At 68.1% G+C, this 43,870-nt stretch carries 39 protein-coding genes, 1 tRNA gene and 7 pseudogenes (2 of these 47 cut by a window edge); 31 read left to right on the plus strand and 16 right to left on the minus strand.

All coding sequences use genetic code 11. From position 1 onward, the window contains the following. The 9 genes from F1642_RS00560 to F1642_RS00600 form a co-directional block, all read left to right on the plus strand. Positions 1 to 551, plus strand: the 3' portion of a protein-coding gene (locus tag F1642_RS00560) for an ABC transporter substrate-binding protein (RefSeq protein ID WP_206692627.1). The gene continues 547 nt to the left of window position 1, outside the view; only the last 551 of its 1,098 coding nucleotides appear in the window; its start codon lies off the left edge, out of view; its stop codon occupies positions 549 to 551. A gap of 84 nt (positions 552 to 635) precedes the next feature. Next, positions 636 to 1,580, plus strand: coding sequence for a tripartite tricarboxylate transporter substrate binding protein (locus tag F1642_RS00565; protein WP_240542512.1), 945 nt, complete (start codon positions 636 to 638; stop codon positions 1,578 to 1,580). Further along, positions 1,577 to 2,065 carry a tripartite tricarboxylate transporter TctB family protein gene (locus F1642_RS00570; protein WP_045982028.1) on the plus strand — a complete coding sequence of 163 codons (489 nt, stop codon included), beginning with the start codon at positions 1,577 to 1,579 and terminating at the stop codon, positions 2,063 to 2,065. The genes F1642_RS00565 and F1642_RS00570 overlap by 4 nt, the downstream gene beginning before the upstream one ends. Positions 2,066 to 2,069: 4 nt before the next feature. Continuing rightward, positions 2,070 to 3,587: a tripartite tricarboxylate transporter permease gene (locus F1642_RS00575; RefSeq protein ID WP_194885195.1), complete on the plus strand. Its 1,518-nt coding sequence runs from the start codon at positions 2,070 to 2,072 to the stop codon at positions 3,585 to 3,587. A gap of 136 nt (positions 3,588 to 3,723) precedes the next feature. After that, positions 3,724 to 3,885, plus strand: a complete 162-nt coding sequence (locus F1642_RS00580) for a hypothetical protein (RefSeq protein WP_157020456.1) — start codon at positions 3,724 to 3,726, stop codon at positions 3,883 to 3,885. Between the two features lie 194 nt (positions 3,886 to 4,079). Beyond that, on the plus strand, positions 4,080 to 5,354 hold the full coding sequence (locus F1642_RS00585) for a hemolysin family protein (protein WP_046000206.1): 1,275 nt from the start codon (positions 4,080 to 4,082) through the stop codon (positions 5,352 to 5,354). A gap of 15 nt (positions 5,355 to 5,369) precedes the next feature. Next, complete coding sequence (locus F1642_RS00590; RefSeq protein ID WP_194885196.1) at positions 5,370 to 5,735, plus strand: hypothetical protein; 366 nt, start codon at positions 5,370 to 5,372, stop codon at positions 5,733 to 5,735. Between the two features lie 72 nt (positions 5,736 to 5,807). Continuing rightward, the gene (locus F1642_RS00595; protein WP_046000208.1) at positions 5,808 to 5,996 is read left to right on the plus strand and encodes a hypothetical protein; all 189 of its coding nucleotides are present in this window, start codon (positions 5,808 to 5,810) and stop codon (positions 5,994 to 5,996) included. A gap of 178 nt (positions 5,997 to 6,174) precedes the next feature. Continuing rightward, the gene (locus F1642_RS00600; protein ID WP_194885197.1) at positions 6,175 to 8,178 is read left to right on the plus strand and encodes a Hint domain-containing protein; all 2,004 of its coding nucleotides are present in this window, start codon (positions 6,175 to 6,177) and stop codon (positions 8,176 to 8,178) included. 107 nt (positions 8,179 to 8,285) lie between these two features. On the opposite strand, the gene modC is transcribed toward F1642_RS00600, so the two are convergent. From modC to F1642_RS00625, 5 genes are all read right to left on the minus strand, one after another. Further along, positions 8,286 to 9,383 (minus strand): molybdenum ABC transporter ATP-binding protein, encoded by a 1,098-nt coding sequence (modC, locus tag F1642_RS00605; RefSeq protein WP_194885198.1) that lies wholly within the window; start codon positions 9,381 to 9,383, stop codon positions 8,286 to 8,288. After that, on the minus strand, positions 9,380 to 10,087 hold the full coding sequence (modB, locus tag F1642_RS00610) for a molybdate ABC transporter permease subunit (protein ID WP_194885199.1): 708 nt from the start codon (positions 10,085 to 10,087) through the stop codon (positions 9,380 to 9,382). Before modB ends, modC begins: the two co-directional genes overlap by 4 nt. Then, on the minus strand, positions 10,084 to 10,842 hold the full coding sequence (gene modA, locus F1642_RS00615; protein WP_194885200.1) for a molybdate ABC transporter substrate-binding protein: 759 nt from the start codon (positions 10,840 to 10,842) through the stop codon (positions 10,084 to 10,086). The genes modB and modA overlap by 4 nt, the downstream gene beginning before the upstream one ends. A gap of 137 nt (positions 10,843 to 10,979) precedes the next feature. Continuing rightward, positions 10,980 to 11,069 (minus strand) — tRNA-Ser (locus F1642_RS00620). A gap of 42 nt (positions 11,070 to 11,111) precedes the next feature. Further along, positions 11,112 to 11,615 (minus strand): hypothetical protein, encoded by a 504-nt coding sequence (locus tag F1642_RS00625; protein ID WP_052715207.1) that lies wholly within the window; start codon positions 11,613 to 11,615, stop codon positions 11,112 to 11,114. A gap of 119 nt (positions 11,616 to 11,734) precedes the next feature. On the opposite strand from F1642_RS00625, the gene F1642_RS00630 reads away from it, so the two are divergent. Next, the gene (locus F1642_RS00630) at positions 11,735 to 12,145 is read left to right on the plus strand and encodes a SufE family protein (RefSeq protein WP_045982037.1); all 411 of its coding nucleotides are present in this window, start codon (positions 11,735 to 11,737) and stop codon (positions 12,143 to 12,145) included. Here the strand turns inward: F1642_RS00630 and mnmA are convergent. Beyond that, positions 12,117 to 13,286, minus strand: a complete 1,170-nt coding sequence (gene mnmA / locus F1642_RS00635; protein WP_157020459.1) for a tRNA 2-thiouridine(34) synthase MnmA — start codon at positions 13,284 to 13,286, stop codon at positions 12,117 to 12,119. The genes F1642_RS00630 and mnmA overlap by 29 nt on opposite strands. A 176-nt stretch (positions 13,287 to 13,462) precedes the next feature. Here mnmA and F1642_RS00640 point away from each other — a divergent pair, with 176 nt between their 5' ends. The 4 genes and pseudogenes from F1642_RS00640 to recG all read left to right on the plus strand — a co-directional run bounded on the left by F1642_RS00640 (position 13,463) and on the right by recG (position 18,905). Beyond that, positions 13,463 to 13,738 carry a DUF1153 domain-containing protein gene (locus F1642_RS00640; protein ID WP_042249233.1) on the plus strand — a complete coding sequence of 92 codons (276 nt, stop codon included), beginning with the start codon at positions 13,463 to 13,465 and terminating at the stop codon, positions 13,736 to 13,738. Positions 13,739 to 13,837: 99 nt separating this feature from the next. Then, positions 13,838 to 14,548: a response regulator transcription factor CtrA gene (gene ctrA / locus F1642_RS00645; protein ID WP_042249236.1), complete on the plus strand. Its 711-nt coding sequence runs from the start codon at positions 13,838 to 13,840 to the stop codon at positions 14,546 to 14,548. Between the two features lie 75 nt (positions 14,549 to 14,623). Next, positions 14,624 to 16,813 carry an NAD-dependent DNA ligase LigA gene (ligA, locus tag F1642_RS00650; RefSeq protein ID WP_370582728.1) on the plus strand — a complete coding sequence of 730 codons (2,190 nt, stop codon included), beginning with the start codon at positions 14,624 to 14,626 and terminating at the stop codon, positions 16,811 to 16,813. Further along, positions 16,810 to 18,905 (plus strand): annotated as a pseudogene (gene recG / locus F1642_RS00655) (ATP-dependent DNA helicase RecG). The gene ligA and the pseudogene recG overlap by 4 nt, the downstream one beginning before the upstream one ends. A gap of 123 nt (positions 18,906 to 19,028) precedes the next feature. Here recG and F1642_RS00660 read toward each other — a convergent pair. Beyond that, positions 19,029 to 19,616, minus strand: a complete 588-nt coding sequence (locus tag F1642_RS00660; protein WP_194885201.1) for an iron-sulfur cluster assembly scaffold protein — start codon at positions 19,614 to 19,616, stop codon at positions 19,029 to 19,031. Positions 19,617 to 19,688: 72 nt separating this feature from the next. On the opposite strand from F1642_RS00660, the gene hisI reads away from it, so the two are divergent. Further along, positions 19,689 to 20,045: a phosphoribosyl-AMP cyclohydrolase gene (hisI, locus tag F1642_RS00665; protein WP_194885202.1), complete on the plus strand. Its 357-nt coding sequence runs from the start codon at positions 19,689 to 19,691 to the stop codon at positions 20,043 to 20,045. Here hisI and F1642_RS15140 read toward each other — a convergent pair. From F1642_RS15140 to F1642_RS00680, 3 genes and pseudogenes are all read right to left on the minus strand, one after another. After that, positions 20,042 to 20,766, minus strand: a pseudogene (locus tag F1642_RS15140) (glutamate--tRNA ligase family protein). The gene hisI and the pseudogene F1642_RS15140 sit on opposite strands and share 4 nt — an antisense overlap. An 88-nt stretch (positions 20,767 to 20,854) precedes the next feature. Beyond that, a pseudogene (gene trmFO, locus F1642_RS00675) lies at positions 20,855 to 22,195 on the minus strand (methylenetetrahydrofolate--tRNA-(uracil(54)-C(5))-methyltransferase (FADH(2)-oxidizing) TrmFO). A gap of 102 nt (positions 22,196 to 22,297) precedes the next feature. Next, positions 22,298 to 22,927: a 50S ribosomal protein L25/general stress protein Ctc gene (locus tag F1642_RS00680; RefSeq protein ID WP_045982043.1), complete on the minus strand. Its 630-nt coding sequence runs from the start codon at positions 22,925 to 22,927 to the stop codon at positions 22,298 to 22,300. A gap of 210 nt (positions 22,928 to 23,137) precedes the next feature. Between F1642_RS00680 and F1642_RS15150 the strand changes: the two genes are divergently transcribed. Both F1642_RS15150 and F1642_RS15155 read left to right on the plus strand, forming a co-directional pair. Beyond that, a complete protein-coding gene (locus tag F1642_RS15150) occupies positions 23,138 to 23,911 on the plus strand; it encodes an acyltransferase (RefSeq protein ID WP_255522107.1) in 774 nt (257 codons plus the stop codon). Beyond that, positions 23,904 to 24,104, plus strand: coding sequence for a hypothetical protein (locus tag F1642_RS15155; protein WP_255522108.1), 201 nt, complete (start codon positions 23,904 to 23,906; stop codon positions 24,102 to 24,104). Before F1642_RS15150 ends, F1642_RS15155 begins: the two co-directional genes overlap by 8 nt. Before the next feature lie 24 nt (positions 24,105 to 24,128). On the opposite strand, the pseudogene F1642_RS15160 reads toward F1642_RS15155, so the two are convergent. Together F1642_RS15160 and F1642_RS00690 are read right to left on the minus strand one after the other, a co-directional pair. Continuing rightward, a pseudogene (locus F1642_RS15160) lies at positions 24,129 to 25,284 on the minus strand (L-lactate dehydrogenase); the annotation flags it as partial. A 58-nt stretch (positions 25,285 to 25,342) separates the two neighbouring features. Continuing rightward, on the minus strand, positions 25,343 to 25,591 hold the full coding sequence (locus F1642_RS00690) for a hypothetical protein (protein WP_148911405.1): 249 nt from the start codon (positions 25,589 to 25,591) through the stop codon (positions 25,343 to 25,345). 76 nt (positions 25,592 to 25,667) lie between these two features. On the opposite strand from F1642_RS00690, the gene F1642_RS00695 reads away from it, so the two are divergent. The 7 genes and pseudogenes from F1642_RS00695 to F1642_RS00720 all read left to right on the plus strand — a co-directional run bounded on the left by F1642_RS00695 (position 25,668) and on the right by F1642_RS00720 (position 32,635). Then, a complete protein-coding gene (locus F1642_RS00695) occupies positions 25,668 to 26,252 on the plus strand; it encodes a TetR/AcrR family transcriptional regulator (RefSeq protein ID WP_194885203.1) in 585 nt (194 codons plus the stop codon). A 42-nt stretch (positions 26,253 to 26,294) separates the two neighbouring features. Beyond that, positions 26,295 to 28,205, plus strand: a complete 1,911-nt coding sequence (gene dnaG / locus F1642_RS00700; RefSeq protein ID WP_194885204.1) for a DNA primase — start codon at positions 26,295 to 26,297, stop codon at positions 28,203 to 28,205. A 237-nt stretch (positions 28,206 to 28,442) separates the two neighbouring features. After that, positions 28,443 to 28,721, plus strand: a pseudogene (locus tag F1642_RS16150) (RNA polymerase sigma factor region1.1 domain-containing protein); the annotation flags it as partial. 73 nt (positions 28,722 to 28,794) lie between these two features. After that, positions 28,795 to 30,330 (plus strand): RNA polymerase sigma factor RpoD, encoded by a 1,536-nt coding sequence (gene rpoD / locus F1642_RS00705; protein ID WP_370582729.1) that lies wholly within the window; start codon positions 28,795 to 28,797, stop codon positions 30,328 to 30,330. Beyond that, positions 30,320 to 30,745: a BLUF domain-containing protein gene (locus tag F1642_RS00710; RefSeq protein WP_052715208.1), complete on the plus strand. Its 426-nt coding sequence runs from the start codon at positions 30,320 to 30,322 to the stop codon at positions 30,743 to 30,745. The genes rpoD and F1642_RS00710 overlap by 11 nt, the downstream gene beginning before the upstream one ends. Before the next feature lie 63 nt (positions 30,746 to 30,808). Beyond that, entirely contained in the window at positions 30,809 to 32,212 is a 1,404-nt protein-coding gene (rmuC, locus tag F1642_RS00715) for a DNA recombination protein RmuC (RefSeq protein WP_045982049.1), read from the plus strand. Next, positions 32,209 to 32,635: pseudogene (locus F1642_RS00720) on the plus strand (secondary thiamine-phosphate synthase enzyme YjbQ). The gene rmuC and the pseudogene F1642_RS00720 overlap by 4 nt, the downstream one beginning before the upstream one ends. Here the strand turns inward: F1642_RS00720 and F1642_RS00725 are convergent. Beyond that, positions 32,626 to 33,298, minus strand: a pseudogene (locus F1642_RS00725) (SDR family oxidoreductase). The pseudogenes F1642_RS00720 and F1642_RS00725 overlap by 10 nt on opposite strands. Positions 33,299 to 33,461: 163 nt before the next feature. Between F1642_RS00725 and nrdR the strand changes: the two are divergent. Together nrdR and ribD are read left to right on the plus strand one after the other, a co-directional pair. Next, positions 33,462 to 33,926: a transcriptional regulator NrdR gene (nrdR, locus tag F1642_RS00730; protein ID WP_045982052.1), complete on the plus strand. Its 465-nt coding sequence runs from the start codon at positions 33,462 to 33,464 to the stop codon at positions 33,924 to 33,926. Continuing rightward, a complete protein-coding gene (gene ribD / locus F1642_RS00735) occupies positions 33,923 to 34,933 on the plus strand; it encodes a bifunctional diaminohydroxyphosphoribosylaminopyrimidine deaminase/5-amino-6-(5-phosphoribosylamino)uracil reductase RibD (protein ID WP_255522022.1) in 1,011 nt (336 codons plus the stop codon). The genes nrdR and ribD overlap by 4 nt, the downstream gene beginning before the upstream one ends. Here the strand turns inward: ribD and F1642_RS00740 are convergent, their stop codons facing one another. The 3 genes from F1642_RS00740 to F1642_RS00750 all read right to left on the minus strand — a co-directional run bounded on the left by F1642_RS00740 (position 34,934) and on the right by F1642_RS00750 (position 39,534). Continuing rightward, positions 34,934 to 36,937, minus strand: coding sequence for a capsular polysaccharide biosynthesis protein (locus tag F1642_RS00740; RefSeq protein WP_194885456.1), 2,004 nt, complete (start codon positions 36,935 to 36,937; stop codon positions 34,934 to 34,936). A 4-nt stretch (positions 36,938 to 36,941) separates the two neighbouring features. After that, on the minus strand, positions 36,942 to 38,030 hold the full coding sequence (locus F1642_RS00745; protein WP_370582760.1) for a polysaccharide biosynthesis/export family protein: 1,089 nt from the start codon (positions 38,028 to 38,030) through the stop codon (positions 36,942 to 36,944). Positions 38,031 to 38,187: 157 nt separating this feature from the next. Continuing rightward, positions 38,188 to 39,534, minus strand: coding sequence for a capsule biosynthesis protein CapA (locus tag F1642_RS00750; RefSeq protein WP_194885206.1), 1,347 nt, complete (start codon positions 39,532 to 39,534; stop codon positions 38,188 to 38,190). Positions 39,535 to 39,722: 188 nt separating this feature from the next. Here F1642_RS00750 and F1642_RS00755 point away from each other — a divergent pair, with 188 nt between their 5' ends. The 5 genes from F1642_RS00755 to F1642_RS00775 all read left to right on the plus strand — a co-directional run. Then, positions 39,723 to 40,331: a riboflavin synthase gene (locus F1642_RS00755; protein WP_127898071.1), complete on the plus strand. Its 609-nt coding sequence runs from the start codon at positions 39,723 to 39,725 to the stop codon at positions 40,329 to 40,331. Between the two features lie 22 nt (positions 40,332 to 40,353). Next, a complete protein-coding gene (gene ribB, locus F1642_RS00760; RefSeq protein ID WP_045982067.1) occupies positions 40,354 to 41,472 on the plus strand; it encodes a 3,4-dihydroxy-2-butanone-4-phosphate synthase in 1,119 nt (372 codons plus the stop codon). 4 nt (positions 41,473 to 41,476) lie between these two features. Beyond that, positions 41,477 to 42,019 (plus strand): 6,7-dimethyl-8-ribityllumazine synthase, encoded by a 543-nt coding sequence (locus tag F1642_RS00765; RefSeq protein ID WP_046000249.1) that lies wholly within the window; start codon positions 41,477 to 41,479, stop codon positions 42,017 to 42,019. Then, positions 42,016 to 42,498 carry a transcription antitermination factor NusB gene (gene nusB / locus F1642_RS00770; protein ID WP_045982058.1) on the plus strand — a complete coding sequence of 161 codons (483 nt, stop codon included), beginning with the start codon at positions 42,016 to 42,018 and terminating at the stop codon, positions 42,496 to 42,498. The genes F1642_RS00765 and nusB overlap by 4 nt, the downstream gene beginning before the upstream one ends. 498 nt (positions 42,499 to 42,996) lie before the next feature. After that, positions 42,997 to 43,870, plus strand: the 5' portion of a protein-coding gene (locus tag F1642_RS00775; protein ID WP_046000250.1) for a YdiY family protein. Its footprint extends 65 nt past the window's final position; only the first 874 of its 939 coding nucleotides appear in the window; it begins with the start codon at positions 42,997 to 42,999; its stop codon lies beyond the right edge, outside the window.

Below are 43,870 nucleotides of genomic sequence, written 5' to 3' on the forward strand. Positions count from 1 at the left end.
TCTCGCTGTCGGGGGTGGGATACCTGTTCCTGGCCCGCGACCAGGAGCATTTCTTTGACATCTGGAACCTGGGCCAGGCGATGGGACGCGCGGGCGTCCAGCAGTTCGCGACCTCGCGCGAGATCCTGGAACGCGTAGCCGACGGGCGGCTGGCGGTCGGATACAACATCCTGGGGTCCTATGCCGCGGACTGGGCGCGGCAGGAGCCGGACGTGGGCCTGCTGTTGCCGCGCGACTTCACTGTGGTCGTGTCGCGGGTGGCGCTGGTGCCGCGTGCGGCGGCGCGGCCCGACCTGGGCGCGGCCTTCCTGGCCTTCCTGATGTCGCGCGAGGGCCAGACCATCCTGGCCGAGGAGCTGCGCCTGCCCGCCGTCAGCTTGGAGGTGTCGTCGGGCGCGGACGGTATGCCCCCGGCGCTGGGCGCGCAGCTGCGCCCCGTGGCGATCAGCCCCGGCCTGCTGGCCTATCTGGACCAGTCGCGCCGCGCCCGGCTGATCGCGCGATGGCAGCAGGCATTGTCCCCGCCGGAGCCGGAGCCGGGCCCGGAATAATCGCGCCGATGTCAGCTTTGCGTCAGGTTGGCGTGTCAGGATGCCCGTTGCCGGGTGGAGGCCCGGCCAATGGGGAGGACTATCTTGAAACACGCGATTCTTGCGGGCCTGTTCACCGCGGCCCTGGCCGTTCCGGCGCTGGCCACCGACTATACCATCCTGGCGCCTGCCGCACCGGGCGGCGGCTGGGACCAGACCGCCCGCACCATGCAGGAGGTCCTGCAGGCCGAGGGCATCTCTGATTCCGTGCAGGTCCAGAACGTTCCGGGCGCCGGCGGCACCGTGGGTCTGGCGCAGTTCGCGTCCTCGGCCACCGGAAAGGCCGACCAGCTGATCGTGGGCGGCTATGTGATGGTCGGGGCGATCCTGACCAACGCCTCGCCCGTGTCGCTGGCCGACGTGACGCCCATCGCCCGCCTGACCGGCGAGTACGAGGCGATCGTGGTGCCCACCGCATCCGAGATCCAGGACATCAACCAGCTGGTCGAGATGCTGAAGGCCGATCCCGGCTCCGTCAGCTGGGCCGGCGGTTCGGCGGGCGGCGCGGACCACATCGCGGTGGGCCTTCTGGCCAATGCCGCCGATGTCGACCCGACCGCGATCAACTACATCGCCTATTCCGGCGGCGGCGAAGCACTGGCTGCGATCCTGGGCAACCAGGTGACCGCGGGCATCTCCAGCCTCGGCGAGTTCAAGCCGCAGGCCGATGCCGGGACGCTGCGCATCCTGGCCGTCACCTCCGAGGAGCGGATCGAGGGCGTCGACGCCCCCACCCTGACCGAGGTCGGCCTGGACGTCGTGCTGCAGAACTGGCGCATGGTCGCCGCCCCCGCAGGACTGTCCCCCGAGGACGAGGCCGCCATCGCCGCCGACATCGAGACGATGGCCAAATCGACCGCATGGCAGGAGGCGCTGGCGACCAAGGGCTGGGCCGACACCTATCTGGCGGGCGACGCGTTCCGCGCCCAGCTGGAGGAGGAGACCGCCACGACGGCCGCGGTCCTCAAGGACATCGGGCTGGTCGAATGACGACTGCCCCGGACACGAGACGCCGCCCCGACGGGGCGGCGCTGACCGTGGCGGCCGTGCTGGCGCTGATCGCGGTCATCATTTTCCGCGACGTGGCCACGCTGCCGCAGAACCGGGGCTATTCCGGCGTCGGCCCGGCCGACGTCCCGCGCTGGATCGCCTGGGCGCTGCTGGCGCTGTCGGCCTGGACCGTCGTCGCGGCATTCCGCGACGCGCCGGCCGAACGCCCGGCCCAGGATCCCGCGCCCATCGCCTGGATCATCGGCGGCCTGGCCGCACAGCTGGCGCTGCTGAACACGGCGGGCTTCGTCATTGCGACCGCGCTGCTGTTCGCGGCCACCGCCCGGGCCTTCGGCAAGCGCAACCTGGCGCTGACCCTGCCCATCGGGCTGATCTTCACCGGGACGATCTATCTGGTCTTCTCCCAGCTTCTGAACCTCAGCCTTCCGGCGGGTCCGCTGGAACGCCTGATCACGGGGGGCTAAGGGCATGGACACGTTCGGATATCTGTTTCAGGGCCTGATGGTCGCGACCGACCCGATGATCCTGCTTTACGCGCTGATCGGCGTGACCGTGGGCACCGCCGTGGGCGTGCTGCCCGGCATCGGGCCCGCGCTGACCGTGGCGCTGCTGCTGCCGGTGACCTACGGGCTGGACCCGGCTGGGTCGCTGGTCATGTTCGCGGGCATCTATTACGGCGGCATGTATGGCGGATCGACCACGTCGATCCTGCTGAACACGCCGGGCGAAAGCGCCTCCATCGTGACCGCGCTGGAGGGCAACAAGATGGCCCGCGCCGGACGCGGCGGGCCGGCGCTGGCCACCGCTGCCATCGGATCCTTCGTCGCGGGGCTGGTCGCGACGCTGCTTCTGGCCTTCGTCGCTCCGACGGTGGTCAAGCTGGCCCTGACCTTCGGCCCGCGCGAGTATTTCGCGCTGATGGTGCTGGCCTTCGTCACCGTGTCGTCTGCCTTTGGCGACAGCGCGCGCAAGGGGCTGATATCGCTGTTCATCGGACTGGCGCTGGCCTTGGTCGGCATCGACCAGCTGACCGGTCAGGCGCGGCTGGATTTTGGCGTCCCGCAGCTGCTGGACGGGATCGAGGTTACGACCCTGGCCGTGGCGCTGTTCGCCGTGGGCGAGGCGATGATCGTCGCCGCCAACCGTCATGGCGTCGAGGACAAGGTGACGGCGGTCAAGGGATCGGTCTGGATGACGCGCGAGGACTGGAAGCGGTCCTGGAAGCCCTGGCTGCGCGGCACCTTCATCGGCTTTCCCATCGGCGCCATGCCCGCGGGCGGTGCCGACATCGCCACCTTTCTGTCCTATGCCGCCGAGAAACGCGCCGCCAAGCGCCCCGAGGAGTTCGGCCACGGCGCCATCGAGGGCGTCGCCGGGCCCGAGGCCGCGAACAATGCCAGCGCCGCGGGCACGCTGGTCCCGCTGCTGACGCTGGGCCTGCCGACCACCGCCACCGCGGCCATCATGCTGGCCGGGTTCCAGCAGTTCGGCCTGCAGCCCGGGCCGTTGCTGTTCGCGACCAACCCGGACCTGGTCTGGGGCCTGATCGCGTCGCTGCTGATCGCCAACGTGATGCTGGTGATCCTGAACCTGCCGCTGATCGGGCTGTGGGTGCGCCTGCTGACCATTCCGCGGCCGTGGCTTTACGCGGGCATCCTGTGCTTTGCCACGTTGGGCACGATCGGCGCCAACCCGTCCCCGATCGAACTGTCGATGCTGCTGATCTTTGGCGTCATGGGCTACCTGATGCGCCTCTACGGCTATCCCATCGCGCCGGTGGTCGTGGGGCTGATCCTGGGCCCGATGGCCGAACAGCAGCTGCGCCGCGCGCTGTCGATCAGCCAGGGCGACGTGATGACACTGGTCTCGACCCCGGTGTCCGCGGGGTTGATCGCGGTCGCGGCCTTGGCGCTGATCGTGCCGATGATCATGCGGGCCCGCGGCAAGGGTCAGGTCCTCAGCCAGATGGCATCGGACGAGGATTGACGCGAAACCCCGGCCCGGTGACGGGCCGGGGGTCATGCATCCGGCGCAAGGCTGGGTTGACCGGATGCTGCATTGCAGAAACGGGGGTCGGACCCGATATCTCTGCTGTCACCTGATGACGGAAAGAGAGACCGAAATGACCACCCTGCGCAATGCCTGGAACCGCCTTCTGTCCGCGATGGACACTCTGGGTGCCAGCCTCGAGGCGGCCCGCGCCGTCCGCGCCCATCGCCGTCCCGCCGATGCCAGCCTGAAGCAGCTGGGCATCCGCCGCGACAGCTTTCCGACCCATATCTGATCGCGGCCCCGGCCCGATCCGCCACCCGGCGCGCCGCCCCCGCGGCGCGTCTTCGTGTTTCCGCGCCACGTTGGCGGAAAACCGACGATTGCGTGAACGGACACGGAAAGGTGCTGGTCCGATGGGGGGCCGTCGCCTATCGTGGCGGTCCAGGACGGCCGTGACGCCGCCTTTCATCACCTGACGAAAGTCCCATGCTCCTCGAAATCGCCATCGTCCTGCTGTTGACCCTCTTCAACGGCGTTCTTGCCATGTCCGAACTTGCCATCGTCTCTGCCCGGCCCGCCCGGCTCAAGACCATGGCCCAGCAGGGCAGCCGGGGGGCCGCGACCGCGCTGGACCTGGCCGCCGATCCGGGTCGGTTCCTGTCCAGCGTCCAGATCGGCATCACGCTGGTGGGCGTGCTGTCGGGCGCCTTCTCGGGCGCGACACTGGGCACGCGCCTGGCCACCGCCCTGGTCGCGGGGGGCATGCAGCCCGCGTTGGCCCATACGCTGGCCGTGGGCGGCGTGGTCGTCGCCATCACCTATCTGTCGCTGATCGTCGGGGAACTGGTCCCCAAGCAGATCGCCCTGCGCGCCCCCGAGGCCGTGGCCGCGCGCATCGCGCCGCTGATCCGGATGATCTCGCGCATCGCGGCGCCGGTGGTCTGGGTGCTGGACCGGTCGGGGCGGGTGCTGCTGGCCCTGCTGGGCCAATCGGGCAAGGCCGAGAGCAGCATGTCCGACGAGGAGATCAAGGTCATGCTGGCCGAGGCGCACAACGCCGGCGTCATCGCCCCGGCCGAGAACGAGATGATCGCTGGCGTCATGCGGATCGCCGACCGCACCGCGCGCGGCCTGATGACCCCGCGCCACGAGGTGCTGATCGCCGACGCGAACGCCACCCCCGACGATTTGGCGCAGGTCTTCCGCACCGGCCATCGCTCTCGCATCCTGCTGCGGGACGGGGCCGATGACGACATCGTCGGCGTCATCCATGCCCGCGACCTGATCCGCCTGCAGGCCGATCCCGCCGCCGACCCGCGCGCGCTGATTCAGGCGGTGCCCGTCGTGCGCGACGGTCTGCCGGCGCTGAACGTGATCGAGCAGCTGAAATCCTCGCCCGCGCACATGCTGCTGGTCTTTGACGAATACGGGCATTTCGAGGGTGTGATCACCGCGATGGACGTGCTGGAAGCCATCGCCGGCGATTTCCCCGACCCCGGAGAGGACGAGCCCAAGGCCGTCCGGCGCGACGACGGCAGCTGGCTGATCGCGGGCTGGATGCCGGTGGACGAATTCTCCGACCTGCTCGGCGTCCCGCTTCCCGAGGATCGCGATTACGAATCCGTGGCCGGCCTGGTTCTTGACCTTGCGGGCGTCCTGCCCGAGGTGGGCGCCCACGTGACCCTGTCGCCCTGGCGGATCGAGGTGGTGGACCTGGACGGCCGCCGCATCGACAAGCTGCTGGTCGCCCGCATCGACTGAGGAACGCCAGAACCGATGTCCGCCCCGCCGAACGCCGCATCCCATAACAGCCTCAGGACCTTTGTTCTGAGGCTGTGGACCGTCCGCGCGGTCCTGCTGCTGGTCGCGGCGGTGGCGGTTTCCCATCCGGCCTGGCAACGGCAGGTGCCGCATCTGTCTGGCGACCGCCTGTCCCAGGTCGACCTGCCTGCAACCATCGCGCTGGTCGACCGCCAGAGCGTGCCGGTGGTGCCGTCACCCGCCGCGGGGGCCGATCCGGAACCGTTTTCGCCGCCGCCCCCGCGCGCGCCCGTCAGGCTTGTCCTGCCGCAGGCACGCCGCGCCGCACCGCCGCGGCCTGTCCGGCGGACGCGCAGGCCCCGCGCGCCGCCACGCCCCTGAAACAATGACGATCTGAACGGACACCGCCCGGGCGGGCGGTTCGTCGCGACCTCATTCTTTCAGGACATCCAGATGACAGAGATGAACCAAGACCGGGCGGCCACGCCCCCGGCACCGACCGACATGGACGCGCAACCCGGCCCGGTCGAGGACTGGCGCCTGGTGCAACCCCCGACCACGCCGCACAGCGTCCTGCTGCACTGGGCGATCTTCGCGCTGGTGTTCGGCGGGGTGATCGGTGCCCTCGTGCTGATCTATTGACCGGCGCGGCATGGTGCGGCGGGGCCGTGCCATGCCCGTGGCCTGTAGAAAAGGACAACTCTCAATTGGGCAGCGTTTTGGACTAAACCGACATAAGTCAGCGGGTGCGAATCGCCGGGCAGAAGCCCTCAGCGACCCGGGGCATGTGATGTAACCAGCGACATTGTGAGGACTATCCATGGCCGCAGATCTTCCCGGAACCACGGGTGACGACACGATCGTGGGCACCGCCGAGGGCGACACGATCAACGGCGGCCCGGGCAATGACACCATCGACGGCGGTCCCGGAAATGACACCGTCAACGGTGGCGAGGGCGCCGACCATCTGACCTGGAACGGGTCGGCCGAGGGTGGCGAGCACGACACGTATATCGGTGGCGACGGGCATGTGCCGGTCTTCGACGGTTCCTATGTCATCGGCATGACGGGGTCCGAGAATTACACCTTCGATCCCTACAACCACAACGGCGGCGACACGCTGAGCCTGAACCCGGACAGCAACGCCGACATGACGGTCACCTATTCCTCGACCGAGGCGGGGACCGCGACCGATTCCAACGGCAACACCATCGAGTTCCAGGGAATCGAGCGGGTGTACCTGGGCGACGGCAACCACAATGTCGACGCCTCGAATGCCGACATCCTGTATGTCGACGGCCCGACGCACACGGTCGGCATGCGCCTTTATTCCGGCAACGGGGATGACACGATCCTGGGCAGCTCGGGCACGGACTACATCCAGAGCGGCGGCGGCAACGACATCGTCCATGGCGGCGACGGCAACGACGTGATCGAGACCGGCGGCGGCGACGACGTCGCCTATGGCGGGGACGGTGACGACGGCTATCGTTGGGGCAACGGCGGCAGCGACGCGCCGATCGGGAGCGACCTTTACGACGGCGAAGGGGGGTACAACACCCTGAACGCCTGGCAGTCCGCCCCGTCGGAGCCCACCGAATCCGCGCCCGGCGTGCATGTCGTGCTGGACAGCTCCAGCTCGGGCGACATCGACGCCCTGGGCGGCGTGGACGGGCATCTGCGGTTCCTGAACATGCAGAACCTGCGGACCGGCGGTGGTCATGACGTGATCGACGGATCGGCGGCAGGCGTCGACGGATACCGCGTCTTTGCCGACGCGGGCAACGACATGATCATCGGCAGCGACGGCAACGACGTCCTGGAAGGCGGGTGGGGCGCCGATACCATCATCGGCGGCCTTGGCAACGACGAGATCTCGATGAACGGCGATCTGTTCGCCGCCGTCAGCCGTCCTGATGCCGAGGTCGACACGCTGGTCCTGACCGACGGCTTTGGCCATGACACGATCCGCGGGTTCGGGTTCGGGGACGAGCTGGACAGCGAGGGCAACCCCGCCGCCGCGGACGTGCTGGACCTCAGCGGCCTGCATGATGCCGATGGCAACCCGATCGACCTGTCAGACGTCAAGATCCGCGCCGATGTGGACGAGTGGGACAACAAGTACGCCGTCATCTCCTTCCCGAACGGGGAAGAGCTGTGGATGCGCGACGTCGATCCCGACAGCCTGACACCGTCGCGCCTGAACGGGATGGGCATTCCCTGCTTCTGCGCTGGCACGATGATCCGCACCCCCGATGGCGACGTCGCGGTCGAGGACCTGCGCGTGGGCGACCTGGTCGAGACCCGCGACAACGGCGCCCGTCCGATCCGCTGGATCGGGGGGCGCGCGCTGGACCGCGTCGATCTGACCATGGTCCCCAAGCTGCGTCCGATCCGCATCCGCGCGGGCGCCCTGGGGCAGGATCTGCCAAGCCGCGACCTGATGGTGTCGCCGCAGCATCGCGTGCTGGTCCGGTCGGCCATCGCGCAGCGCATGTTCGGCACGACCGAGGTTCTGGTCGCCGCACGTCAGCTGACCGCGCTGGACGGCGTCGACGAGGTCGCGGTGGACTCGGTCCAGTACTATCACATCCTGTTCGCCCGCCACGAGATCGTCTTCTCGAACGACGCGCAGACCGAGTCGCTGTATACCGGGCCGCAGGCGATGAAATCTCTGGGCCAGGCCGCTCAGGACGAGATCTTCACGCTGTTCCCCGAACTGCGTGCCGGCCCGTCGGAACCCGCACGGCCCTTTGTGCCCGGCGGCAAGGCCCAGAAGATGGTTCAGCGCCACCGCCGCAACGGCAAGACGCTGGTCTGCTGACCAGGACCAAGCATTCACGGCCACTGCATCCGAAGGCACGCCGCCTTTGGTTGCGGTGGCCGTTCCTTTAGGCGTCGGCCGTCAAATGGCAGCATCCGAAGATGCGGTCACGTCGCGGGCGGGACAGTGTGCAATGCGCCGATGTCGCCGGCGGCCACCGCCACGGTCTTCAGGATCGCGTGGCAGGGTTGCCCCGGCGCAAGACCCATCGCGGCGACGGAGCGGCGCGTCAGGCGGGCCGTCAGCGTGTCGGGCCCGACGGTCAGGACGACCTGCGCGTTCGGTCCCTCCTCGGCCGTGATCGCGGCGATGCGGCCCGCCAGGATGTTCAGCGCCGACAGGCCCTGCGGCCGATTCCGTGACAGGATGACGTCGCGCGCCCCCACCCGCAGGCGCACATGCGTGCCGGGCGGGGCATCCAGGCGGGTGACGAAGACCGGACCCGCCCCCGTCTGCAGACGTGTCAGCCCGTCCGCATCGTGGCCGGCGACCTGCGCGGTCAGGACCGATGCCGTGTCCGCACCGACCGCGCCCGCATCGCCCAAGACCTGCGCCGGCGGCCCGATGGCCGCGACCCGCCCGGCCCGCAGCGCCACGACGGTGGTGGCCAGCCGCGCGACCTCGGCGCTGGAATGGCTGACATAGAGGATCGGCACGCCGGCCTCGTCGCGCAGGCGTTCGAAATAGGGCAGGATCTCGGCCTTGCGGGCCTCGTCCAGGGCGGCCAGCGGCTCGTCCGCCAGGATCAGGCGCGGGGCGGCTAGCAGGGCACGCCCGATGGCCACGCGGCTGCGCTCTCCGCCGGACAGGGTTCCGGGGCGGCGGGCCAGCAAGGGGTCGATGCCCAGCATCTGCACCACGCGATCCAGATCGGGCGCGGTGGCGTCGCGCGGCGCGAACCACCGGCCGTAGAGCAGGTTCTGGCGGACCGACAGATGCGGGAACAACCGCCCCTCCTGGAAGACATAGCCAAGGCGGCGGCGGTGGGGGGGCAGGTGGCGCCGAAGGGCGCTGTCGGTCAGGACCCAGTCATCGACCGCGATCCGCCCTGCATCCGGTCGCAGCAGGCCCGCGACGGCGTTTACGACCGTGGTCTTGCCCGAACCGGATGGCCCGAACAGCACCGTCAGCCCCGGGGGGGCGTCGAACGCCACGTCCAGGTCGAACCCGGCAAACCGGTGGGTCAGGCGGACCTGCAGCGTCATGCGCCCGCCACCCGCCGCGCGACGCGGCGCGCCAGAACCTCTGACAGCAGCAGCGCGGTCATGGCAATGGTGATCGACACCAGGACCAGGCGCCCCGCCGCCGCCTCTCCACCCGGCGCTTGCAGCAGGGCATAGATCGCCGAGGGGACGGTCTGGGTCTGGCCGGGGATGTTCGACACGAAGGTGATGGTCGCCCCGAATTCACCGATCGCCTTGGCAAAGGCCAGGATCGATCCGGCCAGCACGCCGGGCAGGATCAGGGGCAGGGTCACCGTGGCGAACACCCAGGCCGGGCCGGCACCGAGCGTGCCCGCCGCGGCCTCCAGCCGGGGATCGACGGCCTCTATCGCCAGGCGGATGGCACGCACCATCAGCGGAAAGGCCATGATCGCGGCCGCCAGCGCCGCCCCGGTCCAGCGGAACGAGAAGACGATGCCCACCGTCTCCAGCCACTGCCCGACGCTGCCCCGCCTCCCGAAGGTGACCAGCAGCAGATAGCCCGTGACCACGGGTGGCAGGATCAGCGGCAGGTGGACGATGCCGTTCAGGATTTGCTTGCCGGGAAAGGACCAGCGCGCCAGAACATAGGCGGTCAGGATGCCCAAGGGCAGGCTGACCAGCGTGGCGACCAGCCCGACCCACAGTGACAGGCGCACCGCCTGCCATTCGGTCGGCCCCAGCCAGGATGTGACGGCGTCGATCATTGTGGGGTCGTGAAGCCGTACTCTGTCCAGACCGCCCGTGCCGCGTCCGACGACAGATAGTCCAGAAAGGCCTGCGCCTGATCATTGTCCGACTGCGCGGTGACGGCTGCGGGATAGACGATAGGGTCGTGGCTGTCGGCAGGAAAGGTGCCCAGGATGGTCACGTCGTCCTGCGCGGCGGCGTCGGTGGCATAGGTGATGCCCAGGGGCGCCTCTCCGCGCGCGACGAAGGTCAGGGCGCTGCGCACGTTGTCCGATTGCGCGACCATGGGCGCCACCGCGTCCCACAGCCCCAGATGGGTCAGCGCGGCCTTGCCATAGATGCCCGCCGGGACGCTGTCGACCATCGCCATGGACAGCCGCCCCCCGTCCAGCATCGCCGTCAGGTCCAGGGTCTTGTCGATGGTCACCGGGGCCGCGTCGCCATGCGCGATCAGCACCAGGCTGTTGCCCAGCAGGTCGCGGCGCGTATCGGGACGGATGTCCCCCGAGGCCTGCACCGCGTTCATCCACTCCTCGCTGGCCGAGATGAAGATATCCGCGGGCGCGCCCTGCTGGATCTGGCGGGCCAGGGCGGACGAGCCAGCGTAGGACATCACGGCCATCTGACCGGTCTCTTCGCTCCACTGGGCAGCAATGCGGTCCAGCGCGTCGGTCAGGCTGGCGGCGGCAAAGACGGTCACATCATCGGCCAGCGCGGGAGACGCGATCAGCGCCACGCAGGCGGCAAGGGCAAGGCAATCCGGGCCGGGCATGGTGATCTCCGTCGGTGATATGGCCGGGTGGATATAACGCAACGAAGGGCCGACTTGGCAAGCGCTATTTTCCGGCGGACATATCGACGCACAGGGCGGGTCAGGGTGCGGACGAAAAAGATCAGATGAGTTGGGGATGGCGGAGGCGGTGGGATTCGAACCCACGGTGGACTTTCACCCACGTCGGTTTTCAAGACCGGTGCATTTAACCACTCTGCCACGCCTCCGACCGCTGCGGACTAGCGCGGCGCGGGCGTTTGCGCAAGCCTTCAGCGGGTCAGGGTGATCACGCGGTCGCCGCCCTCGACCTGGATCGCGGACAGGCGCGACAGGCGCAGGAAGCTGATCGGCAGCGCCACCGTGATCGTGTCCGTGACGGGATTTGCGGGCAGGGCCGCCGCGGGATTGTCCGCGACCGGGGGCGAGGCCACGAAGCGCAGGCGCAGGACGCCGTCCGGGTCGGGCTGCAGCTGGTCGCCGGACCGCGGCACCGACCGGACCAGGGCGGCCGAGTGATAGCCCTTGACCGGGGCAAAGCCGCGCAGCACCAGCAGGCGGCCGTCGCTGAGCGGTTGCCATTCGGCACCCAGGATCTGCGGCACCGCGGGGCGGGCGTCCTGGGCCGTGGGATAGCCGCCTTCCGGGGCCAGGGTTTCGGGGGTCGACGCACCCGCGCCACGCCAGCCAAGCGGGTTCCAGCCGCTGTCGCCGAACCGCCCGCAGCCGGACAGGATCAGGGCGCCGATCAGCAGCGGCAGGGTAAATCTGGTCATGGCATGTCCCCTTGGCGGTCCTTGGCCCCGTGATAGGCGATCCGGGCCGCGCCGAAAAGCCTCTTTGACCTGACCGCCGCGGCGCGCTAGGCCATGACCCCTGATATCAGGAGAGACCCATGGCCACCCCCGCCTTCGAGGACATCGCCGAAACCTTCGACTTTCTGGACGATTGGGAAGACCGCTATCGCCACCTGATCGAGATGGGCAAGGCCCTACCGCCCATGGACTCCGCGGTGCAGGTCCCGGCCACCAAGGTCGACGGCTGCGCCAGCCAGGTCTGGATCCTGCCGCGGATCGAAGGGCGCAGCTTTGACTTTCAGGGCGACAGCGATGCGCTGATCGTGCGCGGCCTGATCGCGGTGCTGCACGCGCTGTATGCCGGGTTGCCGGTGGACCAGGTCGAGGCGGTGGACGCCCAGGCCGCGCTGGCGCGCCTTGGGCTGGACGAACACCTGTCGGCGCAACGATCGAACGGCGTGCGCGCGATGATCGCCCGGATCAGGCAGCTGGCCGCCGACGCAGGCTGATCCAGCCGCCACCCAGGACGCGCGTGCCCTCGGCCTCGTAGAAAACGCAGGCCTGGCCGGGGCTGACGCCGTCCTCGGGATCCAGAAGTTCGACCTCGGCACGGCGGCCGGGCAGGGGGCGCAGGATCGCGGGCCGCGGCGGGCGGGTGGACCGGATGCGGACCAGGCAGGCGATCTCTCCCTCAAAGGGCTGATCGCCCAGCCAGTTCACCTCGGTCACGGCGACGGTGCGCGTCGACAGCGCCTCGCGCGGGCCGACGACGACGCGGCGCGTCTCCGGCTCCAGCCGCAGCACATAGAGCGGGCTGCCGCCGCCGATGCCCAACCCGCGCCGCTGTCCGATCGTATAATGGATCACCCCGCGATGGGTGCCCAAGACGGTGCCCTGCTGGTCGACGATCTCACCGGGATCTGCGGCACCGGGGCGCAGCTTCTCGATCACCGCGGCATAGTCGCCGTTGGGGACAAAGCAGATATCCTGGCTGTCGGGCTTGTCTGCGACGGACAGGCCGTAATCGGCGGCCAGGGCGCGCGTCTCGGCCTTGCTGACCAGATGGCCCAGGGGAAAGCGCAGGAAATTCAGCTGTTCCTGGGTGGTCGAGAACAGGAAATAGCTCTGATCGCGGTTCGGGTCGGCCGCCATGTGCAGTTCGGCGCGATGCGCGCCGTCCTTGCGCTGGATGTAATGGCCGGTCGCCATGCAGTCGGCATCCAGGTCGCGTGCGGTTTCCAGCAGGTCGCGGAACTTGACGCGTTCGTTGCAGCGGATGCAGGGAACGGGCGTCGCGCCGGCCAGATAGGCGTCGGCGAATTCGTCGATGACCGATTCGCGGAACTTGTTCTCGTAATCCAGGACATAATGGGGAAAGCCCATGCGTTCGGCCACGCGACGGGCATCGTGGATGTCCTGGCCCGCGCAGCACGCGCCTTTCTTGGCCAGTGCCGCGCCGTGATCGTACAGCTGCAGCGTGACCCCGATGACGTCATAGCCCTCGGATTTCAGCTGCGCCGCGACGACGGAACTGTCCACGCCCCCCGACATCGCCACCACGACACGCGTCTGCGCAGGGGATTTTGCGAAACCAAGGCTGTTCAGTTCGGTCGCGGGCGCATCGGCACGCAGGGCAGCGGTCAGGGTCATGGATGATCTTTCGGCCCGCCAGGGTGGTGCTGGTCGGGCGGCAAACGAATTTGCGTCAAAATATAGGCAAATTGGTCGGATTCTCAACCCCGGCCGGGGTCGAAATCCCGATCAGGCTAACCGTGCCTTAAGTGCTTTCGACCAGAACTTGCAGAATGTGACGGAAGGACGCTGCAATGTTCGTGAAAAAGACCACAGGCCCGCGGATCGTGACACTGGCGGATGGGCGCATCCTCAGCGTGGCGGATCTGCCGATGGCCGACACCAGATGGGTCGCCAGCCGCAAGCAGACGGTCGTGCTGGCGGTGTCGCACGGGCTGATCAGCCGCGACGACGCGCTGCGCCGCTATGGCCTGTCGGAGGAGGAGTTCGACGGCTGGTGCACCGCGGTCGCGCGCCACGGAAAGGCGGCTTTGAAGGTGACAGCGCTGCAAAAGTATAGACAACCATAGGGTGCATGACGCAGAAGGAATGCAAGTGGTAACGACATATTAACCTGTTCGTCAGATTGTCGGGACATGACCTTCGGCGAATCGGGGAAAGACCAAGCCATGCGAATCCTTCTGGTAGAAGACGACCCAAGCACTGCACGGGCGATCGAACTGATGCTGACGGCGGCCAGCTACAACGTGTTCCTGACCGACATGGGCGAGGAGGGGATCGATCTGGCCAAGCTGTACGATTACGATCTGATCCTGCTGGATCTGGACCTGCCCGACATGCACGGGATGGAGGTCCTGCGCCATCTGCGCCTGGCCCGCATCGACACGCCGATCCTGATCCTGACCGGGTCCGACGACACGGAAAGCAAGCTGCGCGGCTTCGGCTTCGGCGCCGACGATTACATGACCAAACCCTTCAACCGCGAAGAGCTGCAGGCCCGCATCCAGGCGATCATCCGCCGCTCCAAGGGGCACAGCCAGGCGCTGATCCGGACCGGAGAGATCACCGTCAACCTGGACGCCCGTTCGGTCGAGGTGAAGGGCAAGCCGGTGAACCTGACCGGCAAGGAATACCAGATCCTGGAACTGCTGAGCCTGCGCAAGGGCACGACCTTGACCAAGGAGATGTTCCTGAACCACCTGTACGGCGGCATGGACGAACCCGAACTGAAGATCATCGACGTGTTCATCTGCAAGCTGCGCAAGAAGCTGTCCGAGGCCCTGGGGGGCGAGAGCCACATCGAGACGGTGTGGGGCCGCGGCTATGTCCTGCGCGATCCGGGTCCGGGGCAGGCGGAACGTCTGGCGATCGGGGCCTGATACGGCTTCTGGACGATTGCCTGCCCTTGGGCGATACCCACATCTAAGACGGTCGCGTGTTTCGGCCGGATGCGGATGATGGGGGCGGCGATGGCGCAGGACAAGTCGGTGGGGCAACCGGACCGGAAGATGGATCGCGGTCAGGCCGCGGACCGCATTGCGGATCTGGCGGCGCGGGTCGCCGCCGCGAACCAGGCCTATCACGCCGAGGACGCACCGCAGATATCGGATGCGGAATACGACGCTCTCAAGGCGCAGCTGGCGGCGCTGGAGCGGGACTTTCCCGATCTGGCGCTGCCCGACAGCCCAACCGGCAAGGTCGGCGCCGCCCCGGCCGACGGCTTCGGCAAAATCGTCCACGCGCAACGCATGATGTCGTTGGGCAATGCCTTCACCGAAGGCGACGTCGCCGACTTCACCGCCCGCGTCCGCAGCTTTCTGGGCCTTGCCCACGACATGCCCCTGGAGGTGACGGCCGAGCCGAAGATCGACGGCCTGTCCCTGTCGCTGCGCTATGAGGACGGCGTGCTGGTCCATGCCGCGACCCGCGGCGATGGCGTGGTGGGAGAGAACGTGACCGCCAACGCCCGCACGATTTCCGACATCCCCCACCAGCTGGAGGGTGACGTCCCCGCCATCCTTGAGGTGCGCGGCGAGGTCTACATGGGGCATGACGACTTTGCGGCGCTGAACGATGCGGGGCGGGTCTTTGCCAATCCGCGCAACGCGGCTGCGGGATCGCTGCGCCAGATCGACCCGGCGGTGACCGCGCGCCGGCCGCTGCGCTTCTTCGCCTATGGCTGGGGGCAGCTGTCCGAACCGCTGGCGCCGACGCAGATGGCCTCCGTGGAGCGGCTGGCCGCCCTGGGGTTCCAAACCAATCCGCTGACGCGCCTGTGCACCGACACCGCGCAGATGATCGCCACCTGGGCCGAGATCGAACAGCAGCGCGCCACCTTGGGCTATGACATCGACGGCGTGGTCTACAAGGTGAACGACCTTGCGTTCCAGGGACGGCTTGGCTTTCGGTCCACCACGCCCCGATGGGCCTTGGCGCACAAGTTTCCGGCCGAGACCGCCTGGACCCGGCTGGAGCGGATCGAGATCCAGGTCGGTCGCACGGGCGCCCTGTCCCCCGTCGCGCGGCTGGAACCCGTGACCGTGGGCGGCGTGGTCGTGTCCAACGCGACCCTGCACAACGAGGATTACATCGCCGGGCAGGACAGTTCTGGCGCGCCCATCCGTGACGGTCGCGACATCCGCGAGGGGGACTGGGTCAAGATCTATCGCGCCGGCGACGTGATCCCCAAGATCGCCGATGTCGACCTGTCGCGCAGGCCCGCGGACAGCGTGCCCTATGTCTTTCCGTCGCACTGCCCCGAATGCGGGTCCGAGGCGATCCGCGAGCCGGGCGACAGCGTGCGCCGCTGTACCGGCGGCCTGATCTGCCCCGCGCAGGCGGTCGAGAAGCTGAAGCATTTCGTCAGCCGCGCAGCCTTCGACATCGACGGGCTGGGCGCCAAGCAGATCGAGATGTTCTTCGCGGATGATCAGCTGCCCATCCGCGAGCCCGCCGACATCTTCACCCTGGCCGATCGCGACACCCGGAATTTCACCAAGCTGAAGAACCGCGAGGGGTTCGGCGAACGCTCGGCCGAAAAACTGTTCGCCGCGATCGAGGATCGCCGTGCGATCGCCATGGCCCGGCTGATCTTTGCCCTGGGTATCCGCCATGTGGGCGAGGTCGCGGCCGCGACCCTGGCCCGCCATTTCCACGACTGGCCTGCCTTGATCGCCGCCATCGACGGGGCGGCACGGGAGCCCGCCTTTGCCGCCCCGGACGACAAGGCCCGTCGCGCGGCGTTGGCCGACAGCCCGAACTGGGCCGAGCTGACCGGCATCGACGGCATCGGCGCGGTGCTGGTCGATTCGCTGGTGACGACGTTCGCGCAGCCGACAGAACGCGCCAGCATCGACCGGCTGGCGACCCTTCTGGACATCCGGCCGGTGGATACCGCTAACGCGGTGCAGACCGAGATTTCCGGCAAGACGCTGGTCTTCACCGGTACGCTGGAGCGGATGACCCGCGCCGAGGCCAAGGCGCGGGCCGAGGCGATGGGGGCCAAGGTCGCGGGGTCCGTCAGCGCCAAGACCGACCTGCTGATCGCGGGGCCCGGGGCGGGGTCCAAGGCCGCCAAGGCCGAGGCCCTGGGCGTCACCGTCATCGACGAGGACGAATGGCTGCGCATCGCGGGGGTCGGATGACCGCGCCCAAGGGCCGCCCGCCCGCGTTGTTCCCGCTGTTCGCGGCCATCGACACGCTGCCCGGCATCGGCCCCAAGGGCCGCGCCGCGCTGGAACAGATGGGCATCGACAAGCCGCGCGACCTGGTCCTGACGCTGCCGGTCAGCGGCATCACCCGCCGCCGCATCGCGCGCATCGCCGACGCCCGCGCGCCCGAGATCGTGACGATCACGGTGACCGTCACGCGCCACCACCCGCCCCAGGTCCGCGGCCGCCCGTTCCGGGTGCATTGCACCGACGGAGAGGGCGACCTGACGCTGGTGTTCTTCCGTCCGCGCGACAACTGGATCGAAAGCCAACTGCCCGTGGGCGCGCGCCGCATCCTCAGCGGCAAGCTGGAACTGTTCGACGGGCTGGCCCAGATGGTGCATCCCGACCACATCCTGGCGGATTGCGAGGCGCTGCCGCCCAGCTTCGAGCCCGTCTATCCCCTGTCGGCGGGGCTGACGCAGAAGGGCATGGCCAAGGCCGTCGATGCCGCGCTGTCCCGGCTGCCCGCGGTCGAGGAATGGATCGACCCGCAGCTGATCGCGCAGCGCGGCTGGCCTTCATTCGCCGAGGCGCTGCATCAGGCGCATGCGCCGCAATCGCCCGGCGCGCTGTCGCCCGACAGCCCGGCGCGGGCGCGGCTGGCCTATGACGAATTTCTGGCCCATCAGATGACCTTGGCACTGGTGCGGCGGGACAAGCGGCGGCTGAAGGGGCGGGCCAGTGCGGGTGACGGCGCCCTGCGCGCGCGGGTGCTGCAAAGCCTGCCCTGGCCGCCCACGGGCGCTCAGACCCGCGCGATCGCCGAGATCGCCGATGACATGGCCAGCGCGCGCCGCATGAACCGCCTGCTGCAGGGCGATGTCGGCGCGGGCAAGACGCTGGTCGCGCTGATGGCCGCCCTGGTCGCGGTCGAGGCCGGGGGCCAGGCCGTGCTGATGGCGCCCACCGAGATCCTGGCCCGCCAGCATGCCCGCGCGCTGGAACCGCTGGCGCGTGCGGCGGGGGTGCGGCTGGCGGCGCTGACCGGGCGCGACAAGCGCGACCTGCGCGGTCAGATCCTGACCGATCTGGCGGACGGCACCATCGACATCCTGGTCGGCACCCATGCGGTGTTTCAGAAGGACGTGACCTTCCACGACCTGCGCCTGGCCATCATCGACGAACAGCACCGCTTCGGTGTGGCCCAACGGCTGGAGCTGTCGGCCAAGGGCGACGTGCCGCCCGACATGCTGATCATGACCGCGACGCCCATCCCCCGCTCGCTGGCCCTGTCGCAATATGGCGATCTGGACGTGTCGGTGCTGGACGAAAAGCCGCCGGGGCGCCAGCCCATCACCACGGTGATGATCGCGGACACGCGGTTGGACCAGGTCACCGAACGCCTGCGCGCCGCGATGGCGCAGGGCGCGCGTGCCTATTGGGTCTGCCCCTGGTCGAGGAGAGCGAGGTCACCGACCTGACCGCGGCAGAGGCGCGGTTCACCCATCTGCGCGCGATCTTCGGCGACAGGGTGCGGCTGATCCACGGCCAGATGCCCCCCGACCAACGCGACGCTGCGATGGCCGATTTCGCCGACGGCACGGCGCAGCTGCTGGTCGCCACCACCGTGATCGAGGTGGGCGTGGACGTGCCGCAGGCCACGATCATGGTGATCGAACGCGCCGAAAGCTTTGGCTTGGCGCAGCTGCACCAGCTGCGGGGTCGGGTCGGGCGCGGGGCAGGGGCCTCGACTTGTCTGCTGATGTATCATGGGCCCTTGAACGAGACCGGGGCCCGCCGCCTGACCACGCTGCGCGACACCGAGGACGGGTTCCGCATCGCGGAGGTCGATCTTGAGATGCGGGGCGCGGGCGATGTGATCGGCACCGCGCAGTCGGGTCTGCCGCGGTTCCGCATCGCGGACCTGGAACACCAGGCCGGGCTGATGGCCGTGGCGCGCCAGGACGCACGGTCGCTGCTGGAACGCGACCCCACACTGGAGACCCCGCGGGGGCAGGCGCTGCGGCTGCTGATGTGGCTGATGCAGCAGGATCAGGCGATTCGACTGATCCAGGTCGGCTGACAAGCCGAATGTTCTTAAAAAGTTCTTTACCGAATCGAGAGAACATGAGAACAAAGAGGCAACAGAGAGGAGTTGCCGTCATGACCAAAGACACCGCCATCGACCTGATCGGGGCCGCCGCGCTCAGCCTGACCACCATTGTCCTGCTGTGGCTGCCCGCCATGCTGCAGGTCTGACCGACTGCCCCGCGACGCAGGGATGGCGCCCCGCCTGTGCGCCATCCGTCCCCAAAGCTCGCGCACCTGGCCGGCCCCGCAGGGGGCCGGCCCTTTTCATGCGGATGCCTTGTCCAGCGCCTCCAGCGTGGCGTCCCCAGGCCAGCAGGATCGACGGATGGCGGTTGGGATAGGCGCGCGCGGGCGTCAGCGCCTCGAGGTCGGAAAAGGGCGCGCCGGGGGCGGGTGCATCCTGGGTCAGCATCGCGCGCAGCTGATCGCGCGCCTGCACGATGCCCGCCCGGTCCATGCCGATCACCGCCTGTCCCAGCACGGATGCCGACGCCTGACCCAGGGCGCAGGCCCGCACCTCTTGTGCGAAATCGCTGATGCGGCCATCGGCCATCGACAGGTGCACCGTCACGGACGATCCGCATTGCGGCGACCGGCGCTGGACGCTGGCCTGCGCGTCGTCCAGCCGGCCCTGGTGGGGGATGGCGGTCGTCAGCGCGAGGATGCGTCGCGAGTAAAGCTGCATCAGATCGGTTTCGGCCATGCGTCATCCCTTGGGGTTTCATCAGCGCGGGTCGATGAGTAGATAGGGACGGCCATGCCGAAAGGAAACCCGATGTTCGACCCCCTCAGCCTGAAATATGACTCGGCCGGCCTGATCCCCGCCATCGCGCAGGACGCCGCCTCGGGCGAGGTGCTGATGATGGCCTGGATGAACGCCGACGCCGTGGCTCGGACGCTGGAGACGGGGCGCGTGACCTATTGGTCGCGGTCGCGGTCGTCGTTCTGGATCAAGGGCGAAAGCTCGGGCCACGTGCAGGCGCTGGTCGAGATGCGCGTCGATTGCGACCGCGACTGTCTGCTGGTGCTGGTCGACCAGACCGGGCCCGCCTGCCATACGAACCGGCGCAGCTGCTTTTACACCGGCATCCGGGACGGGGCCGAGGTCGTGCTGAGCGACCCCATCGCCTAAAGCCCGACCATCCGGCGGATGTCGGCGGGGCTCGCGCCCTCGGCGCGGAACTGCCGGATGGCGCGGGCGTCGTTCGCGCTTGGCCAGACGCCGCCCCCGCCGTGTCGCGGATCAGCCGGTGATGCAGATAGTCCGGCACCGGCAGGTCCAGCAGATGCTGCAGCAGGACATGGATATGGGTGGACGCGAACAGATCCAGCCCCCGCGTCACCAGCGTGATCCCCTGTGCCGCGTCGTCCACGACAACCGCCAGATGATAGGACGTGCCCATCCCCCGTCGCGACAGGACCACGTCGCCGATGCCCGCCAGGAACTGCTGACGGGTCAGGATGTGGCTTCGGCCTTGATCCGTGAACCCGATGCTGTCCAGCCCAAGCGCGTCGAAGGCGCGACCGGCGTTCAGCCGGATCACGTCGTCGGGGCCGGCATCGCGCAGGTCGCGGTGGCGGCAGGTGCCCGGATAGATCAGGCCATCCGGCCCGGCAGGCAGGGCGCCCTCCTGCGGGGCGGACAGCGCTGCGCGGATATCCCCCCGGCGGCAGCGGCAGGGATAGGTCAGTGGCGCCAGCCGCGCCAGCGCGTCCTGATAGGCGGGCATGCGGTCGGACTGGCGCATGACCGGCCGCGGCCAGTCCCAGGCCCAGCCAAGCCAGGTCCTCGAAGATCGCGGCCCTCGTATTCCGGGCGACAGCGGTCGCGGTCGGATATCCTCGATCCGCAGGTGGAAATCCCCCCTGCGCCGCCGCGGTCAGGGCCGAAAACGCATGGCCCAGGTGCAGCAGCCCCCGTGGGCGACGGCGCGAACCGTGTTACTGCGCGGCCAGCCATGCGTTGAAATCGTCCTTGGCGCGCTGCGTGTAGGCGGGATAGCGGTCCTTGCGGCCGCGGCGACCCGACCGGCTGTCGGGCAGGGGCGGGAACAGGCCGAAGTTCACGTTCATGCGGCTGAAAGGTCTTGGCCTCGGCCCCGCCGGTGATGTGGTTGACCAGCGCGCCCATCGCGGTGGTGAAGGGCGGCGGCGGCAGATCGCGCCCCAGGGCCTGGGCCGCGGCCATGCGCCCGGCCAGCAGACCCATCGCGGCGCTTTCGACGTATCCCTCGACCCCGGTGACCTGCCCGGCAAAGCGCAGGTTCGGCGCCAGGCGCAGGCGCATGCGGTCGTCCAGCAGCGTCGGAGAGTTCAAAAAGCTGTTGCGGTGGATGCCGCCAAGCCGGGCAAAGCCGGCATTCTGCAGGCCAGGGATCATCCGGAACACCTGGGTCTGCGCGCCGTATTTCATCTTGGTCTGAAAGCCCACGATATTGTACAGCGTGCCCAAGGCGTTGTCGCGGCGCAGCTGGACCACGGCATAGGCCTTTTCCTGAGGCTTGTGGGCATTGGTCAGGCCCACGGGCTTCATCGGGCCGTGGCGCAGGGTCTCGCGGCCGCGTTCGGCCATGACTTCGATGGGCAGGCAGCCATCGAAATAGCCTGCGGTCTCTCCCTCGTGGAACTCGGTCTTGTCGGCGGCCAGAAGCGCGTCGATGAAGGCCTCGTATTCGTCGCGGTTCATCGGGCAGTTGATATAAGCCTTCTGCTCGGCCTCCGTCTCGCCCTTGTCATAGCGCGACTGCTCCCAGGCGATCGACATGTCGATCGTGTCGGCATGCACGATGGGCGCAATGGCGTCGAAGAAGGCCAGCGCGTCCGTCCCCGTCACGCCGCGGATCGCCCCGGCCAGCGCGTCCGAGGTCAGCGGCCCCGTCGCCACGATCCAGTTGCCGGTTCCGGGCAGTTCGGTGATCTCTCCGGGAACGATGGTGATCAGCGGCTCCGCCTGCAGCGCGGCGGTGACGGCGGCCGAAAAGGCCTCGCGGTCCACGGCCAGCGCGCCGCCCGCGGGCAGGCGGTGGCGGCCCGCCATCTCCATGATCAGACCGCCGGCGGCCCGCATCTCCCAGTGCAGCTGGCCGACGGCGTTCATCACGTCGTCATCGGACCGGAAGCTGTTCGAAACAGACCATCTCGGCGCAGTCGCCGGTCTTGTGGGCAAAGGTTTCCGACCTGCGGGCGCATCTCGTGCAGCACGACAGGCACGCCCATCCGGGTGATCTGCCAGGCGGCTTCCGATCCGGCAAGGCCGGCACCGATGATGTGGACGGGTTCCATGCGTGTCTCCTTGACGGGTGGGCTAGCAAGGCCCGTGGCGGAATGGAAAGGGGCGGCGCCGTCGGCACCGCCCCCAGGGTCATGCGACCGATCCGCGCGGGATCAGGCCTCGGCGGCTGCCTCGGCGGCGTCGCCGTCCTCTGCATCATCCTCGGCGCGCAGGGCCGACGGTGCGGCCAGGTTCGCGATGACGAAGTCGCGGTCGATCGTCGCCTTGGCGCCGTTCGGCAGCGTGACGTCGCTGATGTGGATGGTGTCGCCGATCTGGCGGCCTTCCAGGTCCACGGTCAGGTGATCGGGGATGTCACCCGCGGTCACGACCAGCTCGACCTCGGGACGCACGGTGACCAGAGTGCCGCCGCGCTTGAGGCCGGGGCACTTGTCCTCGTTGATGAATTCGACCGGGATGAACAGGTTCACCTTGGACGTGCGGCGCAGGCGCATGAAGTCGATGTGGATCGGCAGATCCTTGACGACGTCGCGCTGGACGCCGCGGCAGATGACGCGGACATCGTCCTGTCCCTCGACCTGCAGGTTCCACAGCGTGGACATGAAGCGGCCGGCGCGCAGCGTGGTCAGCAGCTTGTTGAAGTCGAACGCGATCGAGACGGGCTCTTTGCCGTCGCCATACACGATACCGGGCACCTTGCCTTCGCGGCGGGTCTGGCGGGCGGCCCCCTTGCCTGACCCCGCGCGTGCCTCGGCCACCAGATTCGGAATCTCTTTGGCCATTTTCTTAATCCTTAACCATGATTGAAGACGCCACCCTCCAAGGGTGCGTGGCGCCAAGCGGTGCCCTTAGCGCAGACCGGCCCGGATGTGAAGTCAGAAAATGCCACGCCGCGCGACGCATGCGCGCAGGTGAATTGACTTGCCGGTCCCCCCGGCCCTATGGGCCGACAGGGCCTGCGTGCAAGGCGTGGGCGGGGCTTGGGGGCAGCGGTGGACAAGACGCAGGCGCGGCTGATGTCGGTGGACTATCTTGCGGGTGGTGCTGGCCGCCTTCGTGGTCGTCGCGCATTCGGGCCTGGCCCGAGAGACGTTCCGGAAGCTGGGGCGATGCGGGGCCTGGTCGCGCTGGCCACGGGCAACAGCGTGCTGCGCGTCGCGGTGCCGGTCTTCACGCTGATCGCGGGGTATTTCCTGGCATCGGTGCTGCGGCGGGCGCGGCTGTCGGAGTGGGTGGGGCATCTGCTGGTGCTCTATGCCGTCTGGTCGGTGGTCTATCTGCTGTTCCTGTGGCCCTATTACACGAACCGGCCCCTTGGGCTGACAGCGATCGAACTGACGCTCGGCTTCATGCACCTGTGGTTCCTGGAGGGGCTGGCGATCTCCGGCGTGATCCTGGGCGCGGTGCGGCTGCTGGGATCGGGGGCCGTGGTCGCGTCGGCGGTCGTGCTGGGGCTGGTGGGGGTCGCGCTGCAATACGCGCGGATGGCCGGACTGTCCGAGATGCCCGTCGAACATTATCGCAACGGGCCCTTGTACCTCTATCCCTATCTGGTGATGGGCTGGTTGATGGCCGTGCATCCGCCGCGCCTGTCGACGGCACTTCTGTGGGCGGATGGTCGCGGGGGGGCTGGCCCTGACCATCGGCGAAAGCCTGTACTGGCTGCGCCGCATCGGAGAGGAGCCGCTGCTGGAGATCCCGGTCGGCCACCTGATCCTGTGTCCGGCGCTGCTGCTGCTGCTGGTCATGCGGCTGCGGATGCCTGACACGGCGCTGCCCTTGGGGCGGGCGGCGGCGGGGATCTATGTGCTGCACGTGATCGTGCTGCAGGGGCTGCCGAAGCTGGGGGTGGACCATCCCGGCGTCACGGCGGTCCTGGGGATTGCCTTGCCGTTCCTGCTGGTCTGGGGCGTCAGCCTTGCGGGCCGACGCCACCGCTGGTTGTCGCGCCTGTTCTAGGCCGGCTGGCCGATCTGGTATTCGTCCAGGAAGTCCGCGCGGGATCAGCAGATGCTCGGGCCCGATATTGTCCAGGTCGCGTTCGCCGCACAGCGCCATGCTGATGTCCAGCTCCTTGCGGATGATCTCCAGCGCGCGGGTCACGCCGGCCTCGCCCATCGCGCCCAGCCCGTGCAGCCAGGCCCGTCCGATCCAGGTGCCGTGCGCGCCAAGCGCCAGCGCCTTGAGCACGTCCTGACCCGACCGGGATGCCGCTGTCCATGTGGACCTCGACCCGGTCGCCCACCGCCTTGACGATATGGGGCAGCATCCGGATCGACGACAGGGCGCCGTCCAGCTGTCGCCCGCCATGGTTGCTGACGATGATCGCATCGGCGCCGAAATCGGCGGCCATGCGGGCGTCTTCGGGGTCCAGGATGCCCTTCAGGATCAGCTTGCCACCCCACATGTCGCGGATCCTGGCGATCTTGTCCCAGTCCAGGGCGCTCGTCGAACTGCTCCGCCGTCCAGCTCATCAGGCTGGATGTGTCGCCCACGCCCTTGGCATGACCCACGATGTTGCCAAAGAAGCGGCGCTTGGTCTTCAGCATGCCCATGCCCCACCGCCAGCGGGTGGACAGGTCAAGCATGGTGGGCAGGGTCATCTTGGGCGGCGCGGACAGGGCCGTTCTTCAGGTCCTTGTGCCGCTGGCCCAGGATCTGCAGATCCAGCGTCAGGACCAGCGCGCTGCAGTTGGCGGCCTTGGCGCGTTCGATGATGGCGGCCACGAAATCCTGGTCCTTCATCACGTACAACTGGAACATGAAGGGCGCGGTCGTGTGCGCGGCCACGTCCTCGATCGAACAGATCGACATGGTGGACAGGCAGAACGGCACGCCGAACTTCTCGGCCGCGCGGGCGGCGTGGATCTCTCCGTCGGCATGCTGCATGCCTGTCATGCCGACCGGAGCCAGCGCCACCGGCATGGTCACTGCCTGACCCGCCATCTGCCGCGACAGACGGGCGGTCGGACATGTCCACGGCGACCTTCTGGCGCAGCTTCAGCCGCGCGAAATCGGTCGTGTTGTCGCGAAAGGTCTGTTCGGTGTAGCTGCCCGATTCCGCGTAATCGTAGAACATCTTGGGCGTGCGGGCGCGGTGCATCCGCTTGAGATCGTCGATGCAGGTGATGACGGGCATGGCATGGCCTTTCGCGAACTGGTCAAAACTTATTACCAATTGCGCGGGCCCCTGGCAATCACCCGCCCGCGCGTCCCCGCAGGCCCGGATCGACCACCGGGCCGCGCAGCGCATCGGCCCGCGCCTGCAGGGCGGCTGCACGGGCGGCGGTCGCATCCTCCAGCGGTGCCGGGTCGGTGCGGGCCGCGGTCGCATGGGCGGGCAGGGCGGGTTCGGCCAGCGCCTGTTCCGTCGGCAGCAGACGGGGATAGTCCCCGTCGGCGGTGCAGGCGGCCAGCGTCAGCGCAAGGATCAGGACGTGTCTCATGGCGGCGACGATACGCGGGCCGGGGGCGCCCGGCAACGCCTTCCCTCGGCCGTGGCCGCGCGCTAGACACGGGGCCATGGCCCGCACCACCGGTTCCCGCGCCGAAATCACCGGCCCCCTGATCCGCGACAAGGCCCGCCGCCTGTTCGCGCGGCAGGGCTATGCCGCCGTGTCGATGCGCCAGATCGCGGCTGCCGTGGGTGTGCAGGCCGGCGCGCTCTACGCCTATACGCCTGACAAGCAGGCGCTGCTGGCCGACCTGCTGGAAAGCCACATGCAGGAGCTGCTGGACGCCTGGTCGGACGATCCGGCGGCCGATCCGCTGGCGCGGTTGGAACGCTTCGTGCGGTTCCACATCGACTTCAGCCTGGATCACAGCGACGCGGTGTTCCTGTCCTATATGGAGCTGCGCAACCTGACGCCCGACAATTTCGCCCGCATCGCGGCGCTGCGCGGCCGGTACGAGGCCGCGTTGGAGCGGATTCTGCGGGACGGGGTCGCCTCCTGTTCCATGCGGATCGAGGATCCCAAGCTGACCACGCTGGCCCTGATCGCGATGCTGACCGGGGTGACGAACTGGTACCGCGAGGGCGGGCGCCTGGACAGGGGCCGCATCGCCCAGATCTATTGGGGGCTGGCCCGCGGCGCGGTGGGTGCCTGAAGGCGCTTGCTGCCCCCCGCGCCATGCCGGATAATCGCGCCCATGTCCCTGCCCCCCGGTTTCCTTGACGAGATTCGCAACCGCGTCCCGATCAGCCGGGTGATCGGCAAGAAGGTCACGTGGGATCTGCGCAAGTCGAACCAGGCCCGCGGCGACTGGTGGGCACCGTGCCCCTTCCACCAGGAAAAGTCCGCCAGCTTTCACTGCGACGACCAGAAGGGCTATTACTACTGCTTCGGCTGTCAGGCCAAGGGCGACGCCATCGGTTTCCTGCGCGACCATGACGGGATGGAGTTCATCGAGGCGGTCAAGCTTTTGGCCGCCGAGGCCGGGCTGACCATGCCCGAACCCGACCCCCGTGCCCGCGAAAAGACCGACAGGCGGACGCGGCTGCTGGAGGTGACCGAGGCCGCCTGCCGCTGGTTCCGCCTGCAGTTGCAGACCGGCGCCGCGGCGGATGCGCGCGATTACCTGGACCGCCGCGGCCTGGACGCGGCCGCACTGAACCGGTTCGAGATCGGCTTTGCCCCCGATCACCGCACCGCCCTGACCGCGGCCCTGCGCGACAAGGGCTTTGCCGAAGATCAGATCGTCGAGGCCGGCATGTCCGCCCGGCCCGAAGGCGGCGGCGCGGCCTATGATCGGTTCCGGGGGCGGATCATCTTTCCGATCCGCGACGGACAGGGCCGCTGCATCGGCTTCGGCGGCCGGGCGATGGACCCGAACGCGCGGGCGAAATACCTCAACAGCCCAGAAACGCCGCTTTTCGACAAGGGGCGCAACCTGTACAACCTTGGCCCTGCGCGCAGCGCGGTCGCCAAGGGTCAGCGGCTGGTCGTTGCCGAAGGCTACATGGACGTGATCGCCCTGGCCCGTGCGGGGTTCGAGGGGGCGGTGGCTCCTCTGGGCACCGCCATCACCGAGGAGCAGTTGCGCCTGATGTGGCGCGTCTCGCCCGAACCGGTGATCGCGCTGGACGGCGATGCGGCGGGCCAGCGCGCGGCGCAGCGGCTGATCGACCTGGCGCTGCCGCTGACCGGACCCGGACAGGCACTGCGCTTTGTCATTTTGCCCGCGGGGCAGGATCCCGACGATCTGATCAAGGCATCCGGCCCGGGCGCGATGGGGGCGCTGCTGGATCAGGCACGGCCCATGCTGGATCTGCTCTGGGCGCGCGAGACGCAGGGGCAGGTCTTCGACAGTCCGGAACGCAAGGCGGCCCTGGATCGCCGCCTGGCCGAGGCTGTCGCCCGCATCCCCGATGAACGCACCCGCGCGCTGTACTCCGAGGATATCCGGCGCAAGCAGTGGGAACTGTTCGGCGGTGGCGCCCGCAAGACCACCCCGCGGGGGGGTGCGGCCGGGCGTAACCCGGCCCGGCGCCAAGGGGCCTCGATGGCCCCGCGGGCGCCGTCCCTGCCGGTGGGGATCAACGTCCCGGAGCAGGGAGAGGGGACGCTGGAGGGCGCTGCCTTGCTGATCTGTGCGTTGCGCCCTTCGGTCGTGGCGCATGTCGAGGCGCGTCTTGAACGCGTGCTGCCGCGCGACCCGGACCGCGCGGCGCTGCTTCATGATCTGCTGACCCACACCGACAGCCCGGCCGGGCGGCGCGGCCTTGAAACCCTGCGCCGCGACGCCCATCTGGGCCTGACGCCCGCAATCATCGAACGGAAGGACGACGACGGCGCCGTGACGATGCTGCTGGATCTTCTGGACCGCATCGAGGTCGCGCGCGCCACGACGCACGAACTGCCCCGCGCCGAATCCGAGATCCAGGGAGAGGCCGATGAGGGGCTGACATGGCGCATCAGCCAGATCACCCGCGCCCGCCACCGGGCCGAGAACCCCGAGATGGAGACATCAGGCGACATGAACGAGGATCGCGACGCCATGTCGGCGCAATTGTCGGATTGGCTGTCGGGCCAGATCTGGCGCAAGCCGCCCCGGCGGTGACCGCGATTCGCAACCCCCGGGGGTTGCGAATCATCAGCGCGCCCGGCCTTTGATTCGGCCGGGAAGCACGTTAGAACCGAAGCAACTTTGCGACGATTCGCACGCACATGCGAATCACCCGCCCACGATCTCGCCGAGAAGGAGCCCTGGATGGCCGCCAAGGACGATGACCACGACAAGACCGACAAGGACGACAATGCCCATACGCTGGACATGAGCCAGGCGGCGGTCAAGAAAATGATCGCCGAGGCACGCGAGCGTGGCTACATCACCTACGACCAGCTGAACGCCGTCCTGCCGCCCGAGCAGGTCAGCAGCGAGCAGATCGAGGACGTCATGTCAATGCTGTCCGAAATGGGCATCAACGTCATCGAGGACGACGACGCCGCCGAGGAGTCGGAGGGCGGGGCCATCGTCACCACCGGGTCCGGGTCGCGCGAACTGGCCGTGTCGGCCAGCGAGACCGAAAAGCTGGACCGCACCGACGACCCTGTCCGCATGTACCTGCGCGAGATGGGATCGGTCGAGTTGCTCTCCCCGCGAGGGCGAGATCGCCATCGCCAAGCGGATCGAGGCGGGCCGCAACACCATGATCGCGGGCCTGTGCGAGAGCCCGCTGACGTTCAAGGCCATCACGCTGTGGCGCGAGGAGCTTCTGGACGAAGAGATCCTGCTGCGCGACGTCATCGACCTCGAGACCACCTTCGGCCAGTCCATGGACGACGAGGAGGCCGAGGAGGTCGAACTGACCGTCGAGGGCGAGGCCAGCCCCGCCGCGACCAAGCGCGAGGAGTTCGACGCCGACGGCAACCCGCTGCGCGTCGAGGATGACGAGGACGAGGACGAGGGCGCCAACCTGTCGCTGGCCGCGATGGAGGCAAGCCTCAAGCCCAAGGTCCTGGAGACGCTGGAAGCCATCGCCCATCACTACGAGGGGCTGGCCGACATGCAGGACCAGCGCATGTCCGCGACGCTGAACGAGGACAACAGCTTCTCGGCCAGTGCCGAGAGCGACTATCAGAACCTGCGGTCGGAAATCGTCGTCCTGGTGAACTCGCTGCACCTCAACAGCGGCCGGATCGAGGCGCTTGTCGATCAGCTTTACGGCATCAACCGCCGGATCGTCACCATCGACAGCGGCATGGTCAAGCTGGCCGACGCGGCCCGCATCAACCGCCGCGAGTTCATCGACGCCTATCGCGGGAGCGAGCTGGACCCGAACTGGGTGGACCGCATGTCTGCGCAGGCCGGGCGCGGCTGGCAGGCGCTGTTCGACCGGTCGCGCGACCAGGTCGAGCGTCTGCGCGGCGACATGGCCGAGGTCGGCCAGTATGTCGGCGTGGACATCGAGGAATTCCGCCGCATCGTGGCTCAGGTCCAGCGCGGCGAGAAGGAGGCCCGTCAGGCCAAGAAGGAGATGGTCGAGGCCAACCTGCGCCTGGTCATCTCGATCGCCAAGAAATACACGAACCGCGGCCTGCAGTTCCTGGACCTGATCCAAGAGGGCAACATCGGCCTGATGAAGGCCGTGGACAAGTTCGAATACCGCCGCGGCTACAAGTTCTCGACCTATGCGACCTGGTGGATCCGTCAGGCGATCACCCGGTCCATCGCGGATCAGGCGCGCACGATCCGCATCCCGGTCCACATGATCGAGACGATCAACAAGCTGGTCCGCACCGGCCGCCAGATGCTGCACGAGATCGGCCGCGAGCCCACGCCCGAGGAACTGGCCGAGAAGCTGCAGATGCCGCTGGAGAAGGTCCGCAAGGTGATGAAGATCGCCAAGGAACCGATCAGCCTCGAGACCCCGATCGGGGACGAGGAGGACAGCCAGCTTGGCGATTTCATCGAGGACAAGAACGCCGTCCTGCCGCTGGACAGCGCCATCCAGGAGAACCTCAAGGAGACCACGACCCGCGTCCTGGCAAGCCTGACGCCCCGCGAGGAACGGGTGCTGCGCATGCGCTTCGGCATCGGCATGAACACCGACCACACCCTGGAGGAGGTCGGCCAGCAGTTCAGCGTCACCCGCGAACGCATCCGCCAGATCGAGGCCAAGGCGCTGCGCAAGCTGAAGCATCCGTCGCGGAGCAGAAAGCTGCGGTCCTTCCTTGACCAGTGATCTGGACGACCTGCAGGGCCTGGGCTTTGTCCTATACCGCAGCACCGCGCGTGCCGGTCTGGACGGCTCGGCCATGCAGGACATCCTGCGCACCGCGCGCCATCGCAACCAGTCGCTTGGCCTGACCGGATGCCTGCACCACGAGGACGGCCTGTTCTTCCAGTGGCTGGAGGGACCGGCCGACGGCCTGCGGAAGGTGGTGGCGTCGCTGATGGACGACGACCGTCATTGCGATTTCGAGATTCTGGACCAGGGCGCTTTGGATCACCGGCGCTTTCAGGATTGGCGGATGCGGTTCTCGGACCGGGATAGGGCATCGCTGATGGACTGGTTCGCGCGGTCCGACAGTTCGACCGTGCATCGCGGGGATTATGCGGGCGGCGTGGTCGCCTTCATGATGGGCCTCGATCTCTGACAGCGCCTTGCGCTTGCGGCACAAACTGTGAACACTGCCCCGAAACGACGGGGTGATGACAGGATGCAGTTCGACGATGCCGGGGCGTGGCTTTCCGACATGACGGTGATCGGGCCGGCCTTGGCGGTCGTGCTGGCGCTGCTGCTGTGGTGGCGCGGGCAGGTGGCACTGTCGCGGATGCGTGTGCGCGCGACACTGGCCGAGGATCGACTGCACGAGGCGAACCTGGACCGCACCCGCGCGCAGACCCGGGCCGAGGCGCAGGATGCCCGCCTTGCCGATCTGACCGAGGAGCGGGACGGTCTGACCGACGCGCTGCATCACGCCCGCCGGCAGGCGGCGCAGTTGGAGACAAGTCTGGCCGAAACACGCCTGCGCGCCGAGAAAGACGCCGAGGCCAGCGCGCGCGAGGTCGCCACCCTGCGGGAACTGCGCGCCGAGATGACCCAGCAGTTCAAGCTGCTGTCGGCAGAGACGCTCCGCGCGCAGCAGGACGACCTGCAGCGGCTGCAGAACGACCAGCTGGCGGCCCTGCTGACCCCGTTCCGCGATCAGGTCGGCCGGTTCCAGACAGAGCTGCAGGCCCGCAACAAGGTGCTGGACGAGGAATCGGCCCGCCTGCGCGAACAAATCCTGTCCCTGCACAACCGCAGCGAACAGATCAGCCGTGAGGCCGTCAACCTGACCCGCGCCCTGAAGGGTGACAAGCAGCAGCAGGGTGCCTGGGGCGAGATGGTTCTGGAACGCATCCTGGAGGATTCGGGGCTGATGGCCGGGACGCATTACGACCTGCAGTCCAGCTGGCGCGACGACGACGGCAAGCTGTGGCGTCCCGACGTCGTGGTCAAGATGCCGCGCGGCAAGGTCATGGTCATCGACAGCAAGGTGTCGCTGAACGATTACGAGGCCTCGGTGACGCTTGACGATCCGGCGGCCTCTGCCGCGGCGCTGCGCCGCCATGTGGCCGCCATCCGCACGCACATCGCCACGCTGTCGGGCAAGGGCTATCAGCGGATGGACGACAACTCCGTCGATTACGTTCTGATGTTCATCCCGATCGAGGGGGCGTTCTCGGACGCGCTGCGGGCCGATCCGGCATTGGCGGCATTCGCGATGGAACGCCGCGTGGGGCTGACGACGCCCACGACGCTGATGCTGACGCTGCGCACGGTCGATCACATCTGGGCGGTCGAGCGACGCGAAAGCAACGCGCTGGAGATCGCGCGCCGGGCGGGGCAACTGTATGACAAGGTCGCGGGCTTCGTCGAGGCGATGGACGGCGTCGGCCGCGCGCTGGACCAAGCCAACCGTGCCCACGGTCAGGCGATGGACCGGCTGACGCGCGGGTCCGGCAATGTCATCCGTCAGGTCGAGATGCTGCGGTCCCTGGGCGCGCGCGCCAGCAAGCAGATCGACCTTGACCATGACCGCGACGATGCCCTGCTGGGCCCGGAGGCCGCTGAATGATGCATGTCCTGACCGTCGCCACGCAGGGGCCCGCCTGTCACGACATCACCGCGGACCTGGCCGATTGGCTGCGCTCCGGCGGCGCGGTCCGGGGGGTGCTGACCCTGATCGTGCAGCATACGTCCGCGTCTCTGTTGATCCAGGAGAATGCCGACCCCGAGGTGCAGGCTGACCTACTGGCATGGCTGGACCGTCTGGCCCCGCCCGCCGACGATCCGTCGATGGGCTGGATCACGCACCGCTATGAGGGGCCTGACGACATGCCCGCGCATCTGAAGGCGGCCGTTTTGCCAACGACCCTGCAGATCCCGGTCGACCGGGGTCGGATGATGCTGGGCCGCTGGCAGGGCATCTATCTGGTGGAACACCGCCCGCGCCCCGCATCGGCGTCAGGTCGTGGCGATGTTCGCGCCTCAGGCCTGAGGCATCAGATACACTTCGCGGATCGCGGCGCGGTCCGGGGCGGTGATCATCTGCATGACGGCGGCGGCAACATCGTCCGGCTGCAGCTTGTCCGGGGCGCCCGTCGTCGAAGAACGCGGTGTCGACCATCCCCGGTGCCACGACGCAGCAGCGCCCGCCCCATTCGCGCATCTCTTCGGCAAGGTTGCCGGCATAGCCGTGTACGAACCACTTGGTCGCGCCATAGATCGAGCCCTTGATGTGCTGGCGTCCCGCCGCGGACCCGGTCAGCACCAGCGTTCCGCGCGTCTTGCGCAGATGCGGCAGCAGGGCGCGCGCCGTCAGGACAACGCCCATGACGTTCAGGTCGATCATCCCGCGAATGTCGTCCAGATCGCCCGCCTCGGTCCCCGGCTTGGAAAGGCCGCGCCCTGCATTGGCATAGGCCGCGTCGATGCCGCCGAAATGGTCGGCGACCTGGGCCGCGGCGGCGGTCAGCGCGTCGATGTCGGTGGCATCGCCGCTGACGACCATCGCCCGGTCGCCCAGTTCCTTCGCCAGGGCGGACAGCTTGTCCGCCGACCGGGCGAACAGCGCGACGTTCCAGCCGGCGGCAACGGCGGCGCGCGCAGTCGCCGCACCGATGCCCGAGGAGGCGCCGGTGATGAACAGGGTCTGGGTCATGGATGCCTCAATCGGTTGAATCCCGCAGGAAATTACGGGCGGCAACGCGGCATTCGGGCCACAGGTTCCAGGGGGCCTATCTTGTGGGCTGTGGATAAAGCTACCCAATCCCTGCCAAGGTGCCTATAGTGACGGTGGATCGCCTTGGCACAGGGACAACGGAATGCGCTGCCCGTTTTGCGGAAATGTCGATACCCAGGTCAAGGACTCGCGCCCGGCCGAGGATAACGTGGCGATCCGCCGCCGTCGCTTCTGCCCGTCCTGCAGCGGGCGTTTCACGACCTATGAACGCGTTCAGCTGCGCGATCTTGTCGTGGTCAAGACGAATGGCCGCCGCGAGGATTTCGACCGCGACAAGATGGCCCGGTCGATCCGCATCGCCATGCAGAAGCGACCGGTCGAGCCGGAGCGCATCGAACAGATGATCAGCGGCATCGTCCGCAGGCTTGAAAGCACCGGAGAGACCGACATCCCGTCCAAGACCATCGGCGAGATCGTGATGGAGGCTTTGTCGCGCATCGACAATGTCGGCTATGTCCGGTTCGCCAGCGTCTACAAGAACTTTCAGGACGCGGACGACTTCGACAAGTTCGTGTCCGAGCTGCGCCCCGGCGCCGCCAACGATTGACCCCCGATCCGACAGAAGACGCCCGGCACATGGCCCATGCCCTGCGCCTGGCGCGGCGCGGCCTGGGCAATGTCTGGCCGAACCCCGCGGTGGGCTGCGTGCTGTTGCGCGACGGTCGCGTCGTCGGACGCGGCTGGACCCAGCCCGGCGGCAGGCCGCATGCCGAACGCATGGCGCTGGACCAGGCGGGACCGCTGGCGGCGGGGGCGACCGCCTATGTCACGCTGGAGCCCTGCGCCCATCACGGCCGCACGCCGCCTTGCGCGGCGGGGCTCGTCGGTGCGGGCGTTGCGCGGGTGGTGACGGCGCTGACCGACCCGGACCCGCGCGTGGCCGGGCGGGGTCACCAGATGCTGCGCGATGCCGGCATTCCGCTGACCGAAGGCGTGCTGGCGGACCAGGCCGCGGACCTGCAGGCGGGGTTCCTGCTGCGCATCACCGCGGGCCGCCCCTTCGTGACGCTGAAGCTGGCCAGCAGCCTGGACGGGCGCATCGCCATGGCCAGCGGGGAAAGCCGGTGGATCACCGGGCCCGCTGCCCGTGCACATGTCCATGCCCTGCGGGCGCAGCATGATGCGATCATGGTCGGCGGAGCGACGGCACGCACCGACCTGCCGCATCTGAACGTGCGCGGCATCCGCACGCCACAGCAGCCGGTCCGCATTGTCGTATCGGCACAGGCCTTGCCACCATTGCCGCCGCAGGACGCCGATCACGGGCCGCTGTGGCGGGTCGACGGGCCCCCGGCACAGATCCTGGCCGATCTCGGGGCACGCGGCATCACGCGGGTCTTTTGCGAAGGGGGCGGGCGGCTGGCTGCCAGCCTGCTGGCCGCGGGGCTGGTCGATCAACTGGTCGGCTATACTGCCGGCTTGGCGCTTGGGGCCGAGGCGCGGCCGTTCTTGGGTCCGACCGGCTGGACGCATCTGATCCAGGCACCGCGGTTTCGCCTGGCCGAGACTCGCGCCATTGGCGGCGATCTGTTCCATCGCTGGACCCGCGCCTGACTAGCGGCGCCAGATCCAGGCATGTCCGGCCAGCGCGCCCTGCGCCTTGGCCAGCAGCCGCAGGGCCGGTGGCGGATGCGCCTGTCCCGCCGCCAGCCTTTCCAGTGCCAGTTCGACCGGGCAGGGCAGGCCCGTCACCGGATCGCGATAGCGGGGATAGGCGATCAGGCACGCATGGACCAGCGCCGCCAGATCGGGTCGTGCCTGACGCCGGGCGGGCAGGGGGCCCAGATCGCGGGTCAGCCCCCAGCCCGCATAGAAGGGCGCACCCAGCACCGTCACGGGCTTGCCTCGCAGCAGCGCCTCGAACCCTAGTGTCGAGGTGATTGTCCAAACCTCGTCCACGGCCTCGATCAGCGCGACTGGGTCGGCATCGGTGGCGACATGATCGGCCAAGGCCGCCAGCGATGCGGCATCGATCGCGCCGGGGCGTAACCCCGCCTCGACATCGGGATGCGGCTTGTAGATCAGGCAGGCATCCGGATTGTCCGCCCGCACCCGCGCCAGCAGCGTCAGGTTGGTCCGTTCGGCGCCTGCCCCCTTCAGGATCGAGGCGTCATCCTCGACCTGTCCGGGCACCAAGATGCGGCGGCGCCCGTCGCGCGGGGGCAGGTCAATAGTCCCGCCCAGATTATACTTGGTCAGCCGCGCGGAGATCAGCGCGGCGATCAGCCGTTCCGCCCTGTCGCGTCCGCAGGGCGGCGGGCCGCGAGAGATCAGCGCCTCCAGCCGCGAGGGCGCGGTCGGGTCGAAATAGATCCCCAGATCGTCGGCAACTACCGACAGGGGCGGGGTCAGCGCGGCACCAAGGCCGTTCGATCGCAGAAAGCCGTCCTCGATCCGGATCGCCTGCGGCACCTGAGGCGCAGCTCCAGCCCAAGCCAAGGTCACCTGCGGGCCGGGTTCAGCCGCAAAACGCAGCGGGTGGGCATCGCCGAATTCACGGGCCAGGAAACGGCGCTTCCACAGACGCATGCCATAGGCCGTGTGGCCGTGCCTGTCCTGGCGAAAGGCGCGGGTCTCGGCCTCGATCTGATCCACCGCGCCTTCAAAATCGGTCAGCCGGTCGCGGCAGGGGTCGTACCATGTGGGCCCGGTCAGGTGACTGGCGGCGAACAATGCCTCGCGCGTGGCGCGGCCGCGCCGGGCGGGCGGGGTTTCGTCATTGCTGAGGCCCCAGCCTGCATAGAACGGCTGACCGAACAGGCGCGGTCGGTGCCCGGCCAGCAAGGCCTCGTATCCCAGTTGAGAGCTGACGGCATAGACCGCATCGGCCCCCTCGACCAGTCGCCACGGGGATACCGGTGCGTCGCACAGCGTGTCGCCGGGACGCAGGTCCTCGGCTGTCAGATGGCCGGGTCGCAGCCCCGCCGCGGTTTCGGGATGAGTGCGGATCACGATGCGGCAGCCGGGATGTTCGTCACGCGCGGCCTGCAGCATCGTCAGGAACAATGCGCGGTCCGCGCCGCGCAAGGATGCGTCGCCCCGCGTCTGATCTATGACCAAGACATAGCCGGGCGGCGGCAGCGGCGCGTCGGGATGATGAAGATTGTATTTCGACAGATCCGCCGCGCGCAGCCGGGCCAGCAGGCGAACCGCGCGGTCGCGCGTGGCGGGTGCCAGCGGTTGTCCGATCAGGTGTTCCAGGCGGGAGGGCCGGTCAGGATCGAAATGCAGCCCCTGGGGGTCGATGATCAGTCCGACCGGACCGCGAGCCGCCAGTGTCCCCCGCGCCCGGCCGGGCAGAACCGATCGCAGCAAGGCGTCCTCGACCGTGATCAGCGGGCAGCCGTGGCGTCGCGCAATGGCCCGACCGCGCCATGCCGTCGGGCTGTCGCCCCAGATGCCCACCGCATCGCCAGGCCGGGGCAGGGCCAGGACCGGACGGTGGCCGGCCAGCGTCAGGATGCGTGCGATCCGGGGGCGAGTCAGGAAACCAATGTTGAAAATGCAAAGCCGCCGGGTTTCCCCGGCGGCTGAGCGATCGTCTTGCGGCGTCGGCAGCAGATCAGTTGCCGATGCTGGACAGGCTGTCTGCGGTGGCGGCGCTGCCGGTGACGGCGGACAGGGTCTTCTGCCACTGGACGTAGGGCGCCTCGGTCACATAGACGGTGTCGCCGTCGCGGATGACGAAGTCGCGGGCCAGGAACAGGCCGTTGGGGCGCGTCAGGTCCAGGACATAGGCGAAGCGCTGCGTGCCGACGACCGGCTTGCCCAGAACGCGCGAGGCGACCGATTCCGGCTCGTCGCGCAGGACGAAGACGCCGGTGGGGTCGGCGAGGGCGCTGGTCAGACCGCCGACCATGGCGATGGCCTCGGCCGCGTTGATCACCTCGTTGCCCAGGGGCACGCGGGTCTGGCCGCCTAGGGCGCCGAGGGCGGTGAAGGTCCGCTGGTCTTCCTCGACCACGATCAGGTCGCCAGGACGCAGGGCGATGTCGTTGGTGGGGCTGCTGTAGAGGTCCGTCAGCCAGACGCGGCCGCTGTCGTTGCCGCGCTTGACGGTCACGACGGCGACCTCGGGCTCGATGGCGACGCCGCCGGCACGGGCCAGCATGGCCGACAGCGACCGGGTCGGACGCTCGATCGGATAGACGCCCTGAGCGCCGACGCGGCCCACCACGGACACGGTCGCACCGTTGCCTGCGACGCGCTGGACGGTCACCTGCGGGTCGGGGGTCTGCGCGCTGAGCGCGTCGGTGATGACCTCGCGCAGCTGGTCGGGCGTGTTGCCCGCGGCGCGGACCCGGCCGGCATAGGGCACGAAGATGAAGCCGTCGCTGTCCACCTGGATTTCGGTCAGGGTGGTCGAGCTGGCGCCGAGCGAGGTCAGCAGACCGTCATCGACGTTCTCCCAGATCGACAGGCCAAGCGTGTCGCCGGCCCGGATCTCGTCCGCGCCGACCTGTCCGGCATTGCGGAAGCTGTTCGAGAACCCGTAGGCGGGTGCGAAGGCGGAGGCACGGGTGACGTGGTCGTTGACGTAGATCACCTGCGTGTTGCCGCCGCGTTCGACCGCGCCGTTGAAGATCTCGTTCTTGTTGGGGCCGGAACGGGGCAGCGCGCAAGCGGCCAAAAGGCTCATTGACGCGATCATCAGCATCCGCAGGGTGGTCGACGACCGGGATAAAACTGTCACCTCTGATACTCCATGTTGTCTGGTTCCGGCCTTGTATGCCGGTTTGCATCCACTGTAACCCTGTCCGCAAAGACAGGCTATATCATCTTGAGCAATGTCGGCGGGGCGTTGCCTTTCAGCCATGGCGGTCCGCCAGTTGCTGCCGCGGCAGGATTCGGCCGGTCGCCAGCGCCTGGTACGGGTCGTCCGGCGACAGGAGCATGTCGGCCACCAGGCGCAGCGCATGGGCGCGCGACCGGCTGGCATAGAAGCCGCCGGGGATCTGGCTGGTCTGCAGCAGATAGTCGCGAAAGACGCGGTAGGCCTGCGGATCCGGGGCGTCAGGATCGGCCAGGAACTTCTCCAGCGTCTGCTCGGACACCAGCCCCGGCTTGTCATAGACGGCGCGTCCCAGGGTCTTGACCGGAATCCCGCGCCACAGGGCCTGCTGGCCAGCAGTGGAATTGACGGTGACCACGGCGCGGGCATGGGACAGGATCTCGGCCAGCTTGCCGCCGCGGACGTAATGCACGCGGTCCGACACCCCATGTTCGGCAGCCGCCGCGTGGATGGCGGCGCGGTTCCCCGCGCGACCGTCCTCCAGCGGGTGGGCCTTGAAGATCAGGTGGTGGTGTCGGGGGGCGGCGCGGGCGAACCCCTCGATCACGGTGCGGACGAACTGGGCGTTGCGGGTGAAGGGCGAATGTCCCAGGAAGTTGGAATCGTGTTCCAGCTGCATCAGGACCAGGTTGTAGGGCCAGCCCGACAGGCGCAGGCGCCGCCATTGCAGCGCGCGGCCCAGGTTGTAGGCCGGGGCCAGCACCAGCCGCCGCAGGTTGAGGCGGAATTCCTGCACGACGCCGATCGCACGATGCCCCGAATAGGCGCGGTACCGGCCATTCGCGACCAGGATCAGGAAATGATAGAAGGCGCCGTAGAACTTGTGGTGGCGCATATCGCCCCAATGGGCGGGTGGGCGGCGCACCTCGTTGATCTGCTCGCGCAGGGCGGCACGCATCTGGGCCAGCGGAATGCGCATCAGAACCGAGTTTCCGTTCGATCCCTGACGTTCATAACTGACCCAGTAGGGACGCAGGTAGCCTTCCTCGAACACGTGGACGCGCAGGCCGCGGGCTGCGGCCAGGCGGCGGGCGATGGCGTGGATCGGGCGGACATCGCCGTAGAGGACGATGTCGGTCACGCCCTTGTCGTCCAGGATCGCCGCCAGATGGTCGGGCCAGTCGTCGACGCTGCCCTGATGGCGGATGAAGCTTTTCGGGTCGGACCAGAAGAACTCGTCCCCCGCGTTGAAGCCGCAGCGCCAGACCACCGCCCCCGCCGCGCGCAGCAGCCGTCCAAGGCGGTCGAAGAACGGGCCGTGGGGCCCCTGCAGCATCAGGAAGACCGGATCACCCTGCGCGGACACGCGGCCCGTCGGCGCGTGCAAGGTCTGGGGCAGGGGGGTGACGCCGGTCTGAATCATGGTCGACTTGAAAAGGAGGGGCGGCCGCAATGCCTGGGGCCATGCGTCAGACATGCCATGTCATGCCCCACCGATCCATCATTTTGTGCATCAAGCTTTAGCGGCCCGGCGCGGAGGCGGGGGCTTGGTGCTTGAACGGACAGGGCCGATGGCCTAGTTCGAACCAGGATCATCAGGGAAGGGCTGCGATGTTCACGGGGATCATCACGGATATCGGCATCGTCCGCGCGGTCGAGATGCGCGGCGACATGCGCGCGCGCATCGGCTGTGCCTATGACATGGCGGGCGTGGATCTGGGCGCCTCGATCGCCTGCGACGGGGTCTGCCTGACGGTCGTGGCCAAGGGCCCGGACTGGTTCGACGTCGACATCTCGGCCGAGACGCTGTCCAAGACCAGCATCGGCGCCGAGGGTTGGTCCGTGGGTCAGCGCCTGAACCTGGAACGCGCGCTGCGCGTCGGCGACGAGCTGGGCGGCCATATCGTCAGCGGCCATGTCGACGGCGTGGCCCAGATCACCGCCGCCGCGAAGGACGGCGACAGCCTGCGCCTGACCTTCGAGGCGCCCGCGGACCTGGCACGCTTCATCGCGCAGAAGGGGTCGGTCACGCTGAACGGCACCTCGCTGACCGTGAACGAGGTCTTTGGCAACAGCTTCGGCATCAACCTGATCCCGCATACCCAGCAGGTGACCACCTGGGGCGATGCGGCGGTGGGCGATGTCGTAAACCTGGAAATCGACACGCTGGCCCGCTATGTCGCGCGGCTGGCCGAAGCCGGACAACCGATCGGCGCGTGACGCCTGCGTGAAGGACGAACAGATGCAATTCGAAGAACCCGGACCCGTCGAACGCGACCTGTCGGCCGCCATCTCTCCGATCGAGGACATCATCAACGAAGCCCGCAACGGCCGGATGTTCATCTTGGTCGACCACGAGGACCGCGAGAACGAGGGCGATCTGTGCATTCCCGCCCAGATGGCCACGCCGGATGCCATCAACTTCATGGCGACGCATGGGCGCGGGCTGATCTGCCTGACGCTGACCGCCGACCGGATCGAGACCCTGGGCCTGACGCTGATGAGCCCTAAGAACTCCAGCCGGCACGAGACCGCCTTCACCATGTCCATCGAGGCGCGCGAAGGCGTCACCACCGGCATCAGCGCCGCCGACCGCGCACGCACGATCAGCGTGGCGATCGACCCGACCAAGGGCGCGCCTGATATCGCTACGCCGGGCCACATCTTTCCGCTGCGCGCCCGCGACGGGGGCGTGCTGGTCCGCGCGGGCCACACCGAGGCCGCGGTCGACATTTCCCGCTTGGCCGGGCTGAACGCGTCGGGCGTGATCTGCGAGATCATGAATGACGACGGCAGCATGGCACGCCTGCCCGATCTGGTGGATTTCGCGCAGCGCCACGGGCTGAAGATCGGCACGATCAGCGACCTGATCCGCTATCGCCGCCGCCACGACAACCTGATCGCCGAGCGGTCGCAGAAGGCGGTTCATTCCGCCCATGGCGGCGACTGGATGATGCGGGTCTTTGCGGACGAGACGCAGGGAAGCGAGCATATCGTCCTGACCAAGGGCGATCTGACGACCCCCGAGCCGGTGCTGGTGCGGATGCACGCGCTGGACCCGCTGCACGACGTGCTGGGCGTCGGGCGCGAAAGCGCGGGCAGCCTGCCCGCGGCGATGCAGGCCATCGCCGACGAGGGGCGGGGCGTCGTCGTGCTGATCCGCGACCTGTCCCATGCGATCGCCGATCCGGGCGATGTCGGGCCGCATACCTTGCGTCAATACGGCCTGGGCGCGCAGATCCTGTCGGCCCTTGGCCTGTCGGACCTGATCCTGCTGACCAATTCGGCGCCGGTGAAGGTGGTTGGGCTTGACGCCTACGGCCTTTCCATCCATTCCACCCGGCCTATCCCCAAGGACTAGGTACATGGCCTCGAACACGCAACATCACGAACTGGCGCTGCCGCGTCTGGATGCTCCGGTGCGCCTGCTGGCGGTCGTGGCACCCTATTACAAGGACATCACCGACGGCCTGCTGTCGGGGGTCCGCGCCACGGCGGATGCCGCGGGCGCCAGCCTTGACGTGATCGAGGTGCCCGGCGCGCTGGAGATCCCCACCGCCGTGGGCCTTGCCGCCCGCAGCGGTCAGTATGACGGCTTCGTGGCCCTGGGCTGCGTCATCCGCGGAGAGACCACGCATTACGACACCGTCTGCAACGACAGCTCCCGCGCGCTGACGCTGCTGGGGCTGCAGGGCGTCTGCCTTGGCAACGGCATCCTGACGGTCGAGACGATGGCCCAGGCCCAGGTCCGCGCGGACCCGGCGGGTCAGAACAAGGGCGGGGGCGCCGCGGCGGCCGCGCTGCATCTGGTGGCACTTGCGCGCCGTTGGGCGGCGACACCGCAAAAGGCTGCGGCCCATGACGTGATCCGCTTGGCGGGCGAACTTGAAGGGCAGGGCAAGGCATGACCGACCACGACCAGGACAAGCGGCCCGACCGGCGCGCCCTCAGCAGCGCGGCGCGGATGTATGCCGTGCAGGCGCTGTTCCAGATGGAGGCCGCGGGTCAGTCCGCAGACCGTGTCACGCGCGAATTCCAGAACTTCCGCATCGATTTCGACGACCGCGACGGCCCGACCGATCAGGCCGACGAGGCGCTGTTCACCCGCATCGTCGACGACGTGGTCATGTGGCAGTCCAAGATCGACCAGGCCACCGACCGCGGGTTGGTGGCGAAATGGCCCATCGACCGGATCGATCCGGTGTTGCGCGCCGTGTTCCGCGCCGCTGGCGCCGAACTGGTGGCCGAACGTGCACCTGCCAAGGTGGTCATCACCGAATACGTCCGGCTGACGCAGGCCTTCTTTCCGGACGGCCGCGAGGCGCGCTTCGTGAATGCCGTGCTGGACCACATGGCGCGCGACTTCAAACCTGATTCCCTTGGCTGACGGATCGTCCCGTCATGACGATGCGGCCCGGATCCCTGATCCGGGCCGTTTTCATTGGACGGACGGGTTCATTTGCTTGACAGACGCCTTGCACGTCGTGTCATTCTGACAGCGGGATCGTGGCATCTGTGCAACATTTATGATGCCTGAACGCCGTCAATATCTTGCCTAATATTAAGGCATTCACGCTGATGTTTCAGTCGGTCGTTTTTGCGGGCTTGAGCGACAGCATGGAGCGAAACCCATAAAAACGTCGCGTTCCAAGTACGTTCGTCAAGTCGCGAAAAAGTTGCATCACCAAACATTACACGTTGTTTTCGGCAAGGTTTCGCCAGTTTCTGTCAAGACCCAAGCACGCTCACGATTGCGCGACTTGCAGAAGAAATGCGGTGGGCTTTGAACCGAAAGGGGGGGGCGCTAATTGATGTCCCAGCAGAGATGCTCTGGTGCCCGGAACGGGGCCGGGACAATCCTACTCAGCTCGTGAGGACGACGAAAATGAAAAAAGTTACGCTGCTGACCAGCACCGCCGCAATCCTGGCCGCCCTGTCGGTTCCGGCATTCGCGCAATCCGAGATCTCGACCGGCGCCGACGCTGCCGGCGTGTCGGCCATCAACGACCGCATCACCGACATCGAAGAAGATGTGACCGACGCGTTCGACCGTGACAACGACGCTGACCGCTTCGGCCCCGCCGACCGTCGCCAGGGCCTGTTCGGCAACATGTCGCTGAGCTACACCGGCCGCACCGGCAACACCGACAACCAGGATCTGGCGATTGGTGGTCGTGTGAACTACAATCAGGGCGTGTTCGCGCAGAGCGTGGGCCTGTCGCTGGAATTCGGTGAGGACGATTTCGGCAACAAGGACCAGGAAGACGTCGCCGCGATCTATGACGCGCAGTACTACTTCAACGACCAGCTGTACGCCTTCGCTCTGGGCCGCATCAACCAGAACGGTCTGGTCGACGGCGTCCGCAACAGCCCGTCGCAGACCGATGAAGATTTCGCCGCTGAATTCGACGATTTCCGCACGGACGCGTTCCTGGGCTTCGGTCCCGGCTACCGCATCCTGAACTCCGAACAGACCACTTGGCGAGTTCAGGCTGGCGTTGGTGTGCGCTACACCAAGACGGGTGCGCAGGAACTGGGCGCGACCTTTGATGGCACCCCGGTCGCAGATTCTTCGGACACTTCGGTCGGCTACATTGCGTCGTCGCGTCTGTACCATCGCTTCAACGACAATATCTTCATCACGAACGATACCGACTACCTGGGTTCCGAAGACTCCTCGGACGTGATCACCAACGAGTTCGGCGTGAACTTCCGCGTCTCCGAGCAGCTGGCGACCCGTGTGAGCTACACCAGCGAAT

The sequence above is a fragment of the Paracoccus sp. NBH48 genome, from assembly GCF_015390265.1.
Taxonomy (GTDB): domain Bacteria; phylum Pseudomonadota; class Alphaproteobacteria; order Rhodobacterales; family Rhodobacteraceae; genus Paracoccus; species Paracoccus marcusii.

What these genes read in the sequence shown, in the direction of transcription:
- ctrA (WP_042249236.1), top strand. Translation starts at nt 13,838, where the DNA reads ATGCGAATCCTTCTGGTAGAAGACGACCCAAGCACTGCACGGGCGATC.
- F1642_RS00690 (WP_148911405.1), bottom strand. Translation starts at nt 25,591, where the DNA reads ATGAGACACGTCCTGATCCTTGCGCTGACGCTGGCCGCCTGCACCGCC.
- F1642_RS00765 (WP_046000249.1), top strand. Translation starts at nt 41,477, where the DNA reads ATGGCCTCGAACACGCAACATCACGAACTGGCGCTGCCGCGTCTGGAT.
- F1642_RS00585 (WP_046000206.1), top strand. Translation starts at nt 4,080, where the DNA reads ATGCTCCTCGAAATCGCCATCGTCCTGCTGTTGACCCTCTTCAACGGC.
- F1642_RS00580 (WP_157020456.1), top strand. Translation starts at nt 3,724, where the DNA reads ATGACCACCCTGCGCAATGCCTGGAACCGCCTTCTGTCCGCGATGGAC.
- rmuC (WP_045982049.1), top strand. Translation starts at nt 30,809, where the DNA reads ATGCAGTTCGACGATGCCGGGGCGTGGCTTTCCGACATGACGGTGATC.
- ribB (WP_045982067.1), top strand. Translation starts at nt 40,354, where the DNA reads ATGCAATTCGAAGAACCCGGACCCGTCGAACGCGACCTGTCGGCCGCC.
- F1642_RS00750 (WP_194885206.1), bottom strand. Translation starts at nt 39,534, where the DNA reads ATGATTCAGACCGGCGTCACCCCCCTGCCCCAGACCTTGCACGCGCCG.
- mnmA (WP_157020459.1), bottom strand. Translation starts at nt 13,286, where the DNA reads ATGACCCTGACCGCTGCCCTGCGTGCCGATGCGCCCGCGACCGAACTG.
- F1642_RS00630 (WP_045982037.1), top strand. Translation starts at nt 11,735, where the DNA reads ATGGCCACCCCCGCCTTCGAGGACATCGCCGAAACCTTCGACTTTCTG.
- F1642_RS00570 (WP_045982028.1), top strand. Translation starts at nt 1,577, where the DNA reads ATGACGACTGCCCCGGACACGAGACGCCGCCCCGACGGGGCGGCGCTG.
- dnaG (WP_194885204.1), top strand. Translation starts at nt 26,295, where the DNA reads ATGTCCCTGCCCCCCGGTTTCCTTGACGAGATTCGCAACCGCGTCCCG.
- nusB (WP_045982058.1), top strand. Translation starts at nt 42,016, where the DNA reads ATGACCGACCACGACCAGGACAAGCGGCCCGACCGGCGCGCCCTCAGC.
- modA (WP_194885200.1), bottom strand. Translation starts at nt 10,842, where the DNA reads ATGCCCGGCCCGGATTGCCTTGCCCTTGCCGCCTGCGTGGCGCTGATC.
- ligA (WP_370582728.1), top strand. Translation starts at nt 14,624, where the DNA reads ATGATGGGGGCGGCGATGGCGCAGGACAAGTCGGTGGGGCAACCGGAC.
- F1642_RS00600 (WP_194885197.1), top strand. Translation starts at nt 6,175, where the DNA reads ATGGCCGCAGATCTTCCCGGAACCACGGGTGACGACACGATCGTGGGC.
- F1642_RS00595 (WP_046000208.1), top strand. Translation starts at nt 5,808, where the DNA reads ATGACAGAGATGAACCAAGACCGGGCGGCCACGCCCCCGGCACCGACC.
- F1642_RS00625 (WP_052715207.1), bottom strand. Translation starts at nt 11,615, where the DNA reads ATGACCAGATTTACCCTGCCGCTGCTGATCGGCGCCCTGATCCTGTCC.
- F1642_RS00755 (WP_127898071.1), top strand. Translation starts at nt 39,723, where the DNA reads ATGTTCACGGGGATCATCACGGATATCGGCATCGTCCGCGCGGTCGAG.
- F1642_RS00680 (WP_045982043.1), bottom strand. Translation starts at nt 22,927, where the DNA reads ATGGCCAAAGAGATTCCGAATCTGGTGGCCGAGGCACGCGCGGGGTCA.
- F1642_RS00640 (WP_042249233.1), top strand. Translation starts at nt 13,463, where the DNA reads ATGTTCGTGAAAAAGACCACAGGCCCGCGGATCGTGACACTGGCGGAT.
- F1642_RS00660 (WP_194885201.1), bottom strand. Translation starts at nt 19,616, where the DNA reads ATGGCCGAAACCGATCTGATGCAGCTTTACTCGCGACGCATCCTCGCG.
- F1642_RS00590 (WP_194885196.1), top strand. Translation starts at nt 5,370, where the DNA reads ATGTCCGCCCCGCCGAACGCCGCATCCCATAACAGCCTCAGGACCTTT.
- F1642_RS00695 (WP_194885203.1), top strand. Translation starts at nt 25,668, where the DNA reads ATGGCCCGCACCACCGGTTCCCGCGCCGAAATCACCGGCCCCCTGATC.
- modB (WP_194885199.1), bottom strand. Translation starts at nt 10,087, where the DNA reads ATGATCGACGCCGTCACATCCTGGCTGGGGCCGACCGAATGGCAGGCG.
- modC (WP_194885198.1), bottom strand. Translation starts at nt 9,383, where the DNA reads ATGACGCTGCAGGTCCGCCTGACCCACCGGTTTGCCGGGTTCGACCTG.
- F1642_RS00575 (WP_194885195.1), top strand. Translation starts at nt 2,070, where the DNA reads ATGGACACGTTCGGATATCTGTTTCAGGGCCTGATGGTCGCGACCGAC.
- F1642_RS00745 (WP_370582760.1), bottom strand. Translation starts at nt 38,030, where the DNA reads ATGATCGCGTCAATGAGCCTTTTGGCCGCTTGCGCGCTGCCCCGTTCC.
- nrdR (WP_045982052.1), top strand. Translation starts at nt 33,462, where the DNA reads ATGCGCTGCCCGTTTTGCGGAAATGTCGATACCCAGGTCAAGGACTCG.
- F1642_RS15155 (WP_255522108.1), top strand. Translation starts at nt 23,904, where the DNA reads ATGCCTGACACGGCGCTGCCCTTGGGGCGGGCGGCGGCGGGGATCTAT.
- rpoD (WP_370582729.1), top strand. Translation starts at nt 28,795, where the DNA reads ATGATCGCGGGCCTGTGCGAGAGCCCGCTGACGTTCAAGGCCATCACG.
- hisI (WP_194885202.1), top strand. Translation starts at nt 19,689, where the DNA reads ATGTTCGACCCCCTCAGCCTGAAATATGACTCGGCCGGCCTGATCCCC.